This window comes from Streptomyces sp. NPDC006235 (assembly GCF_040613735.1).
Classification (GTDB): Bacteria; Actinomycetota; Actinomycetes; order Streptomycetales; family Streptomycetaceae; genus Streptomyces.
This window is the reverse complement of record NZ_JBEXSR010000008.1, coordinates 55,919-111,240: the sequence shown is the minus strand read 5'-3', so window position 1 is coordinate 111,240 and position 55,322 is coordinate 55,919. Positions and strand designations below refer to the sequence as shown.

59 protein-coding genes, 5 tRNA genes and 2 pseudogenes (1 of these 66 cut by a window edge) are annotated in these 55,322 nt (G+C 65.1%); 56 read left to right on the top strand and 10 right to left on the bottom strand.

The window, feature by feature from the left end; genetic code table 11:
- The 5 genes and pseudogenes from ABZ192_RS12875 to mce form a co-directional block, all read right to left on the bottom strand.
- On the bottom strand, positions 1 to 206 hold the beginning of the coding sequence (locus ABZ192_RS12875; RefSeq protein ID WP_356924536.1) for an ABC transporter permease. It extends 565 nt beyond the left edge of the window; 206 of the gene's 771 nt are visible here — the first part of the coding sequence; its start codon is at positions 204 to 206; the stop codon falls past the left edge of the window.
- Positions 207 to 208: 2 nt separating this feature from the next.
- Positions 209 to 1,169, bottom strand: a pseudogene (locus tag ABZ192_RS12870) (ABC transporter ATP-binding protein).
- Between the two features lie 86 nt (positions 1,170 to 1,255).
- Positions 1,256 to 2,191, bottom strand: a complete 936-nt coding sequence (locus ABZ192_RS12865; protein ID WP_059417189.1) for a cellulose-binding protein — start codon at positions 2,189 to 2,191, stop codon at positions 1,256 to 1,258.
- A gap of 182 nt (positions 2,192 to 2,373) precedes the next feature.
- Positions 2,374 to 6,321 carry a polarized growth protein Scy gene (gene scy / locus ABZ192_RS12860; protein ID WP_356924535.1) on the bottom strand — a complete coding sequence of 1,316 codons (3,948 nt, stop codon included), beginning with the start codon at positions 6,319 to 6,321 and terminating at the stop codon, positions 2,374 to 2,376.
- A 232-nt stretch (positions 6,322 to 6,553) separates the two neighbouring features.
- Positions 6,554 to 6,994: a methylmalonyl-CoA epimerase gene (gene mce / locus ABZ192_RS12855; RefSeq protein ID WP_059417187.1), complete on the bottom strand. Its 441-nt coding sequence runs from the start codon at positions 6,992 to 6,994 to the stop codon at positions 6,554 to 6,556.
- Between the two features lie 148 nt (positions 6,995 to 7,142).
- Here mce and ABZ192_RS12850 point away from each other — a divergent pair, with 148 nt between their 5' ends.
- Positions 7,143 to 8,342, top strand: a complete 1,200-nt coding sequence (locus tag ABZ192_RS12850; RefSeq protein ID WP_356924534.1) for an acetyl-CoA C-acetyltransferase — start codon at positions 7,143 to 7,145, stop codon at positions 8,340 to 8,342.
- Positions 8,343 to 8,376: 34 nt separating this feature from the next.
- The gene (meaB, locus tag ABZ192_RS12845; RefSeq protein ID WP_356924533.1) at positions 8,377 to 9,333 is read left to right on the top strand and encodes a methylmalonyl Co-A mutase-associated GTPase MeaB; all 957 of its coding nucleotides are present in this window, start codon (positions 8,377 to 8,379) and stop codon (positions 9,331 to 9,333) included.
- Positions 9,334 to 9,752: 419 nt separating this feature from the next.
- Here meaB and ABZ192_RS12840 read toward each other — a convergent pair whose 3' ends face one another.
- A complete protein-coding gene (locus tag ABZ192_RS12840) occupies positions 9,753 to 10,400 on the bottom strand; it encodes a PepSY domain-containing protein (RefSeq protein ID WP_356924532.1) in 648 nt (215 codons plus the stop codon).
- Between the two features lie 116 nt (positions 10,401 to 10,516).
- Here ABZ192_RS12840 and ABZ192_RS12835 point away from each other — a divergent pair, with 116 nt between their 5' ends.
- Positions 10,517 to 11,185 carry a response regulator transcription factor gene (locus tag ABZ192_RS12835; protein WP_356924531.1) on the top strand — a complete coding sequence of 223 codons (669 nt, stop codon included), beginning with the start codon at positions 10,517 to 10,519 and terminating at the stop codon, positions 11,183 to 11,185.
- Positions 11,182 to 12,591 (top strand): ATP-binding protein, encoded by a 1,410-nt coding sequence (locus ABZ192_RS12830; RefSeq protein ID WP_356924530.1) that lies wholly within the window; start codon positions 11,182 to 11,184, stop codon positions 12,589 to 12,591. Before ABZ192_RS12835 ends, ABZ192_RS12830 begins: the two co-directional genes overlap by 4 nt.
- A gap of 22 nt (positions 12,592 to 12,613) precedes the next feature.
- Here ABZ192_RS12830 and ABZ192_RS12825 read toward each other — a convergent pair whose 3' ends face one another.
- The 4 genes from ABZ192_RS12825 to ABZ192_RS12810 form a co-directional block, all read right to left on the bottom strand.
- The gene (locus ABZ192_RS12825) at positions 12,614 to 13,090 is read right to left on the bottom strand and encodes a MarR family transcriptional regulator (RefSeq protein WP_086564495.1); all 477 of its coding nucleotides are present in this window, start codon (positions 13,088 to 13,090) and stop codon (positions 12,614 to 12,616) included.
- Between the two features lie 116 nt (positions 13,091 to 13,206).
- Positions 13,207 to 14,007: an AIM24 family protein gene (locus ABZ192_RS12820; protein ID WP_356924529.1), complete on the bottom strand. Its 801-nt coding sequence runs from the start codon at positions 14,005 to 14,007 to the stop codon at positions 13,207 to 13,209.
- A complete protein-coding gene (locus ABZ192_RS12815) occupies positions 14,004 to 14,654 on the bottom strand; it encodes an AIM24 family protein (protein WP_356924528.1) in 651 nt (216 codons plus the stop codon). Before ABZ192_RS12815 ends, ABZ192_RS12820 begins: the two co-directional genes overlap by 4 nt.
- Position 14,655: 1 nt before the next feature.
- Entirely contained in the window at positions 14,656 to 15,288 is a 633-nt protein-coding gene (locus ABZ192_RS12810; RefSeq protein WP_010048561.1) for an AIM24 family protein, read from the bottom strand.
- Positions 15,289 to 15,463: 175 nt separating this feature from the next.
- Here ABZ192_RS12810 and ABZ192_RS12805 point away from each other — a divergent pair, with 175 nt between their 5' ends.
- From ABZ192_RS12805 to ABZ192_RS12550, 52 genes and pseudogenes are all read left to right on the top strand, one after another.
- Entirely contained in the window at positions 15,464 to 15,808 is a 345-nt protein-coding gene (locus ABZ192_RS12805) for a DUF3817 domain-containing protein (protein WP_020276103.1), read from the top strand.
- Positions 15,805 to 15,942, top strand: a pseudogene (locus ABZ192_RS12800) (thiamine-binding protein); the annotation flags it as partial. The gene ABZ192_RS12805 and the pseudogene ABZ192_RS12800, both read left to right, overlap by 4 nt.
- Positions 15,943 to 15,961: 19 nt before the next feature.
- Positions 15,962 to 17,443, top strand: coding sequence for a recombinase family protein (locus ABZ192_RS12795; RefSeq protein WP_356924527.1), 1,482 nt, complete (start codon positions 15,962 to 15,964; stop codon positions 17,441 to 17,443).
- A gap of 158 nt (positions 17,444 to 17,601) precedes the next feature.
- Positions 17,602 to 17,769, top strand: a complete 168-nt coding sequence (locus ABZ192_RS12790) for a hypothetical protein (RefSeq protein ID WP_356924526.1) — start codon at positions 17,602 to 17,604, stop codon at positions 17,767 to 17,769.
- Between the two features lie 722 nt (positions 17,770 to 18,491).
- Positions 18,492 to 18,567 (top strand) — tRNA-Asp (locus ABZ192_RS12785).
- A 187-nt stretch (positions 18,568 to 18,754) separates the two neighbouring features.
- A tRNA-Asn gene (locus ABZ192_RS12780) sits at positions 18,755 to 18,827 on the top strand.
- Positions 18,828 to 18,894: 67 nt separating this feature from the next.
- Positions 18,895 to 18,976: transfer RNA gene (locus ABZ192_RS12775), tRNA-Leu, on the top strand.
- A 119-nt stretch (positions 18,977 to 19,095) separates the two neighbouring features.
- Positions 19,096 to 19,169, top strand: a tRNA-Pro gene (locus tag ABZ192_RS12770).
- A gap of 92 nt (positions 19,170 to 19,261) precedes the next feature.
- Entirely contained in the window at positions 19,262 to 19,432 is a 171-nt protein-coding gene (locus ABZ192_RS12765) for a hypothetical protein (RefSeq protein ID WP_356924525.1), read from the top strand.
- Between the two features lie 57 nt (positions 19,433 to 19,489).
- Positions 19,490 to 19,562 (top strand) — tRNA-Ala (locus tag ABZ192_RS12760).
- Positions 19,563 to 20,427: 865 nt separating this feature from the next.
- Positions 20,428 to 20,748 carry a hypothetical protein gene (locus tag ABZ192_RS12755; protein ID WP_356924524.1) on the top strand — a complete coding sequence of 107 codons (321 nt, stop codon included), beginning with the start codon at positions 20,428 to 20,430 and terminating at the stop codon, positions 20,746 to 20,748.
- Between the two features lie 10 nt (positions 20,749 to 20,758).
- A complete protein-coding gene (locus ABZ192_RS12750) occupies positions 20,759 to 22,354 on the top strand; it encodes a hypothetical protein (protein WP_356924523.1) in 1,596 nt (531 codons plus the stop codon).
- Positions 22,355 to 22,365: 11 nt separating this feature from the next.
- A complete protein-coding gene (locus tag ABZ192_RS12745) occupies positions 22,366 to 23,859 on the top strand; it encodes a phage portal protein (protein ID WP_356924522.1) in 1,494 nt (497 codons plus the stop codon).
- 142 nt (positions 23,860 to 24,001) lie between these two features.
- Positions 24,002 to 24,709: a hypothetical protein gene (locus ABZ192_RS12740; protein WP_356924521.1), complete on the top strand. Its 708-nt coding sequence runs from the start codon at positions 24,002 to 24,004 to the stop codon at positions 24,707 to 24,709.
- 223 nt (positions 24,710 to 24,932) lie between these two features.
- Positions 24,933 to 25,385, top strand: coding sequence for a hypothetical protein (locus ABZ192_RS12735; protein WP_356924520.1), 453 nt, complete (start codon positions 24,933 to 24,935; stop codon positions 25,383 to 25,385).
- Between the two features lie 23 nt (positions 25,386 to 25,408).
- A complete protein-coding gene (locus tag ABZ192_RS12730; protein WP_356924519.1) occupies positions 25,409 to 26,287 on the top strand; it encodes a P22 phage major capsid protein family protein in 879 nt (292 codons plus the stop codon).
- An 86-nt stretch (positions 26,288 to 26,373) separates the two neighbouring features.
- On the top strand, positions 26,374 to 26,541 hold the full coding sequence (locus ABZ192_RS12725) for a hypothetical protein (protein WP_356924518.1): 168 nt from the start codon (positions 26,374 to 26,376) through the stop codon (positions 26,539 to 26,541).
- A gap of 13 nt (positions 26,542 to 26,554) precedes the next feature.
- Positions 26,555 to 27,133: a hypothetical protein gene (locus ABZ192_RS12720; protein ID WP_356924517.1), complete on the top strand. Its 579-nt coding sequence runs from the start codon at positions 26,555 to 26,557 to the stop codon at positions 27,131 to 27,133.
- Positions 27,130 to 27,462: a head-tail adaptor protein gene (locus ABZ192_RS12715; RefSeq protein WP_356924516.1), complete on the top strand. Its 333-nt coding sequence runs from the start codon at positions 27,130 to 27,132 to the stop codon at positions 27,460 to 27,462. The genes ABZ192_RS12720 and ABZ192_RS12715 overlap by 4 nt, the downstream gene beginning before the upstream one ends.
- 2 nt (positions 27,463 to 27,464) lie before the next feature.
- Positions 27,465 to 27,833 (top strand): HK97-gp10 family putative phage morphogenesis protein, encoded by a 369-nt coding sequence (locus tag ABZ192_RS12710; RefSeq protein ID WP_356924515.1) that lies wholly within the window; start codon positions 27,465 to 27,467, stop codon positions 27,831 to 27,833.
- Between the two features lie 3 nt (positions 27,834 to 27,836).
- A complete protein-coding gene (locus ABZ192_RS12705; RefSeq protein ID WP_356924514.1) occupies positions 27,837 to 28,232 on the top strand; it encodes a DUF3168 domain-containing protein in 396 nt (131 codons plus the stop codon).
- 2 nt (positions 28,233 to 28,234) lie between these two features.
- Positions 28,235 to 28,654 carry a phage tail tube protein gene (locus ABZ192_RS12700; protein ID WP_356924513.1) on the top strand — a complete coding sequence of 140 codons (420 nt, stop codon included), beginning with the start codon at positions 28,235 to 28,237 and terminating at the stop codon, positions 28,652 to 28,654.
- A gap of 3 nt (positions 28,655 to 28,657) precedes the next feature.
- Positions 28,658 to 29,026, top strand: a complete 369-nt coding sequence (locus tag ABZ192_RS12695; protein WP_356924512.1) for a hypothetical protein — start codon at positions 28,658 to 28,660, stop codon at positions 29,024 to 29,026.
- A 68-nt stretch (positions 29,027 to 29,094) separates the two neighbouring features.
- On the top strand, positions 29,095 to 29,370 hold the full coding sequence (locus tag ABZ192_RS12690; RefSeq protein WP_356924511.1) for a hypothetical protein: 276 nt from the start codon (positions 29,095 to 29,097) through the stop codon (positions 29,368 to 29,370).
- Positions 29,371 to 29,396: 26 nt separating this feature from the next.
- The gene (locus ABZ192_RS12685; protein ID WP_356924510.1) at positions 29,397 to 31,316 is read left to right on the top strand and encodes a hypothetical protein; all 1,920 of its coding nucleotides are present in this window, start codon (positions 29,397 to 29,399) and stop codon (positions 31,314 to 31,316) included.
- Positions 31,317 to 31,331: 15 nt separating this feature from the next.
- Positions 31,332 to 34,688 (top strand): hypothetical protein, encoded by a 3,357-nt coding sequence (locus ABZ192_RS12680; protein WP_356924509.1) that lies wholly within the window; start codon positions 31,332 to 31,334, stop codon positions 34,686 to 34,688.
- A 45-nt stretch (positions 34,689 to 34,733) separates the two neighbouring features.
- On the top strand, positions 34,734 to 36,305 hold the full coding sequence (locus tag ABZ192_RS12675; RefSeq protein WP_356924508.1) for a right-handed parallel beta-helix repeat-containing protein: 1,572 nt from the start codon (positions 34,734 to 34,736) through the stop codon (positions 36,303 to 36,305).
- A 91-nt stretch (positions 36,306 to 36,396) separates the two neighbouring features.
- Positions 36,397 to 37,257, top strand: coding sequence for a peptidoglycan-binding protein (locus tag ABZ192_RS12670; protein WP_356924507.1), 861 nt, complete (start codon positions 36,397 to 36,399; stop codon positions 37,255 to 37,257).
- 248 nt (positions 37,258 to 37,505) lie between these two features.
- Positions 37,506 to 37,682 (top strand): hypothetical protein, encoded by a 177-nt coding sequence (locus tag ABZ192_RS12665; RefSeq protein ID WP_356924506.1) that lies wholly within the window; start codon positions 37,506 to 37,508, stop codon positions 37,680 to 37,682.
- Between the two features lie 83 nt (positions 37,683 to 37,765).
- Positions 37,766 to 38,017, top strand: coding sequence for a hypothetical protein (locus tag ABZ192_RS12660; RefSeq protein WP_356924505.1), 252 nt, complete (start codon positions 37,766 to 37,768; stop codon positions 38,015 to 38,017).
- Positions 38,018 to 38,139: 122 nt separating this feature from the next.
- Positions 38,140 to 38,745, top strand: a complete 606-nt coding sequence (locus ABZ192_RS12655) for a hypothetical protein (RefSeq protein ID WP_356924504.1) — start codon at positions 38,140 to 38,142, stop codon at positions 38,743 to 38,745.
- 357 nt (positions 38,746 to 39,102) lie between these two features.
- Positions 39,103 to 40,113 carry a hypothetical protein gene (locus tag ABZ192_RS12650; RefSeq protein WP_356924503.1) on the top strand — a complete coding sequence of 337 codons (1,011 nt, stop codon included), beginning with the start codon at positions 39,103 to 39,105 and terminating at the stop codon, positions 40,111 to 40,113.
- 28 nt (positions 40,114 to 40,141) lie between these two features.
- Positions 40,142 to 40,579 carry a hypothetical protein gene (locus ABZ192_RS12645; RefSeq protein WP_356924502.1) on the top strand — a complete coding sequence of 146 codons (438 nt, stop codon included), beginning with the start codon at positions 40,142 to 40,144 and terminating at the stop codon, positions 40,577 to 40,579.
- Between the two features lie 390 nt (positions 40,580 to 40,969).
- Entirely contained in the window at positions 40,970 to 41,815 is an 846-nt protein-coding gene (locus ABZ192_RS12640; RefSeq protein WP_356924501.1) for a hypothetical protein, read from the top strand.
- A 191-nt stretch (positions 41,816 to 42,006) separates the two neighbouring features.
- Positions 42,007 to 42,261: a hypothetical protein gene (locus tag ABZ192_RS12635; RefSeq protein ID WP_356924500.1), complete on the top strand. Its 255-nt coding sequence runs from the start codon at positions 42,007 to 42,009 to the stop codon at positions 42,259 to 42,261.
- 3 nt (positions 42,262 to 42,264) lie between these two features.
- The gene (locus tag ABZ192_RS12630) at positions 42,265 to 42,459 is read left to right on the top strand and encodes a hypothetical protein (protein ID WP_356924499.1); all 195 of its coding nucleotides are present in this window, start codon (positions 42,265 to 42,267) and stop codon (positions 42,457 to 42,459) included.
- A gap of 223 nt (positions 42,460 to 42,682) precedes the next feature.
- Positions 42,683 to 43,411 carry a hypothetical protein gene (locus tag ABZ192_RS12625; protein ID WP_356924498.1) on the top strand — a complete coding sequence of 243 codons (729 nt, stop codon included), beginning with the start codon at positions 42,683 to 42,685 and terminating at the stop codon, positions 43,409 to 43,411.
- A 12-nt stretch (positions 43,412 to 43,423) separates the two neighbouring features.
- Positions 43,424 to 43,609 carry a hypothetical protein gene (locus tag ABZ192_RS12620; protein WP_356924497.1) on the top strand — a complete coding sequence of 62 codons (186 nt, stop codon included), beginning with the start codon at positions 43,424 to 43,426 and terminating at the stop codon, positions 43,607 to 43,609.
- An 18-nt stretch (positions 43,610 to 43,627) separates the two neighbouring features.
- Complete coding sequence (locus ABZ192_RS12615; protein ID WP_356924496.1) at positions 43,628 to 43,891, top strand: hypothetical protein; 264 nt, start codon at positions 43,628 to 43,630, stop codon at positions 43,889 to 43,891.
- Between the two features lie 92 nt (positions 43,892 to 43,983).
- Positions 43,984 to 44,481, top strand: coding sequence for a hypothetical protein (locus ABZ192_RS12610; RefSeq protein ID WP_356924495.1), 498 nt, complete (start codon positions 43,984 to 43,986; stop codon positions 44,479 to 44,481).
- A 3-nt stretch (positions 44,482 to 44,484) separates the two neighbouring features.
- Complete coding sequence (locus ABZ192_RS12605; protein ID WP_356924494.1) at positions 44,485 to 44,784, top strand: hypothetical protein; 300 nt, start codon at positions 44,485 to 44,487, stop codon at positions 44,782 to 44,784.
- A gap of 451 nt (positions 44,785 to 45,235) precedes the next feature.
- Positions 45,236 to 45,688 (top strand): HNH endonuclease, encoded by a 453-nt coding sequence (locus tag ABZ192_RS12600; RefSeq protein ID WP_356924493.1) that lies wholly within the window; start codon positions 45,236 to 45,238, stop codon positions 45,686 to 45,688.
- Between the two features lie 65 nt (positions 45,689 to 45,753).
- The gene (locus tag ABZ192_RS12595) at positions 45,754 to 48,198 is read left to right on the top strand and encodes a phage/plasmid primase, P4 family (protein WP_356924492.1); all 2,445 of its coding nucleotides are present in this window, start codon (positions 45,754 to 45,756) and stop codon (positions 48,196 to 48,198) included.
- Positions 48,199 to 48,479: 281 nt separating this feature from the next.
- A complete protein-coding gene (locus ABZ192_RS12590; RefSeq protein ID WP_356924491.1) occupies positions 48,480 to 49,151 on the top strand; it encodes an SAM-dependent methyltransferase in 672 nt (223 codons plus the stop codon).
- Positions 49,148 to 51,043: a DNA polymerase gene (locus tag ABZ192_RS12585; protein WP_356924490.1), complete on the top strand. Its 1,896-nt coding sequence runs from the start codon at positions 49,148 to 49,150 to the stop codon at positions 51,041 to 51,043. Before ABZ192_RS12590 ends, ABZ192_RS12585 begins: the two co-directional genes overlap by 4 nt.
- Before the next feature lie 451 nt (positions 51,044 to 51,494).
- Entirely contained in the window at positions 51,495 to 52,613 is a 1,119-nt protein-coding gene (locus ABZ192_RS12580) for a hypothetical protein (protein ID WP_356924489.1), read from the top strand.
- Between the two features lie 283 nt (positions 52,614 to 52,896).
- Positions 52,897 to 53,406 carry an HNH endonuclease gene (locus ABZ192_RS12575; protein ID WP_356924488.1) on the top strand — a complete coding sequence of 170 codons (510 nt, stop codon included), beginning with the start codon at positions 52,897 to 52,899 and terminating at the stop codon, positions 53,404 to 53,406.
- A 59-nt stretch (positions 53,407 to 53,465) separates the two neighbouring features.
- Positions 53,466 to 53,645 (top strand): hypothetical protein, encoded by a 180-nt coding sequence (locus ABZ192_RS12570; RefSeq protein ID WP_356924487.1) that lies wholly within the window; start codon positions 53,466 to 53,468, stop codon positions 53,643 to 53,645.
- 2 nt (positions 53,646 to 53,647) lie between these two features.
- On the top strand, positions 53,648 to 53,815 hold the full coding sequence (locus ABZ192_RS12565; RefSeq protein WP_356924486.1) for a hypothetical protein: 168 nt from the start codon (positions 53,648 to 53,650) through the stop codon (positions 53,813 to 53,815).
- 44 nt (positions 53,816 to 53,859) lie between these two features.
- On the top strand, positions 53,860 to 54,552 hold the full coding sequence (thyX, locus tag ABZ192_RS12560) for an FAD-dependent thymidylate synthase (protein ID WP_356924485.1): 693 nt from the start codon (positions 53,860 to 53,862) through the stop codon (positions 54,550 to 54,552).
- A 4-nt stretch (positions 54,553 to 54,556) separates the two neighbouring features.
- The gene (locus ABZ192_RS12555; RefSeq protein ID WP_356924484.1) at positions 54,557 to 54,706 is read left to right on the top strand and encodes a hypothetical protein; all 150 of its coding nucleotides are present in this window, start codon (positions 54,557 to 54,559) and stop codon (positions 54,704 to 54,706) included.
- 153 nt (positions 54,707 to 54,859) lie between these two features.
- Positions 54,860 to 54,994, top strand: a complete 135-nt coding sequence (locus ABZ192_RS12550; protein WP_356924483.1) for a hypothetical protein — start codon at positions 54,860 to 54,862, stop codon at positions 54,992 to 54,994.
- The last annotated feature ends 328 nt before the right edge of the window (positions 54,995 to 55,322 follow it).

The following is a 55,322-nucleotide window of genomic DNA, read 5'->3' as shown; positions in this document are numbered from 1 at the left end:
AGGCTCATCCCCGCGAAACTGATGAACGTCGGATCGAACTCCGCCCGCTCCTGCGCGCCCATGGAGTCGAACTCGTTCTTGGACAGGGCCGCGATCAGCATGCCGAGGGCGACCGTCACGACCACCACCAGCGACAGGGTCCACACCGTGGACGCCACCGACCGGATCTTCGTCCACTCCGACCGTACGACCTGAGTCGTCGCCATGCTCAGCCCCTCTTCCAGCCGTCGCCCCACTGCTGCCCCGGTGGCTCGGGACTCGCCCCGCTGTGTGCGTGATACTCCACCGACTCCGCGGTCAGCTGCATGAAAGCCTCCTCCAGCGACGCCTGTTGCGGGCTCAGCTCGTGCAGCGTGATCCCGTGCTGCGCCGCCAGCTCGCCGACGTGCTCGGCCTTGCCGCCGTCCACCTCCAGCACCCCTTCACCGCTCTCGACGGCCACGATCCCGGCCTGGTGCAGCACGTCGAGCAGCCGCTCCCGCTGCGGGCTGCGGACCCGGACGTACGAGCGAGAGTTGCGCGCGATGAAGTCGGCCATGGAGGTGTCCGCGAGCAGCCGCCCCTGCCCGATGACGACGAGGTGGTCGGCGGTCAGCGCCATCTCGCCCATCAGATGGGAGGAGACGAACACGGTCCGGCCCTGCGCCGCCAGGGACTTCATCAGGGTGCGGATCCAGTGGATGCCCTCGGGGTCGAGGCCGTTGACCGGTTCGTCGAACATCAGGATCCGCGGATCGCCGAGCAGCGCGGCCGCGATGCCGAGCCGCTGCCCCATGCCCATCGAGAAGCCCTTGGTCTTCTTCTTCGCGACCGCCGTCAGCCCGACCGTCTCCAGGACCTCATGGACCCGGCCGCTCGGAATGCCGTTGCTCTGCGCGAGGCACAGCAGGTGGTTGTAGGCGCTGCGCCCGCCGTGCCAGGCCTTGGCCTCCAGCAGGGCGCCGATGTACGTCAGCGGATCCTTCAGCTGCTGGTAGTGCTTGCCGTCGATCCGGACGTCGCCGACGGTCGGGTGGTCGAGCCCCAGGATCATCCGCATGGTCGTGGACTTGCCCGCGCCGTTGGGTCCGAGGAAGCCGGTGACGATGCCTGGTCTGACGGTGAAGGAACAGGTTGTTGACCGCCACCTTCTCGCCGTACCGCTTGGTCAGCCCCTCGAGCTCAATCATGCCCGCCACGCTAGAACGGGACAAAGCCCTCTGCCACCCGAGCGGCAGAGGGCTTTGCGGAGATTCAGACTCCGTATCCCGGGTCGTTACCGGGACTGCTGGGCCGGAACCCCGCGGGAGATCGGCTCGTCCTCGGCCGGGGTACCGGCGGCGGCCACCGCGGCGCCCGTGAGCGTGGCGAGCATCTCGCGGACGTTCGTCAGCTGGGCGTTGATGCTGTCGCGGCGGTTGGTGAGGGCCGCGAGCTCGCGCTCGGATTCCGAACGGATGCGGTCGGCCTTGGCGTTGGCGTCGGCCACGATGTCCTCGGCCTGGCGCTGGGCCGTCTCCACCGTCTGGCGGGCGCGGCGCTCGGCGTCCGTGCGCAGCTTCTCCGCCTCCAGGCGGAGCTGCTCGGCGCGGTGCTCGATCTCGGCGAGGCGCTTCTCGGCCTTGGCCTGACGGGACGCCAGGTCGCGCTCGGACTGCTCCCGGCGCTTGGCGAGATTCGTCTCGAAATCGGCGGCGGCCTGAGCGGCCTTGGCGCGGGTCTCCTCGAAGAGGGCGTCCGCCTCCTCGCGCTTGGACTGCGCGTCCTTCTGCGCCTCGGAACGCAGCTGGGCGGCGTCGCTCTTGGCCTTCTCGACGATCCGCAGGCCCTCGTCCTCGGCCTTGGCCTTGCGCTCCGCCGAGTACGACTCGGCGTCGTTGCGCACCTGCTGGGCCGCCGACTCGGCGAGCTCGCGGTGCTGCTCGGCAGCGCGCCGGGCCTCCTCGCGCAGGTCCTTCGCCTCTTCCTCGGCGAGGCGGAGGATCTTCTCCACGCGCGCGCCGAGACCCGCGTACGACGGCTCCGCGTCGCTGATCTGGGCCTGGGCGTTCTGCGTCTCGAGGTGGAGCTCTTCGATGCGCTTTTCCAGAGCGGTGATGCGGGCGAGAGCGCTGTCACGGTCGGAGACGAGCTTGGAGATACGTTCGTCCACCTGAGCGCGGTCGTATCCACGCCGCACAAGCTCGAAGCCGTAGGGGGAAGTGTCGCTCATGGGGTTCCTGTCGAATGAGACCGGTGAGGTGATAGGTGGAATCCTAGGGGCCGAAACGGTGTGTCATCGAGCGGATGCGCGTTTGGTCTGCAAAATGAGACCCCTTTTGGGTGGCTGACCCCAGGACCGCTTGCCAAAGCTTGGCCAAAGACCCCAGCACACACCCGTTTGGCCCCGGTTCGCTAGCTATCCGAGGACTTGCCACCCGAACGGGGTGCGCCGACTGTTGCGCCTGCCTTGACTCCGTTGTCCTTGGCCGGGGACGGGGCCTCGAAGGATTCCAACGCCTCCAGGACGTCCTGGACACGGGAGATCTCGGCGTTGATGTCCTCGCGGCGGCGGACCAGGACCTCCAGCTCGCGCTTGCCCTCCTCGACCGTGCGCTTGGCCTCGCGGATCGCCTCGGCCTTGAGCTCCTCGGCCTCCCGGACCAGCGTGGACTTCTTCTGCTCGGCCTCCTTGAGCAGCCCCTCCGCCTTCTTCACCGCGGCGATACGGACCTTGCCCGCCTCGGAGTTGGCCTCCGACACGATCTCCTTGGCCTTCGCCTGCGCCTTTGCGAGCTGCTCCTCCGCGGCCTTGACGAGCGCGTCGCAGCGGTCGCCCGCCGACTTCATCGCCTCCGCCGACTCCCGGCGGGCCCGCTCGTGCAGCTCCTCGATCTCCGCCGTGATGCGGTCGCGCAGCTCCTCGGCACGCTCCCGGATCTGCGTGGCGTCCCGGCGTGCGCCGACCAGCAGCTCGTCGGCGTCCGTACGGGCCTTCTCCACCAGCGAGTTGCCCTCGACCGTCGCCTCGGACATGAGCCGGTCGGCCTCCTTGCGGGCCGCGCCCACCATCGTGTCGGCCTGCGACTCGGCCTCCGCGGTGGTCTTGTGCGCCTGCTGCTGCGCCTCGGTGAGCAGCTTGTCGGCCTCCGCCGTGGTCTCCGAGATGAGCTTGTCGACCTGCTCGGCCGCCTCGGAACGCCGCTTGTTGGCGTCCTTGCGGGCCTCGTCCAGCGTCCGGTCGGCCTCCTCGCGCGCGGAGTTGACGAGCCGCTCCGCCTCCGCCTCGGCGTCCGCCTTGACGCGCTCGGCCTCGCTGCGGACCCGCTCGGCGTGCTGTTGCGCCGAGCCGACGGTCTCCGCGGCCTCGGCGCGCAGCCGCTCCGCCTCGTCCGTGGCCTCCCCGACCAGCTGGTCGGCCTTGGCGACCGACTCGGCCCGCACCCGCTCGGCCTCCGCGGCCGCCTCGGCACGCAGGCGCTCCGCCTCGGAGACGGCCTCCGTACGGACCCGCTCGGCCTCCGCGACCGTCTCCATCCGCAGCCGGTCGGTCTCCTGGACCGTCTCGGTCGTGAGCCGCTCCGCCTCGCCCCGCGCCTCGGTGATGAGGGTGTCCGCCTGCGTCGCCGCGTCCGAACGGATGCGGTTGGCGTCCTCGCGGGCGTCCGCCCGGGTGCGCGAGGCGCTCTGCTCGGCCTCCGCGATGGCGTCCGACGCCTCCGTGCGCACCCGCTGGGCGTGCTCGGCGACGTCCGCGCGGATCCGCTCCGCCTCCGCGATCGCCTCGGACATCGTCCGCTCGGCGAGCGCCTTGGCGGCCTCGGACTCCTCGTGCGCCTCGCGCCGCAGCCGGCCGGCGTCCTCGCTCGCGCGCTCCCGCTCGGCGTAGGCGTCGGAGCGGACCCGGTCCGCCTCCTCCTGCGCCTCCCGCCGCGTACGGTCCGCCGCGTGCTCGGCGGCGCTGCGCAGCCCGGCGATCTCCTCCTGCGCCTGCTCGTGCAGTCCCACGACGGAGTCCCGGACCTGCTGCGCGTGCTGCTCGGCCGCCGACACCATCTCCGTGGCACGCCGGTCGGCCTCCTCGACCAGCCGGACGGCCTCGGTCTGGGCCTCCTCCACGCGCCTGCGCGCGGAAGCCAGCAGCTCCTCGCTCTGCTCGCGGGCCCGCTCGCGCTCCTGGTCGGCCTCCTGCCGGGCACTGCCGAGGAGCTCCTCGGCCTCCCGGCGCCGCCGGTTGGCCTCGTCCTGGGCGGCGGCCAGCGTCTCGGACGCCTCCGTGGCCAGCCGCTCGGCGGCGGCCTGCGCCTCCGCGCGGACCCGGTCGGCGCTCTCCTGCGCCTCCGACTTCAGCCGCTCGGCCTCGCTCGCGGCCTCCGACCGCAGACGGACGGCGACGGCCTCGCCCTCGGCGCGCGCGGCCGACGCGTCGGACGCGGCCTCGTCGCGCAGCCGCTCGGCCTCCGCCTCGGCCTGCTGCTGGAGCGTACGGATCCGCTCGGCGGCCTCGGCACGCAGCCGCTCGTTCTCCTCGGCGGCCTCGCGGCGGATCCGCGCGGCCTCCTCACGGGCGTCGGACAGCGCCTGCTCGGCCGCCGCCAGCCGCTCCTCGGCCTCCGTCTGGAGCCGCGTCAGCTCCTGGGCGGCCTCCGCGCGACGGGCTTCTATGGCCCGCTCGGTCTCCTCGTGCAGCTCCCGCGCCGCACGCTCGGCTTCCGCCTTGAGGGCCTCGGCCTGCTCGACGACCTCCTCGCGGTGCCGCTCGGCCTCCTGCCGGGTGCGCTGAAGGGTCTCCTCGGCCTGCCGGCGCAGGGTCGTCGCCCGCTCGATGGCCTCGGTGCGGACCTTCTCGCTGTCCGTCTGGGCCGTCGTCCGCAGCTCGTCCGCGTCCGCCTTCGCCTTGGCGAGCAGCTCCTCGGCGGACCGCGCCGCCTCCTCGATCTGCGCCACGGCCTCCTTGCGGGCCTCGGCGCGGATCTTCTCGCCCTCGTCGACCGCGTCGGCCCTCAGCTGCTCGGCCTCACCGCGCAGCCGACGGGCCTCCTCCTGGAGTTCGACCGTCTTGGCGCGGTACTCCTTGGTGTCGTCCTTCGCCGCGCCCTTGAGCTGCTCGGCGATGTCATGCGCCTCGGCGCGCAGCCGGTCCGCCTCCGCCTCGGCCTCCCGGCGGATCCGCTCGGCCTCCTCGGCCGCGGCCTTGGTGGTCTTCTTGGCGTCCTCCGACGCCTTGGTGAGGACCTCCTCGGCGGTCTTGGCCGCCTTGGACAGCTGGGTCGCCGTCTCCTCGGCCGTGAGCGTGCGGGCCTTCTCGGAGGCCTCCGCGACGATCTTCTCCGCCTCGGCGCGGGCGTCCGCGACGATCTGCTCGGCCTCGGTCTTGGTGTTCTCGGCCTCCTTCGTGGCCTCCTCGACCAGCCGGGCGACCTGCTCCTTGGCGGTGCGCGTACGCGTCTCGTTCGCGGACTCCGCGCTCGCCAGGGCCTTGGCGGCGGCCTCCTTGGCCTCCGCGACCAGCTTCTCCGACTCGGCCTGCGCCTTGCGCAGCGCCTCCTCGGCCTCCGCCATCCGCTGCTCGGCGGCCTTGCTCAGCTCCTGCGCCTGGCGGCGCGCGGACTCCGACTCCGAGGCCGTGGACGTCCGCAGCTGCTCGGCGTGATCGGTGGCCTCCTGGGCCTGGGTGGAGGCGGCGTTGAGCAGCCGCTCGGCGTCCGTGCGGGCACGCCGCAGGATCTGCTCGGCCTCCGCGCGGGCCTCCTCGGCCGCGCCCGTCAGCCGCTGCCGGGCCTCGGTCGTCAGCCGCTCGGCCTCCGCGCGGGCGGTCGCCAGGGCCTGCTCGGCCTCGGCGCGGGACTCCTCCAGCAGCCGGCGGGCCTGCTGCTCGGTGCGGGCCCGCAACTGCTCGGCCCACGCCACGTTCTCGTTGACGTGCGACTCGACCGTCTGGCGGCGCTCGGCCAGCTCCTGGTCCAGCTGCTGGCGCCGGGTCACGGCCTCCTGGTGCAGCTCCGCCTGGAGCCGGGCCGCCTGCTCGGCGTGCTCCTGGAGGATCCGCTGGGTCTGGGCCCGGGCCTCACTCAGCTCGCGGTCGGCGTCCGCCCGGATCTGGTCGGCCTGCATCTGCGCGTTGCGCAGCAACTGCTCGGCCTGCCAGCCGATGTCGCCGCCGTCGAAGGAGGGCCGGGACATGATGGTGCGCCGCGCCTCGTGCAGCTTGGCGCGCAGCACCTCGACCTGGTAGCCGAGGTCCTCGGCGTGCTGGATCGCCTTTTCCCGCTCGGTCTTCAGCCGCTTCATCTCGGCTTCGAACCGAGAGAGGTGGTCGACGTCAGCCGCCGGCTCTCGCTCCTGGCTCTCGTAGCCCCGCACTGCGCGGTCCCATCCGTCCCCTGGTCGCAACTCTCTCCAAACGAGCTCCGTCCATCCGCCGAACGGGGCCCCCGGGGAATGGTGTCAGATCATCGGCGGAGCAGAGGCTGCTGCCCCGACGCTCGTCCCCCGAAACCCGGACCCCGGTGGTCCTGCCGTCGCACGGCGGGACCGCGGTCACCCTGGCTGAGCGGCGACCGCCCCCAACCCTACCGGCCCCTATGTACGAGGGTCAGTGCTCAGGTGACTCAACGGCCGCCGAAGTGACCAGTTCTGTCAGTACGCCATGACAGTCCTTCGGGTGCAGGAAGGTGATCCGTGACCCCATGGAACCGCGTCGCGGCTCTTCGTACAGCACGCGTACGCCCTTGTCCTTGATGTCCGCGGCCTCGGCGTCCACGTCCGCCGTACCGAAAGCGATGTGGTGGACGCCCTCCCCGTTCTTCGCCAGCCACTTCGCGACGGTGGAGTCCTCGCGGGTCGGCTCCAGGAGCTGCAGGTACGAGGCGCCGCCGTCGGACGTATCGTTGATCTTGAGCATGGCCTCGCGCACGCCCTGCTCCTCGTTGACCTCGGAGTGGAACACCTCGAAGCCGTAGGTGGCACGGTAGAACTCGACGGTCTTGTCGAGGTCGAAACAGGCGATCCCGATGTGGTCGATTCGCGTCAGCATGGATTCAGTGCAGCGCTCCGGAGGTGGTTACGCAACGTGCGCGCGATCACACCGACAGCCCGATGACGCGGTGGAGTACTGGTCAGTACATTCGAAGTAAACCCTCGTTCACTCCTCGGCTGTGCAGCCGGTAAGGGGATCGCAGCTCATGTCTTCTGCTACGACCAGCTCGGTGATCGTCTCGGGGGCGCGTACGCCCATGGGGCGGTTGCTCGGTTCGCTGAAGTCCTTCTCCGGAGCCGACCTCGGCGGCTTCGCGATCAAGGCCGCCCTCGACCGTGCGGGGATCGGTGGCGACCAGGTGCAGTACGTGATCATGGGTCAGGTGCTCCAGGCCGGGGCGGGGCAGATCCCGGCGCGCCAGGCCGCGGTCAAGGCCGGCATCCCGATGAACGTGCCGGCGCTGACCATCAACAAGGTGTGTCTGTCGGGCCTCGACGCCATCGCTCTCGCCGACCAGCTGATCCGTGCGGGTGAGTTCGACGTGATCGTCGCGGGCGGCCAGGAGTCCATGACCAACGCGCCGCACCTGCTGCCGAAGTCCCGTGAGGGCTTCAAGTACGGCGCGATCGAGATGCTCGACGCCATGGCGTACGACGGTCTGACCGACGCCTTCGAGAACATCGCCATGGGCGAGTCGACGGAGAAGCACAACACGCGCCTCGGCATCGCGCGACCCGAGCAGGACGAGTTCGCGGCGCTGAGCCATCAGCGTGCCGCCGCCGCGCAGAAGAACGGCATCTTCGAGGCCGAGATCACGCCCGTCGAGATCCCGCAGCGCAAGGGCGACCCGGTGCTGTTCAGCAAGGACGAGGGGATCCGGGGCGACACCACCGCGGAGTCCCTCGGGAAGCTGCGTCCCGCCTTCGCCAAGGACGGCACGATCACGGCCGGCTCCGCCTCGCAGATCTCCGACGGTGCCGCCGCCGTCGTGGTGATGAGCAAGGCCAAGGCGCAGGAGCTCGGCCTGGAGTGGATCGCCGAGATCGGGGCGCACGGGAACGTGGCCGGGCCGGACAACTCGCTGCAGTCCCAGCCGTCCAACGCGATCCAGCACGCGCTGAAGAAGGAGGGACTGGGCGTCGAGGACCTCGACCTCATCGAGATCAACGAGGCGTTCGCGGCGGTGGCCGTGCAGTCGATGAAGGACCTCGGGGTGTCCACCGAAAAGGTGAATGTCAACGGTGGTGCCATTGCCCTGGGTCACCCGATCGGGATGTCCGGTGCGAGGCTCGTGCTGCACCTCGCGCTGGAGCTGAAGCGGCGTGGTGGCGGTGTGGGCGCGGCCGCGCTGTGCGGTGGCGGTGGTCAGGGTGACGCGCTGATCGTGCGCGTGCCCAAGGCCTGAGTACGGGTACGCCCCCTAGCTGAACGGAGCTGTGATGCAGGACGTCTCCACCCTGGTCGCCCAGGCGAGGGAGGGCCGGCCGCGGGCCGTGGCCCGGCTGATCTCGCTGGTGGAGGGGGCGTCCCCGCAGCTGCGGGAGGTCATGGCGGCGCTGGCGCCGTTGGCCGGCAAGGCGTACGTGGTCGGGCTGACCGGGTCGCCGGGGGTCGGCAAGTCCACGTCGACCTCGGCGCTGGTGACCGCGTACCGCAAGCAGGGCAGGCGGGTCGGCGTGCTCGCGGTCGACCCGTCGTCCCCGTTCTCCGGGGGTGCGCTGCTCGGGGACCGGGTGCGGATGTCGGAGCACGCGTCGGACCCGGGCGTGTACATCCGCTCGATGGCCACGCGCGGGCATCTGGGCGGGCTCGCGTGGGCCGCGCCCCAGGCGATCCGGGTGCTGGACGCGGCGGGGTGCGACGTGATCCTCGTCGAGACGGTGGGGGTCGGGCAGTCGGAGGTGGAGATCGCCTCGCAGGCGGACACGTCCGTGGTGCTGCTGGCCCCGGGGATGGGGGACGGCATCCAGGCGGCCAAGGCCGGGATCCTGGAGATCGGTGACGTGTACGTCGTGAACAAGGCCGACCGGGACGGGGCGGACGCGACGGCTCGCGAGCTGAACCACATGCTGGGGCTGGGGGAGGCCCGGGCGCCCGGGGACTGGCGTCCGCCGATCGTGAAGACGGTCGCCGCGCGGGGAGAGGGCATGGACGAGGTCGTCGAGGCCCTGGAGAAACATCGCGCTTGGATGGAGGAGCGGGGGGTGCTCGCGGAGCGGCGCATGGCCCGGGCGGCGCGCGAGGTCGAGACGATCGCGGTGACGGCGCTGCGGGAGCGGATCGGGGACCTGCACGGGGACCGGCGGCTGGGTGCGCTCGCGGAGCGGATCGTGGCGGGTGAGCTGGATCCGTACCGTGCGGCTGACGAGCTCGTCGTGGGGTTGACGGAGGGCTGAGCGTGCGCGTGCCTGCGGCGGCCTGTGGCTGCTTCGGTGGGGGTGCGCGTAGCGCCTACCCGGGTGCGGTGGGTCGGGCACGTGCCGGGGGGTGTCCGTCCTCGGAACGGCGCGATGGGGTCGGATACCGACTGACTGTCCGTTGACGCGCCAACCGCTGCGGGCGGACACCCCCCGACACGTCCCCTTCCGTGCGTACGCGGGTGCGGGTGCGTCGTGGCTTGGCTGCCGCAGGCCGCCGCGCTGCGGGCCGCCGGTCCCGCCTAGCTGCGGGCAGTCGTGCCTCCCCCAGTGCCTTAAGGGCCTGGGAGGTGCTCCCAGGCGGCACGGGTGGGCGCAGCGGCACCTCGTCGCGCCGAGCTGCGCAACGCCCCGGCGTCAGCAGCGACGCCGGGGCGGTGGGAAGGGGCAGTACCGGGTCAGTCCTGGTCGTCGTCCTGGTCCTGGTCCTGGTCCGCCGTGATCTTGCCCGTGGTGAGGTCGATCCTCCAGTCCTGCTCGGCGCCGCCGGACTTGTGCGTCTCGGCCTCCCAGGACTTGTTCTTGCCGTCCTCGTCCAGGTCCACGGACGTCACCGTGCCCTTGCCGCCGGCGGCCTTCGAGGCCTCCTCGGCCGTCACGGACGCACCCTTCAGCGCCGCCCGCACCTGCGCCGTGTCGTCCTCGTCGTCGGTGTGCGAGCCGAGCACCTTGCCGTTCGACGGGTCGACGCTCACGCTGTGCCAGCCGTTGTCGCCGGACAGGACGTCGACCTTCCAGATCACCTTGCCGCTGTCGTCCTCGTCGTCCAGCTCGGCGGACACGGCCGTGCCGGACGTGTGCTTCAGCGCCGACGCGATCGCCTCGGGCGCCGACACGTCGGCGGAAGCAGCACGCGCGTCGTCGTCGCGGTCGTCCTGCGCGTCCGCGCCGTCCTGGTCGTCGCGGCCGTCGTCGTCCGACAGCCGGATGTTCGCCGCCTGCCGCGCCGAGCCCTGGTCGTCTCCCGTGGTCGCGAGGGCCGTGGCCGTACCGCCTCCGATCAGAGCGGCAGCGGTCACAGCGGCGATCACGATGTTGCGCTTCATGCGGATTCCTCCCGAGTCGTTTCGTTTTCGACGTGTTCCAATCTGGCTGATCGAGGCTGAGAGGAACCTGAAGGCCCCTGAAGGGATCTTCAGCTTGGCTTTGCCACTCTTTACCCATGCGCCTGTTGATCGTGGAGGACGAGAAGCGGCTGGCCCTGTCGCTCGCCAGGGGCCTGACGGCCGAGGGTTACGCCGTGGACGTCGTCCACGACGGACGGGAGGGGCTGCACCAGGCCTCGGAGGGCACGTACGACCTGGTGATCCTCGACATCATGCTGCCCGGCCTCAACGGCTACCGGGTCTGCGCCGCCCTGCGCGCCGCCGGGCACGAGGTGCCGATCCTGATGCTCACCGCCAAGGACGGCGAGTACGACGAGGCGGAGGGGCTCGACACCGGTGCGGACGACTATCTGACCAAGCCCTTCTCGTACGTCGTGCTCGTCGCCCGGATCAAGGCGCTGCTGCGGCGGCGCGGGGTGGGTGCCGGGGCCTCGCCCGTGCATGTGCACGGGGACCTGAAGGTGGACACCGCGGCCCGGCGGGTGTTCCTGGGGGAGGACGAGGTCGCCCTGACCGCCAAGGAGTTCTCCGTGCTGGAGCACCTCGTGCTGCGGGCCGGGGAGGTCGTGTCCAAGTCCGACATCCTCGAACACGTGTGGGACTTCGCGTACGACGGGGATCCCAACATCGTCGAGGTGTACGTCAGCACCCTGCGGCGGAAGCTGCGGGCGGGGCTGATCCGGACCGTGCGCGGTGCCGGGTACCGGCTGGAGACGTCGCCATGAGGCGGCTGTTCGGGTCCGTCCGGGCGCGGGCCACGCTGGGAGCCACGCTCGTGGTCGCGGTGGCGCTCGTCGCGGCCGGGGCGGCCGTTCTGCTGTCCCTGAAGTCCAACCTGATGGGCGAGGCCGGCACCCGGGCGGAGCGCTCCGCCCGGGCCGTCGCCGCCGAGCTCGCCGCCGGGACGCCGTACGACAAGCTGTCCGGGCTGGACGGCGACGACGGGCCGGTCCAGGTGCTCGCCGAGAAGAAGCGGGTGGTCGCGGTCAGCGAGGATCTGCAGAAGATCAGCGGCACCGAGTCCGACCGGGTGAAGCCGCTGCCGCCGGCGGCGGCCAAGGGGGACGATGACGACGACTCCGACGATCACGAGGAGTCCCTCGAACCGGGGGAGATCGCCGGGGAGAGCACCTTCCGGAACGGGTCCGCGACGATCGACGGTGAGACGGAGGACTACCGGTTCGCCGCCGTCGAGGTCGAGACGCAGGACCGGGGGCGGCTGAAGGTCTACGCCGGTGCCCCGCTGGCCGCCGAGCACGGGGCCGTGCAGAGCGCGACGACGGTGATGCTGATCGGGTTCCCGCTGCTGCTCGGCGTCGTCGCGGGGGTCACCTGGCTGGTCACCCGGCGGGCGCTGCGGCCGGTGGAGGGCATCCGGAGTGAAATGGCCGCGATCACCGCCTCCCAGGACCTCGCGCGGCGTGTCCCGGAGCCGCAGACGCACGACGAGGTCGCCCGGCTCGCCCGGACGACGAACGAGACCCTCGCGGCCCTGGAGACCTCCGTGGAGCGGCAGCGGCGCTTCGTCGCCGACGCCTCCCACGAGCTGCGCAGCCCGATCGCCTCGCTGCGCACGCAGCTGGAGGTGGCCGCCGCGCATCCCGAACTGCTGGACCTGGACGGGGCCGTGGAGGACACCGTGCGGCTCCAGCGGCTCGCCGCCGACCTGCTGCTGCTCGCCCGGCTGGACGCGGGGGAGCGGCCCAACGATGCGAAGGTCGACCTCGCCGGGCTGGCCCGGGAGGAGGCCGAGGGGCGGACGGGCGTGACGGTGGACGCGGAGCCGGTGAACGTGGCCGGATCGCGCGGGCAGTTGGGGCGGGTGCTCGCCAATCTGCTCGACAACGCCCAGCGGCATGCCCGGTCGGCCGTCACCGTGACGGTGCGGCGGGAGGGTGACCTGGCCGTGGTCGGGGTGACGGACGACGGGGACGGTGTGCCCGAGGCCGACCGGGAGCGGATCTTCGAGCGGTTCGTCCGGCTGGACGCCGCCCGCAGCCGCGACGACGGCGGTGCCGGGCTGGGGCTCGCCATCGCCCGGGACGTCGCCGTCCGGCACGGCGGCACGCTCACGGCCGGCCGGGGGCCCGACGGCGGAGCCCTGTTCGAACTCCGCCTGCCGCTCGCCTAGCCGGGGATGTGCCGTCCCACGGTCACGGGCGTCCGCGCTGGGTGCGCAGGTGCTCCGCGATGGGCTTGAGGGCCTTGTCGAGTTCCGTCAGGGCCTCGGGGGACAGCAGATCGATGAAGTGCCTCCGCACGGACGCCACATGGTGGGGCGCGACCTTCTGCATCGTCGCCATGCCGTGGTCGGTGAGGACCGCGTAGAGCCCCCGGCGGTCGGACTCGCAGTTCTCCCGCCGGACCAGGTTCGCGTTCTCCATGCGCGTGATCTGGTGGGAGAGGCGGCTCTTGGACTGGAGGGTGGCGGAGGCGAGGTCGCTCATCCGCATCCGCTGGTCCTCCGACTCGGAGAGATTCACCAGGATCTCGTAGTCGTTCATTGTCAGGCCGAACGGCTGCAGGTCCTTTTCGAGCTGGTACGTCAACAGCCTGTTGACCTCCAGGTGGGTGCGCCAGGCGCACTGCTCCGCATCGGTCAGCCAGCGGGTGGCCGTCTCGGTCTCCATGAATGAAGTCTACCTAAAAGGTTGAAAGGCGAACTAGTGAGGGTTTTCGTGTGACGGAGCGCACCCGCCGAACATCGGTGCGCAGACGTTCGATGTCACACTCCGCAGACTACCGCTCACAGCCCGAAGCGACGCTGGAGGTCCCCCAGCTGTCCGGGAAGACGCGGTACTCCGGGCTGGCCTGCCTGGGGACTGTGCGCCCCGCCACCGGGCACTCCGGCCTGGTGCGGAACGGCCCCCGTGGCCTGCTCCACCATGAGGGTCTCGGACGACTGGAGCAGGACCGTGCCGGCGCCGACGAACTCGAACTGGTGCTCCTCGCCGGAGGCTCCGCCGAGGCCCGTCAGTGCACGTAGACCGCCCATTACACCGGTCATGTACCCATGGTCGTAGTGATGGCAGGGGGAGGGGCAGTCGGCCCATCCGACCAGGGCCTGCGGGTCGACCCGGATCGGGGGTTCCATGAACACCACGGGGCCGTTCGACGCGGCCACGAACTTTCCGGTTCCGATGAGGGTCAGGAAACCCGGCACGATTGACTGCTTCAGCGACAGAGTTGGCTGAAAAGCGAGGAGATTGCCCGAGCGAATGGTCAGATTGCCGTCCTCGAGGTCGTACGAGTTCACGTCGAAGGCCCGGTCGGCGAGGAGCATCTTGCCCGAGCCCTCCGCCACGACCCAGTCGCTCGCGTGCAGTGGCGAATGGAAGGACGTACGGACGAGACGGTCCAGCCGACCGTGTCCGACGCCGTTGAAGTCGATCGAGCCGTAGTAGGCGATCATCTTCCCCTTCTGGAGGAACCACTGGCTCCCCTTGAGCTCCACGCAGAAGGTGTAGGCGTTGACGTTGTCGTCCGGCGGCAGTGTCGCCGGGTCGAAGACCACGGGGCCGGCGCCCGGGGTTCCGTACGTGCTCACAGCTTCTCCTCCGACGCCTGGACGTACACCGCACCGCTGCCGCTGAGCTCCAGCTGGAACGCCTCGCCCGAGCCGCGGCCCACCATGTCCCGCCAGCCCAGGGCCGTGGACAGCTTGTTGCGGACGTCGCCGTGGTGGGCGACGTAGGCCTGGGGGTCCACGTGCACCGGCCGCTGGGGTGTGACCGGGATCTCGATCACCCCGCCGTGGGCCATGACCGCGACGGCTCCGTGCCCCTTGAGCGTGGTGGTGAACAGCCCCTGTCCGCTGACCTGCCCGCGCACCATGCCCATGACGCCGCCCTGCGAGCCCAGGAACATCGTGCCCTGCTGGAGCGTGCCCTCGAAGGCCAGGAGGCGGTCCGCCTCGACGTACAGCGTGTCGCCGGTGAGCTGGATCACCTGGACGTGATGCCCGCCGTGTCCGAAGAGGACGGTGCCACTGCCCTCGACCGTCATCAGGGGCGTGTCCTCGTCGGCGACCCGGCGGCCGATCATCGACATGATCCCGCCCTGGCCGCCGGCCGTGTTGGGCGTGAAGGACACCTCGCCCTTGTAGGCGAGCATCGCGCCGCGCTGGCTGAACAGCCGCTGGCCCGGCGTGATCGTCGCCTCGACCATCTTCGCGTTGATCTCCCGGAAGGCCATCTCACACGTCTCCCGCGATCGTGTTCCGCTCGCTCGGCTGCACGTACACCAGCCCGTCCCCCTCGAACCGCATCTGGAAGGCCTCGCCGCCGCCCTCCCCGAGCAGCGTGCGGAACGTCACACCCGACTGGAAGGACTGCCGCAGATTCCCCTGGTGTGCCACGTATGCCCCCGGGTCGACGGTCAGCGGATACTGCGGACTCACCCGCAGTACCACCGCCGGGCCGTCCGACATGATCGCCGCCTGGCCGTGGCCCTCGACGGTCGTCGTGAACAGCCCGTTGCCCTGCGAGGCGCCGCGCAGGCCGGTGAACTCCGTCCCCGTGCGCAGCCCGCCGTCGGTCGCGAGCAGGTTGCTGGACTCCACGTAGAGCTTGTCGCCCTGGAGACCCACCAGGTTGATCTCGGAGGCGCGGTCGGCGAACCAGCAGGTTCCCCGCCCCTTCACCTCCATCAAGGTCATCTGCTCGCCGGTCAGCCGCCGGGTCACCATGCCCCGTATGCCCTCGCCGCCGCCGCTGAGCTTCTTGAAGGCCATCTCGCCGTCGTACGCGACCATCGAGCCGTTCTTCGCCTTCACGGCGTCTCCGGTCATGTCGACGGCGAGCACCTTGCTGCTCTGAAGTCGGAACATCGCCACGTACGTGAAGGTAGCCGCAGGTCGGGCGCCACGGACAGGGCCTGTGGGTGGAGAACCACCCTGAGCACACCCCTAGGGGTCGGGGCCCGCGGCGGTTTGCCACAATGGGCCGGACGCTTGTGCGTGCGTTCACAAACCGTCAGACCGTCTCTCCCACCGAAGGTGACCCGTGGACCTCAAGACCGCCACCGCCATCCGCCGCCTCCGCCTGGTCTCGGCCCCCGAGGCGATCTCCTTCCTCCTCCTGTTGGTCTGCTCGGTGTTGAAGCGGACCACGGACTTCAATGCCGTGCCGGTGATGGGCATGGTGCACGGTGTCCTGTTCATCCTGTACGTGATCTTCTGGGCCGACGCGTGGAACCGGACGAAGTGGTCGGTGAAGACCGCCGCGCTGTACTTCGTCCTCTCGGTGCTGCCGACCGGTGGGTTCTTCGCGGAGCGCAAGCTGCGGCGTGAGGCCGAGGACGCGGTCATCGCGTCCCGGGCGCGTCAGGAAGGGGCCGTGAAGGCATGATCGTCGCCTTTTCCGTGACGCCGCTGGGGGTCGGGGAGGACGTGGGGGAGTACGTCGCCGACGCGGTGCGGGTGGTGCGGGAGTCCGGGCTGCCGAACCGTACGGACGCGATGTTCACGTCCGTCGAGGGGAAACGTGGGTACCCTTGAGTACATGACCCAGTCAACAGCCCTTGCGGTGCTGTACGCGTACCTGCGGCTCAGCCGAGAGAACGAAGGTAGCGCCAGTATCGAAACCCAGCGCAGTGCGTACCTCGCCTGGATGGACGGCGCAGAGTTCAAACGATGGCTTGCTGAGCACGGCCTGACGCGCGATCAGGTTGAGGTCGTCGAGTACATAGATTCAGGTGTGTCCGGCGCCAAGCCGCTGGAAGAGCGCAAGGACATGCGCAGGCTGATGCGAGACCTTGAACGGTCCAGGCGCACGGACCGGCCCACACAGCCGATCAGGCGCATGCTCGTTGCCTGGAAGCTGGACCGGTACGCACGAAGCGTCAGCGAGTTCCTGCGGCTGATCGCCTGGGCCGAGGGACACGGCGCACGGCTGGCCACGACAGACAACACGATCAACACGGCCACACCGACCGGCCGCATGGTCGCTGTCGTCCTCGCTGCGCTGGCCCAGTGGGAACGCGACATGATCGCCAGCCGCATCAAAGAGGGACACGCCACAAGGCGATCACAGGGCCGCTGGACCAGTGGACGCGCGCCGTTCCCGTACAGGATCTACAGGCGCGACGGCGCTGCCTACCTCGAACCTGACCCGGACAAGTCGGCCCGCGCGTACGCCGGAGTCCTCGCGCTGATCACAGGCGGCACGGTGGCCGGCACAGCACCGCTGGTTGGTCTCAGCGAACCTCAGTGGCGGCGCCTGCTGAAATCTCCCACGCTACGTGGCCAGCGCGCGCATAAGGGCAAGTTGGTGCTGTCAGAAGACGGAATCACGCCTGTGCAGTTCGCCGAACCCATTATCAGCGCCGCAGAGGCCAAAGCCATTGTGCAGCGATTGAATGCCCTGGCGACTGGCGAGGATCGTGCACCGAGGGGCGAAACTCCGCAATGCGCCGGAATGGCCTGGTGCTACAAATGCGCGGGAAAGCTGAACGGCGGCACCAGCGACCAGGGCAACAAGCTGTATCGCTGCAAGGCAGGCCATGTGACCATCTACGCCGAGACGCTAGATAATGCTGTTGAGGCTGACTTCCTGAAGCGCTGGGGTGGAATGGCCGAGTACGTTGTCCGGCTGGAAGGCGGCAACGACCTCAGTAACGAAATGGAAGAGGCCAAGGAACAAGCCCAGCGCATCGCCACGCAAATGGCTGAGGCCGGCCCGCTGATGCTCGGCATGCTGAACGAAAAGGCTGCTGAGCTGGAAGCCACGTACGCCGCTCTAAGGGCCGCGCATGACCCGGACGTACGGGAAGTGCTTGAGCCCACCGGCAGGACGCTGAGGGAGGCATGGGAGGCCGATGAAGCGGCACGTGCCGGGTTGCTGGCGGACCTGGGCTTGCACGTTGTCCTGTGGCCACACAAGGGGGAGCACGCGCGCGAGGAACGGCTAGAGATCACGTGGGTTGTGGGTGGCGATGACCAAGACTTGATTGAGCAACTGAGCGAAGCTGAGGCAGCGAAATGATCGCAAAGCGCACGTGCACCGGCTGTGGCGAGCTGAAAGATGCATCCGAGTTCAGCAAGAGGTCCGACGGACAACCACGATCGGAGTGCAAGGTATGCCGGGCGGCGAAGCAGCGACAGAGACACGCAGAGCAGTCGCCGGAGGAGAAAGCCAGGAAGATGGCTGCCTATCGCGCCGGCATCCGCAAGGACAGGTGCGCAGTGTGCAGCTCAGCGATCGAGGGTGAGGGGCTGTGTTCGCGCTGTCGCGCCGCTGTGGTGGTGCTGGGCGACCTTGAGGGGCTGAAGCAGGCTGTGCGCGCGCTCAAGTACCTGGAAGGCGCATGAGCGACGAGCGCGAGTGCCCACGCTGCGGAGCCAGCAAGCCGGCCAGCGAGTTCACCCATGGGCGCTGGGACATCTGCCGCGACTGCAAAGCCAGCGCACAGCGCAGACACAATGCGGGTCTACGGCTGAACACATGCCCGACGTGTGGCAGCACTGTTGAGGGGTACGACGTCTGCTCACGCTGTCGGGCAGCCATCAGGCAGCTTGGTGGGACAGTTGACGGCCTGAAGCGGGCTGTTCGCGCCTGGCGCTGGCTTCAGGAGTAGTGATCTGCGTCACACTCTTAGGTAACGGGTCGGACTCGGAAGGGTCACGGCCCGTTACTTTTGCCCGTACAGCGCAAGGGCCGGTGACGAACAAAAACCCAGCGCACAAGATCAACAACCTTCTGACCTGCTCTTAGTGATGAAGTGACGAAATGACACACATCCCAGAAATACATAGGGATCTCTTAGGGAAAACCAGAGTGCCCTTCACATCGTCACTTCGTCACCCGGCGCCTGGTAACCGACTCGCTATCTATATGGTATAGGGCGGAGATGTTCCCGCGCACACAGGTACTACCGCAACGGCGGGCTGTGGCCTCTGACCCTTTGCTCAGCCGACTCCCCTGCCCTCTCTCCCAGGGTTGAGTCCCTGAGTAGGCGCTGCGCGTGCTAGGCACGGACCAGGGTCGATCTGATCGAGGGTCGCTGGTCACGAGACGCGTACGCAGCGCCCTTGCCCTCTTGGCTCAGTCTGGCCTAGAGCGCTGCCTTGTCATGGCAGAGGACACCGGTTCGAATCCGGTAGGGGGCGCGCAGGCGGTTCACCACTGGCCCTGACCGGCCGGCCGATGCTCCGCCCTGGGTGAAACCGGCCCCAACTCTCTGGCTAGTCACCAGTTGAGCGGGCGGCGAGTAGCCCTAAAACTTCCCGCTGGTGCAATGGGCAGCACACACCCCGCCAGGGTGAGACGTCGGTTCGAATCCGGCGCGGGTCGCCATGACTAGTAGCTCAGTTGGCAGAGCAGCGGATTGTTACTCCGCGTGTCGCTGGTTCGATCCCAGCCTAGTCAGCGGCGCCGACGTGTCCCGCACTGATTGCCCTCGCAGGCTCAGTGATCTGCCGCGCTGGCGCACACCACCGCTGATGGTGGAACGGAATACACGGCAGGCTTAGACCCTGCTGCCCGATGGGCTTGGGGGTTCGAATCCCTCTCAGCGGACTGCGCTGACGCGCGATTGCTGCTCGTCCTCCTCCGGGACTGGCGAGCCTTTGAACGGTCCGGCACGCGGACAGCCGTAAGGGCAAGCGTTGGCGCAGCAAGCGTCACGTAGCGTGCGCGTGGGTATGGCGCAGTTGGTCAGCGCGCTGGTTTTGGGAACCAGAGGTCGCAGGTTCGAGCCCTGCTACCCGCACTTCTGTCACAGAATGCCAACAGCGTTCACGCGGCGTTCACATCTGGCGTAGGCTTGCCCCGCTGTATTCACTCAGGGGAGGGCGAAGCCTTATGCCGAAGATCAAGACGCGTCGCAAAATGGGCTGGGTGGCCATTGGTTTCCACTGGACAATGATGCTGTTCACACTTGGCCTGTGGACGCCGGTTTTCCTCGCTGCAAGGCGCAGACGACTCACCGTGACGCACGTCCCTGAGGGCGTCAGCCTGCCGCAGCAGTACTAAGACAGCGCAAGCGCCGGGGTCGGTCGTTCGGCCGGTTCTGTACGCGCTTGCGCCCCTTCCTCGCTGGTGCAATTGGCCTAGCACACTCGGTTCGCGACTGAGGATCCTGGTTCGAATCCAGGGCGAGGAGCACATACGACTTTCGTGGGAGGCGACGCAGCGTGGTCGCCCGTAGCGTCTGTTCGACCCCTGGTTGTCCCGAGCTGGTCTACCCGGCCGGCCGATGCGCTGACTGCAAGGCAAAAGCCCAGGTCAGACGACCCTCTGCGGCTCGCAAGGGCTATGACGCAGCGTGGCGACGGACGCGAGCAGCCTACCTGCGGGCCAATCCGCTGTGTGAGTGCGCTGACTGTGAGGCCATAGCAGCCCCTCTGAGGCCCGTTGCGGCAGAGGTTGACCACATAGACGGCCTGGGTCCATTGGGGCCGCGAGGGCACGACTGGACCAACCTCAGAGCCATGACCAAGGCGTGTCACTCACGCGCTACTGCACATGCCCAGCCTGGTGGATGGAACGATCGCGCGTGATCGTTGATGACGATGGCACGAGCTACTGCGTGTGCACCATGAGTGATCACTGTGGATGCGGCCGGCCATGCGACGACGATCCGCCGGCTGACCTCACGATGTGTGATCACGATGCGTGAACGTCCCTGATGTCCGATTCGGGTGGTAGGGGTGGGGGTATACCCCTTGCCCCCTAGGGGACGTTGAACGCGGGGGAGGGCGCTGTCAGGTGCGCCCGGTTCAGAACACTGATTGTGACCGTCGTCACGCCGAGCAACCTCACATACCGTAACGCCCCTGGCCGGCTAGCCAGGGGCGCACTGCCATGTCCGGACCAGGGGGTGACCAAGCATGCCTAAGGGCGGAGCACGAGTACGCAGCGGGCCGGCACCGACCAGCACTGAGCGCAGCCACAAGGCGCAGGCAGACGGCTGGGTCACCCTACCCGCTGAGGGCCGTGACGGGCCAGAGCCGGCCTTCCCTCTTGACATGACCAGCCAGCGCGAACTTGACCTATGGGCGAGGCTCTGGGAGACGCCACAGGCGGTCATGTGGGAGCAACTGCACCAGGAATTTGAGGTCGCCAGCTACGTTCGGCTGCTGGTTCGGGCTGAAAAGCCGAGTTCCAGCGCGATCATCTGGGGCCAGGTCAAGCAGTTCGCCGAGTCTCTCGGACTGAGCGTGAGCGGCATGCAGCGCAATCGCTGGACAATCGCGGCCGTTGACTCTGAGGACGACGCGCCTAGCGCTGGCCCATCTGCGCAGGTCACAAGTCTTGCGGAGCGCCTACGGGCGGTGAGTGGTGACTAACGGCAAGGTCATGCTGGTCACGCTGGCCTGGGTCGAGTCACACGCAGTCATCCCTGATGGCTTCCGGCAGGGCGAACCGTTCGAGCTGTTGCCCTGGCAGCTACGGGTTGCCGCTGACTTCTACACGGTGCGTAACGATGCCGAGCTAGGTCAGAAGTCGACGGCGTTTGTCTACCGACGCGCCCAGGTCATCATGCCCCAGAAGAGCGGCAAGGGCCCGTTTGCGGCTGCCGTGGTGCTCGCTGAGGCTGCTGGCCCGACTGTGTTCGCTGGCTTCGCTGAGGGCGGCGAGAGGTACCGCTGTGTCGACTGGGGATGCCCCTGCGGCTGGTCTTACACGTACGCGGCCGGCGAACCCATGGGGATGCCGCAGCCCACACCGCTTATCCAGTTGCTTGCGACGTCCGAGGACCAGGTAGCGAACGTCTACCGGCCCCTCAAGGCCATGATCAAGCACGGCCCCTGTTCCGCTGTGATGAACGTGCGTGAGGGATTCGTCAAGGTCGGCGACGAGGGCCGAATTGACGTCGTGACGTCCTCCGCGCAATCGCGCCTGGGCAACCCGATCACGTTCGCCATTCAGGACGAGACAGGCACGTACAACGCGACCAACAAGATGATCAAGGTCGCTGAGACGATGCGCCGTGGTCTAGCTGGTATGTCCGGCCGCTCAATGGAGACTACGAACGCGTACGATCCCAGCGAGTACAGCACTGCCCAGCGCACGGCGGAAGGATCCGCTGAGGACGTCCTGCGCTTCTTCCCGCAGGCTCCGGCGACGCTGAGCTACCGCAACAAGGTTGAGCGCCGGAAAATCCATAAGGCCGTTTACGCTGGCTGCCCGCATATCGACCTAGACGCCATTGAGGCTGAGGTCGCTGAGCTACTCGAAACCGACCCCGGCCAGGCGGAACGCTTCTTTGGTAACCGAGTCGTCGCCGGTCACGGTGCCTGGATTGAGCACTCTGCATGGGTGTCGCGCGCTGATGCCAGCCGTGAGAAGCCGGCGCCCTCGCAGTACAAGCTGATGAAGGTACCGATCGTCCTGGGCTTCGATGGCTCCGACAGCGACGACTGGACTGGCATTCGCGCTGAGACGATGGATGGCTTCCAGTTCACCCCCACTTACGGCCCTTCAGACCTCCCAACAGTCTGGGATCCGGCTGAGTGGGGCGGACAGGTTCCGCGCCTAGAAGTTGACGCTGCGATGGACCAGCTATTCCGCACCTATGACGTCAAGCTGATGTATTGCGACCCGCCGTACTGGGAAACAGAGGTTGACCAGTGGGCAGAGCGCTACGGAGATCGGCGCGTCATTCGCTGGCACACTCGCCGACCAGTCCAGATGCATGCCGCTGCTGAGCGGTTGAAGACAGACATCATCAAGCGCGATAGCGGGTTCATCCATGACGGATGTCCGATCACTGAGCGCCACATTTTCAACGCACGAATGGCTGCGCGCCCCTCTGACCGGTATGTCCTGGCTAAGCCGGAACAGCGCCGGAAGATCGACATGGCCGTAGTCAGCGTGCTCACCCATGAGGCAGCCTGCGACGCAATCGCCGCTGGTTTGCTACGCAAAAAGCCGCTGTATATGTCCGCCTAGGAAGGGGCCTAATGGCTACACAGGCAGAGGCCCTAACCCTGGTTGGGCTGCTAGAAAACGAGCTGATGAATCGCCGGCCTGGCATTCAGCGGCACTCGGACTACTACAGGGGTAAGCAGGCACTAGCTTTCGCATCCGACCAGTTCCGCAAGTTCCACGGCGATCGCTACCGTGACTTCGCTGACAATTGGGTTCAGGTCGTCAGCGATTCGCCGGTTGAGCGCCTCACCGTGAACGGCATCCTTCCGGCCGGCGAGACGTCGGCTGATAAGGAATCCTGGCGCGTCTGGCAAATGAACGCCCTTGACGCTGACTCGCAACTCGGATTCCTGGGCGCAGTCAACAGTGCACGCAGTTTCGTACTGGTCTGGGGCAACCCGGATGACCCGGAAACCCCTGAGGTCACTTTCGAAGATGCGTCACAGTGCATCGTCGCGTACTGGCCTGGTTCACGGCGCCGGCGTCGCGCTGCACTCAAGCGCTGGGACGATGGCCAGAGCAGCTTCGCCACGCTGTATCTCGCTGACGAAGTCTGGAAGTTCCAGCGCCCCCTACTGGGCGTCAGTACCAAGAGTCCGCAGATGCAGTCTGTTGACGAGGAGCTGAACAAGTGGGATCTGCGCGAGACAGGCGCTGAGCCGAACCCTCAGCCGAATCCCATGGGCGTTGTCCCTATGGTGGAGTTGCCCAACCGCCCGACGCTGGATGGGGATCCGATCAGCGATATCAGCGGTGTGGTGGCGATGCAGGATGCGGTGAACCTGCTCTGGGCGCAACTTTTCACTGCCGCTGACTACGCATCGTTCCCTCAGCGGATCGTCCTGGGCGCCGAGGTGCCTGAGATTCCGATCCTGGACGAGAACGGCAAGATCGTCGGTTCGCGGCCGGTTGACATGGAGCGATTCGCGGTCGACCGGGTCATGTTCTTCACTGGTGACGATGTCAAGGTCACTGAGTGGACGGCTGCAAACCTTGAGGCGTATAGCAACATCATCGAGGTTGCGGTAGGCCACATCGCCGCCCAGACGCGCACCCCGCAGCATTACCTGATCGGAAAAATGGCCAACCTCAGCGGTGATGCGCTGCTCGCTGCTGAAACCGGGCTGGTCAAGAGGGTGGAAGAGAAGCAGATCTGGTTTGGCCAGGCGCTTCGCGAGATGTTCCGCCTGATTGCGCTGGCACAGGGTGACGAGGACAAGTCCAAGGCGATTGCCGGGGGGCGAGTTCTCTGGGCCGATGCCGAGTCACGAAGCCAGGCGCAACTAACTGACTCGCTGCTGAAGCTGAAGCAGATTGGGTTCCCGTTTGAGTTCCTGGCGCTGCGCTACGGGCTTACGCCGACTGAGGTCGTTGACCTGCTGGCCATGCGCGACAAGGAACTACAGGCCGATCCCATGGGCGCGTTCACAGCGCTTATGGCGCGGGATCCGGAGCAAGGGGGCGTCACCGATGGCAACCAGCCTACTGGCGCGCCGGCATCAGAGATCAAGGGAAGCGCTGGCTGACGCTACAGCACGCGCGGTCCTGAGTGAGTGGGCCAAGGTTCGCCCTGAGCATGTGGCCCGAGACTGGGCGCGTCTACTGCCTGCTGTGACCGCAATGGTTCAGCGAGGACAGTTGCACGCAGCTCGATCTACCCACACGTTCATGCGCGAACTACTGGGGCCGGAAGCTGTGCAAGGTGGGCAGATCGTCCCTGAGCAGTTTGCAGCTCAGACGCCGGATGGCAGGGACGCGCTGAAACTACTTGCGCAGGCCGGCCCCAGATCAATCAGCGCACAACGACGAGGATTCAGCGCACGCGCCGCAATGGCCCGTGGTGCTGCGTTCCTGGACATGGTTGTGCGCACTGTCGTCGCTGACACTGGGCGACAGGCAGACCAGGCGGCGATGGTCGCGAATCGGAAAGTCCTCGCGTATGTGCGTGTGGTCGAACTTCCGGCATGCTCACGCTGCATCATCCTCGCTGGCCGTGAATACAGCGTTTCGAGTGGCTTTCTTCGCCACCCGCGCTGTGACTGCACGATGGAACCAGTGACGAAGCGCAATCGACCCACTCCGGCCGATGCGCAGGACATCTTCGAGAACATGACCCCGGAGCAAAGGCGCAAGGTCTTTGGCGACGCCGGGGCAAAGGCTATCGACGATGGTGCCAACATCTACAGCGTAGTCAATGCGCGCAAGGCCATGGCTCAGGTTGAGATGTTCGGCGAGACAGTTCAGGTCACGTACGCCGGAACGGGTTCGAGGAAGCGTAAACGCCCTCCCCGTTTGATGCCTGAAGAGATCTACCGGCAAGCGGAGTCACGAGAGCAGGCTATCCGGCTGCTCTACAAGAACGGCTACCTCCGCTAGGGCACTCTGCCCGATTCACCTCCCACTTTCGTACCTGCGCGCAATGCGCTGCCACGACAACCCGCAACGGAGTTGACGCATGCCCGAAAACCCTACGCCGAACGAGCCTGCCAACGGCCCTGAGGCTACGCCGGCCACGCCACCCGCTGTAACTCCGCCTGCGGAGCCTGATCCCGCTGGCGCTGAGGCCCTGGGCGATCCGGGTAAGAGGGCACTTGACTCCATGAAGGCCAACTGGCACACGGAGCGGGATAAGCGCAAGGAACTTGAGGCACGTCTAGCGGCCCTTGAGTCCAGCGCTACGAAGACTTCCGACGCTGACCGCAAGCTGAACGCTCGCATTGTCCGCGCGGAGATCAAGGCGGCTGCCGCTGGCAAGCTGGCCGACCCTACCGACGCGCTTGCGCTGCTGGATCTCTCTGCGTTTGAGGTCAGCGACGACGGCGACGTAGACGCACAGAAGGTCTCTGCTGCGATCGAAGACCTACTGACCCGCAAGCCGCATCTTGCCGCAACGGCCAAGCCGCGCTTCCAGGGTTCTGGCGATGGTGGCGCAGCGCGCAAGACGTCTGGCCCTGACCAGCTCACACGCGCTGACCTCAAGGGCAAGTCGCCCGAGTTCATCGCCAAGGCCAAGGCCGACGGACGTCTGAATGACCTCCTCGGCATCAAGTAACCACACTAGGAGTGTAGAAACGCATGGCCGTTGACACGTTTATCCCTGAGGTCTGGTCAGCAGATCTCTTCGTCGCGCTGCGGAAGGCTCAGATCTTCGGCCAGGCCGGCGTCATCAACCGTGACTATGAGGGCGAGATTTCCTCGTTCGGTGACACGGTCCACATCGGTTCGCTGTCTGCGCCGACCATCAGCACCTACACGAAGAACAGCACTGCGATCGACCCGCAGACGCTCACCACGACCGATCAGACGCTGGTCATTGACCAGTCGAAGTACTTCGCGTTCGAGGTTGATGACGTCGACATGCGCCAGACTCGCGCGGGCGGTCAGCTCCTCACCAAGGCTGCGAGTGACGCCGCGTACGGACTCAGCGACACGGCTGATGTCTTCCTGGCCGGCCTGATGACCGCGAACGCTGGCAACGTGATCGCTGCGGGTGACGCTGCGACCGCTGACGCTGCGTACAAGATCGTCCTTGCGCTGAAGGTCAAGCTTGACAAGGCCAAGATCCCGACCGGTAACCGGTTCCTGATCGTCTCGCCTGAGTTCTACGCGCTGCTGCTTCAGGACTCGCGGTTCATCGACGCGTCCAAGTACGGCGATGGTGGCGCCACGATCAAGAACGGTGAGGTCGGCCGGATCCTTGGCTTCAACGTCATGACCTCGCTCAACAGCCCGACCGGTACCGCTGGCACGTCTCCTGAGGTGTCGAACTTCGTCATCGCCGGCCACGCCATGGCTACCACGTTCGCTGAGCAGATCAACAAGGTTGAGGCGTACCGGCCTCAGTCCAGCTTCAGCGACGCGATCAAGGGGCTGCACCTGTACGGCGCCAAGGTCGTTCGCCCTGAGGCTCTCGCGGTGATGGACGTCGATGTCACGACCGGCCTGCCTGCCTGAGGCTAGTCGCTGAGTAGGGAAGCACTTACCACTTTCGTAGGTGCTTCCCTGCTGTCCCGCTGATCACGAATTCAAGGAGACACCCCGTGGCCGTTGTGCCCGTCGAGATCGTCAACAACTCCGGTCAGACAGTCCGCATGTCGCTGGGCGAGGACTCTGACCTACTCGCGCACCTCCGTAAGCAGGTTCGCACTGAAGAGCTGGTGTCCGTCAAGGTACTCACTCCAGCCCGCAAGACTTCCGCCACCAAGTGAAGGCCGGTGACCCATGCCGCTTGACCCGCTGGCGACTATCGCCGATCTGACAGCGCGTGGTGTCACCGTTGAGCCGGCCGAGACAACCGCAGTCAACACCTACCTGAGCGTCGCCTCAGCGCATGTGCGGGCTGCGGCACGGTCGCCGATCAGTCAGACCACTGGCACCGTTGAACTTGAGGGCAGAGGTGGGCGCCTGCTGCTGCCAGGACAGCCCGTGACGGCCGTGTCAGCGGTTGCGGTAGACGGGGTGGCAGTCTCGGACTACAAGCTACGCAGCGGCGCTCTGACGCGCCCCTGTGGCTTCCCCGTGGGCTCCGAGGTTGACGTCACATACACGCATGGGCTGCCTGAGGTTCCAGCGGACATCGTCGATCTCGTCTGCCGCATGGCCGGCCAAGCGCTGGTCAAGTTCCGCGAGTCCCCTGAAACGGCCCTGGCCGATAAGCCCAAGATTCAGGAGCGCATCGGCGACTACTCCGTGACGTACGGCTACAGCGTGACGTACTCGGATATGGAACTGCCGAGGTATCTGCGTGATTCGCTCGCTGCTCGATTCGGTGGTGGCGCTGCCCTGGTGGTGAGCAGATGAGCCGTGTAGGACACCTACTGAACAGCTCTGCTGAGGTCTGGCGTCAGCTTCGCAGTGATGACGGCATGGGCGGTTGGAACCTCGATTGGGCGTCTGTCGGCGTAGCCCGTGCCCGCTTCAGCCAGCCATCCGCCGCAGAGCGTGTGATCGCAGCGCAGAATGGCGCGGACTTGTCCCATGTGGTCCACCTCGCTGATACCGCTGACGTACGGCGGGGCGATGAGCTGCGGCGCGGAACGAAGATCTTCGAAGTGATCGCTGTCTACGAACCGAGCATGCCAGGCACCTACCTGCGCGCTGACTGCAAGTTCCGACAGGCGGAGGTGTAGTTATGGCTGGCAGTGTGCGCGGACTGCGTACAGCAATCGCCCGGCTCCTCCAGCTCCCTCGCCGGGCTAACGAAGCCAGAACGGAAGCGCTGCGCGAGTGGGCTGCGGAACTGGAAAAGACAGCCAAGGAACTGGCGCCTAAGCGCTCTGGTGATCTTCAGCGCAGCATTGAGGCCAAGGTCAACAGCGGTTCGGGCAAGGCCTGGGTCCAGATCGCCCCTGGTAAGACGCGCGAGTACGCGTACTACGTGGAAAAGGGCACGTCCAAAATGCAGGATCAGCCGTTCATGGGCCCAGCGGCGCAGATCCACAGGCGATCCGGCGAGCGTGCTATGAGGCGTGCGGCGCCGCGACACTTCGGCAGGTGGTGAGCGATGGCTACTGGGCTACGCCCTCTTCAGACCGCACTGTTCGCCAAGCTGAATGCCGTTCCTGCTCTCGCTGGCCGGGTGTATGCCGTCCGGCCCCCTGAATCAGTTCCGCTGCCGTACGTGACTCTCGGTTCAATCTTCGAATTGCCGGATGACACGCACGATGCGCAGGGTCTTAACAGCATGGTCACGCTGCACATCTGGTCCAAGTCGACCAGTAACGGCGAGGTCTATGACCTATTCGCTGCGGTGGACGCTGCCCTAGACCGAGTTGCGCTCACGGTGACCGGCTTCAGTGAGGTGCAGATCAAGCACTCACAGCACCAGATGATCGAAGATCCGGATCCCAGCATCCGGCACATAAACGCGCAGTACCGAATTCACATGACCAAGGAGTAATCGTGAGCGGAGTTGACGCATTCGGCATTGCGCTGAAGCGAGGCGACGGGGCCCCAACTGAGGCGTTCGTCACTATCGGCAAGGTGACCGGAGTGAACGGCCCGGAGATTGAGCGCGAGACGTACGACGTCACTGCGCATGACTCTGTGGACGGCTGGCGCGAGTTCATCGGTGGCCTGAAGGACGCCGGCGAGGTGAGCATCAACCTGAACTATGACCCGCGCGTGCACGATGATCTGGTCGCTGATTTCGAGGACACCAAGCCACGCAACTACCGGATGGTTTTCCCGAACGGCATCGGTCAGTGGGACCTCAAGCTGATTCTGAGTGGGTTCAGCCAGGAAGCGCCGGTAGACGACAAGCTGTCTGCTGAACTCAAGTTCAAGGTGTCCGGGAAGCCTGTCATCGTGGAAGGGGTCTGACGCATGTCGTATCTATCCGCTGACGAGATCCTGAACGCCGATGACCTGCTTCGTGAGCCGGTAGACGTCCCTGAGTGGGGCGGCACCGTGCTGGTCCAGGGTATGAGCGGCACTGAGCGCGACAAGTTCGAGGCTGCGATGCTCAACAAGCAGATGAACGGCGTCGACAAGGATAAGGCCATGGACATGTACCGGGCGCGCCTTGCTGCTGCGTGCATCGTCGACGAGTCCGGCAAGCGCCTCTTCCAGGGTGACGCTGTTGTGAAGCGGCTTGGCCAGAAGTCTGCCCAGGCGCTCACCCGTGTGGTCGAGGTCGCCTCTCGCCTGTCTGGCCTCAGCGATGCCGATGTTGAGGAACTGACGGGAAACTGACTGACCGCCCGGAGCGACAGTTCTATTTCCGCCTTGCCGCGTTCCTGAAAGCGCCCTCAGTGGCAGCGATGCTGGCCAACATTTCTTCTCGTGAGCTGTCCGAATGGATGGCCTACGAGAAGATCACCGGCCCCCTCGACGAACGCCTACGCGGCGACATTTCAGCGGGGATCATCGCTGCCACTGTGTCTAACTCCGCTGGCGGTAAGCGCAAGGCGAAAGTTTCAGACTTCCTGCCCACATGGTTCCGGCGCCGTAAGACGGCTGAGGAGATCTGGCAGGACGTCATCAAGGCCAATACAGCTCTGGGCGGACACTACCGACGCACATACGAAAGTTCGTAGGTGCTTCCCGACAGAAGGGGGTGCGCGTGGCCACGCTGGCATCACTCACGGTACAGCTTGGCATCGACACCGACCGCATAGCCGCAGGGGCCAGGCGTGCCGCAGCGTCGCTCACCTCGATCGGCCGTACCGCTGACAGCGTGATCACGGACACCAATGGGCGTCTGCGTGATGCCCAGGGTCGGTTTGTCAGCATGGGTAACAGCGCTAGGCAGGCCGGCGACAACGCTGCATCTGGCTGGCGTCGCGCCCTTGGGGTGATCGGCAGGATAGGCAGCGAGGTAGGGACGCGCGTCTCTGGCGCCTTCCGTACGGCTGGTCAAGTCGGCGGTACTGCGCTGGGCGGGCTGACGACAGCCTTCAAGGTCATGAGCATTGGCGCTGTCGGTGCCGCTGGCGTGATGGCTGCCGTGCCCCTTGCTATCGCGGGTTTGGGTGTCATGGCTGCGGCACAGAGTGAGCAGGTAAAGACTGCTTTCTCTGGACTGAAGGATCACGTCACCAAGCAGATGCAGACCCTAGCTCAGCCACTGGTTAAGCCACTGGCCGACGCTGCCAAGCAAATGCAGGGTGTGTTCGACGATATCGCGCCGCAGCTTGGTCAGATGTTTGAAGCTGCTGCCCCGATGATCAAGCCGCTGGTAGCGGGAGTCGGCGACCTAGTCAAGGGGCTCGTTTCTGGCCTGGTCCCGATCATGGAAAAGGCACAGCCCCTAGTTGAGTCCCTGGGTGGCCTATTCGGCACACTGGGGGAAGCCCTAGGCGGATTCCTCTCGGGCCTTTCCAGCGGGATAGGTGCAGCGGCCGGTATATTCGACGGATTTGGTGCCGTACTTGGTGCTCTGCTGCCAACGCTGGGCCAGCTCATGGGGCAAATGCTGCAAGTGGCCGGTCCGATTCTCGGCAGACTGCTTTCCGCGCTGGGTCCGATCATTGAGCAGCTCGGTATTGCGCTGATGCCGATCATTACGGCCCTCGGCCCTGTGCTAAATGCGCTGGTTGATGCCTTTTTGGCGCTAGTGACTGCCGTTATGCCGCTGCTTCCGCCGATTAGTCAACTAGTCGTTGCACTACTGCCAGCGTTTATGCCGATTCTGACTGCGCTGGTGCCCCTGTTTGGTGCACTCGGTCAGGTCGTCCAGGCTCTCGTGCCGATTCTGACGCCGATCATCACGCTTGTGGCGCAGCTAGCCACGATCCTGTCCAACTATCTGGCTGAATTCATCACGACTGTGGTCATGCCGGCCATTCAGGCGGTTGCTGCACTGCTGCGGGGTGACTTTTCCGGGGCGCTGGAGCTAGCTAAGACAGCGTTGAAGAACGCTGCGGAGTTCCTCAAGCGCATCTTTACCGAGTTGCCAGGCAAGCTATGGGCTGCGATCAAGCCGCTGGCCGCGAAGCTAGGTGCCGTTGCGCTGGAAGCAGGCGTAAAGCTGGTCACGGCCCTCAAGAACAAGGGTGACGAGGCTGTCAAGTGGGTCAAGTCCCTACCCGGCAAGGCAAAGTCTGCGCTGGGCGACCTGGGCGGGATCCTACTCAGCGCTGGAAAGTCACTGATCCAGGGTCTCATCAATGGAATCGTCAGCAAGATCGGTGCTGTCAAGTCCACCCTGGGCGACCTTACCGGCAAGCTGACTAGCTGGAAGGGGCCGGCGCCGCTAGACCGCAAGATTCTGACGCCCAACGGCCGAATGGTCATCGGCGGATTCTTGCGAGGCATCGAGGACCAAATCCCGCAGGTTCGCAAGAGGCTGCAAGGCCTGACCGGTGACCTACCCGGAATGGCCATGGACGTCAGCCCAAAGGGCGTAGTCAACGCAGCGATGCGCAATTCGCAGACTGTCACGTTCGACGTTACCGGCGCTGACGAGGACATGAAGCGGCTCATCCGGCGAATCGTCAAGAACGATGGCCGGGGCGATGTACAGACGGCATTCGGCCGATAAGAGAAAGGGTCAGCCGTGAGTTTTCCGCTGGATATCCGTACTGAACTGAACCTAGGCGGCACCTGGACGGATGTAAGTCCGGACGTGTATGTGCGCGACCTCAAGCAGATCAGCCGGGGCCTGCGGGATATGGGCACTACGGCTGACCCTTCCTCGCTGTCACTGACCCTGAACAACAAGGGTGGCAAGTACTCGCGGCGCAATGCCATGAGTCCGCTGTACGGGAAGCTGAAGCAGAACACACAGCTTCGGCTTTCCATTCCGGGCACGGGTGACAGCTACCTCCAGCTCGACGGCTCACCGGACGGCTATGCGTACACCGCTGATAAGGCGGCGCTGGACACGACTGGTGACATCGACGTCCGAATAGAGCTGGAAGGCAATTGGTACGGCCCCGAAAACCAACTGCTCATTGGCAAGTGGGACAACGCGAACAGTCAGCAGTCGTGGGCGTTCCAGATGGCCCCCGAGAACGGCGTACCGATCCTGTACTTCCGGTACTCGCAGGATGGCCAGACTGCCAGTTCGTATTACTTCGCGTGGCCAACGCCGGAACTGCCTGCCCGCGCGGCCCTGCGTGCAACCCTTGATATTGACAATGGCAAGGGCGGCGCCACGGTCACGTACTACTGGGCTAGCTCGCTGGCCGGCCCCTGGAACCTGATCGGCCGGCCGCTGGAAGTAGCCGGCGCCCCAAGCACGATGTTTGCCAGCAACGCGCCGCTGCAAATTGGCCTCACTGACCGGCGAGTAGAGTTCCCTGGCGCCCGGCAGCGCTTCCCCCTGATCGGCCGCGTGTATCGCGCTGAGGTCCGCAACGGGATCGGCGGCGCTGTCGTAGCCTCGCCAGACTTCCGTGCGCTGGCTGACAAGTCGACCGGCGTAACCGACGCGCAGGGCAACGTTTGGCTGCTGTCCGGCAACGCTGAGATTCGTGACCGCGAGGACCGGTTTGTCGGCGAAGTGTCTACGTGGCCCCTCAAGTGGTCGACTGATGACAGCGACGTATGGACTCCCATTCAGGTCAACGGCCCGATGCGGCGCCTGGGTCAGGGTGCCAAGGCACTTGACTCTTCCCTTCGTCGGCGAATCCCTTCCGGTAATCCGGTCGCGTATTGGCCGTTGGAAGAATCCCAGGATGCGACTCGGGCCTATTCGCCGATCTCCGGCGTATTCCCAGCGAGCATGACCGGCGTCGAATGGGCTGCGATTGACACCCTGCCATCGAGTGCACCTCTGCCGAAGCTAGAAGCGTCCGCCGCGTTTGTCGGTCCGGTGCCTGCGGCGCGTCCAGGCGCATGGCAAGTCGAGTTCGTCTACAACGCGGACAACATCGCACCCGCTGAGCTGTCGAACGTCATCAGCTTTACCTCAGCGGATGGCTACATTCGGCGCTGGGATATCACGGCCCGATCCGGCCTGGTCGCGATCGCCGGCTATGACGCTGGCAACGTGCGCCAGATCTTCAAGGGTATGATCGCTGGCGCTGACATCTTCGCCAGCAAGTGGACCCGACTGCGCTTCTGGGCCCAGGACGATGCAGACGGTAGCGGCTTCACCTACCGCATCAACTTCCAGGACGTAGGCGGCGATGCTGGCGGGCTAACGGGCACCTGGGCTACCGGCTCCTGCGGAAGCATCAGCAGCGTGATCGGCGACTGGGGGCCGGCTACCGCTGGTTGGGGCGTCGGGCACATCTTCGTACTCGACACGGCCAACACGGGTCTGATCGATGGTTCCGACGATGCGTACCTGGGGGAGACAACCCTTCAGCGCATGCTTCGCCTGGCCACCGAAGAGGGGTTGCCCTTCAGCCGCACGCCAGGCCCGTTGACCCCTGAGGCTGTGGGGTATCAGCGGCCGGACACCCTGCTGAACCTCTTCGAGGCTGCTGCGGCGGCTGACGGGGGGCTACTCAGCGAGGACATGCGGCGCGTGGCCCTGCATTACCGGGATCGCTCCAGTATGTACACGCAGGAACCGCGACTCACGCTGTCGTACACAGCGCCAGGGCTCGGCCCAGATCTAGAACCAGTCGACGACGACACAGACGTAACCAACGACGTCACTGTGACGCGTGATGGTGGCAGCTCTGGTCGTGCGGTCCTGACATCCGGCCCGCTGAGTGTTCAGGCGCCACCTGCTGGCATCGGCAAGTATGACGCAGCATTCACGCTGAGCCTTGGCGATGATGATCAGGCATCACCGATTGCCTACTGGAAGCTGTTCCATGGCACTTGGGACGCCGCTCGATTCCCCACGGTCACGCTGATACTGCACAAGCCTGGCGCTGAGTCGCTGATTCCTGGCGTCCTGGCGCTGCGTGAGGGCGACTTGATCCGGTTGACCAACCTGCCCGAATGGCTTTCGCATGAGGACGTCGACCTGATCGTAGTGGGCTGGTCGGAATCGCTCGACCTCTACCGCTGGGAGCTGACGCTCAACTGCGTACCTGCCGGTCCCTGGAATACAGCGGTAACGGACCATGCCACCTACGGCAAGGCCGACACTGACGGATCCGTTCTTGAGCAGAGCGTTACCACCTCGGCAACCGCGCTGATGGTCCGTACGCTGGCCGGCCCTCAGTGGACCGACGAAGCTCAAGATCTGCCGTTCTCCATCCGCGTATCGGGCGAGACAATGCAGGTTACGGCAGTAGGTCCGACTGGGGTGGACGCATTCCAGCGCACCGTGTCTAACGGGTGGGGGACTGCCGATTCAGGCCAAGTGTGGAAGAACACAGGCGGCGCCGCCTCAGATCGGTCCGTCAGCACAGGCGCGGGAATCATCACTATTCCCTCTAGCATCAGCTCAGTTCGCGCGCAGACGCTACCGCTGGTGCTCGGCGATGCAGAGGTTCGGTTCCGCATCAGCGCGAATCAGGTTTCAACTGGCGCGTCTATGGTGCCTGGCGCGGTATTCCGCTGGGCGAGCACTACTGACTGCTACCGGGCACGGGTCCACTTCGGCACGGGCGGGTCAATGTTCGTCTCGATCACGCGCGGATCCACCACGCTGGGAAGTCAGCCAGCGCTGCCGTTCAGCTATACGGCCGGAGCTGTGTTCGAGGTGCGCGCCCAGGCGATCGGCCACACAGTCCGAATCAAGGTGTGGCAGGTCGGCCAGAGTGAGCCTGAGGCGTGGAACCACACGGCCACGGTGACCAGCTCTCCGATTGCGACCGGCGAAGTTGGCCTATCTGCAAGCGGCTTCACAGGCAATACGAACACCGCTCCCGCATTCCGTTTCGACGATTTCCTGATCACTGACACGCAGCTATTCACGGTCACCCGATCGCTGAACGGTGTCGTCAAGTCGCATTCCGCTGGCGAGGCGGTGAACATCGCCAACCCTGCATTCACTTCGCTCTAAGGAGATACCGCCTTGTCTACTCCCGTTCAGATGTGGCGCCCAGGAATGGACATCACAGGCGGCCGGCTCCAGTACATGCTAGAGCGCCTCAACACGTCGTCCACTGTGAACGTTGAGACTTTCGGTGCAGTGGGCGACGGCACTACCGATGACACGGTGGCCATTCAGGCGGCGCTTGACTACGCGCAGGAATCCGGGGGCGGACTCGTCCAGTTCACCCCTGGAAAGACCTACGCGGTAAGCACCTTCCTGGTCGTCTACGACTACACCACGATCTATGCCTACGGCGCCACGATCAAGGCGATAGGTAACAGCGGGCTACTCCGCAATTTCCGATCTGACGAGACGTTCAACGCGTACGACGGACACGGAAACATCACCGTTCTAGGCGGCTACTGGGACGGCAACGCGTTCAACGGCACCACTGGCAGCGTTACCGCTGAGACTGACGTCATGAATTTCGTTCACGGCCATGACATCACGATTCGCGACGCCACGATCCTGAATACGTCGACTGCTCACGCGCTGGAATTCAACTCGTCGGAGAACTGCCAGGCGCTCAACTGTGCGTTCCTCGGATTCGCCGATAACTCTGGGGACAACTCGCGCCAATTCAGCGAGGCCATCCAGATTGACATCTCTGCCAGCGGCAGCAGCAGCATCGGCGCGTTCGACAGTACCCCCAGCAAGAACATCCTGGTGGATGGCTGCTATTTCGGCCCGTCGAAGCGCTGTGGAAAGTTCGGGCGGGCTGTCGGATCTCACACCTTGGCGTCTGGCAAGTACTACTACGGAATCCAGATCGTCAACAACCGGATCGAAGGCACGCTACAGCAGGGCATCTACGGCTACGGCTGGCGGCGCGTGACCATCGCGAACAACGTCATCAACAGCACTGGGTACAGCGGAATTCATCTCGCCGTGCCGAACCCTTCCAGCGCTGGCTACTCGGCCACGGGCCGGAACATATCCATCACTGGCAACACGATTGAGCGGCCGGCCACTGACTCAGGCATTCGCGTGCTGGGCTACAGCGGTGCGACAGCCGATCAAGTGGTGATCTCGGGTAACTCGATCCTGGGTAACGCGTCCGACACTGCGAACGGGATCCATGTCGAGTACTGCTCTCGCCCAGTGGTTACCGCGAACACGGTCAGCTCCATGGGATCCACGGGCATCTACAACCTGAATTCCGACGGCGGCACGATCACCGGTAACGCAGTTCGCAGCAGCGCCAGTAACGGGATCAACATCACCAACTCGACCGGCACGACCATCAGCGGCAACAACGTCGATGGGACCACAACGAACCACTGCATTTTCGTCGGCACGTCGAATGACTTCCTTGTCACCGGCAACCGAACAAATAACGCTGCGGCTGTCGGCATTCGACTTGGGGCCGGCGCCACCGACGGAATGGTGACGAATAACCGCATCGTCAAGGGCACGTCCACGAACGGCATTACTGGCGACTCGTCAGCGACGGGTGGCACGGTGGCGAACAACGACCTCACCGGTAATGGCTGGTCTGCATCCACGGCACTCGCTGTCAGCGGCAGTACGTCCTACAGCTTCAGCGGCGGCACGACCTCGCCGGGCGACAACCTGATCAGCTAGCACCTACGACTTTCGTACGTGATCCGGGTAACCAACTCGCTATCTAACGGGTGTGGTCTACCCGGATCACGTCCCCATTTGAGAGGACCCTATGGGCACCATCTGGATTCCTGGCGCTGAGCGTCTCGGTGATGGCAGTATCGGCGGCGCCATGGACAGCCCGAGCAAGCCTGGTCGTGCGACGTGGCATTCCACTGAGTCCGGCGCTGGCAACGCTTCGTTCAACGCTGTCGCTGCCTACCTGATCAGGATCGGCGCTGAACCGCACGTCCTGTACGACCCGACCACTGATCGCCTGGGCCAGTTCGGACCGCTGAACCAGAGCGCGCGAGCCCTGCGTAACGATGGGGCGACCCGGACCAACCGCACCGGCAAGGTCAACATTCAGATTGAGGTGTTGGCCCGCGCTGCGACGCCGTTCACTGCCTACTGGAAGCCTGGCAAGAACTTCCGCGCGCTGATGGCTGCTATCCGATCCTGGGGCGTGCCTGACAGGTTCCCCATGGGTGCTCTGGCTGGCCGGTACGCGGATCCCGCTGCAAAGCGCACGCGAAGTGTCTGGCTTGACCAGGGTGGCCACTATGGGCACTGCAACGTTCCCGGCAATGACCACTGGGACCCCGGCAAGATCAGCGTGAGCGCCCTCTTTGCTGCTGCGCCTGTCGGTGCTCCGAAGCCTGCGCCGGCGAAGCCTCAGCCTGTGGCGCTGGCCCCGTTCCCCGGCACTGCCTGGTTCAAGTACGAGCCGCGCAGCCCGCTGATCACGGCCATGGGACGCCGGCTGGTCGCCGAGGGTTACCGGGGTTACAAGCAGGGTCCCGGCCCGAAGTGGACTGAGGCTGACCGCGCAGCGTACGCCTGGTGGCAGCGCAAGCTTGGCTACAGCGGATCCGACGCTGACGGCTGGCCCGGTGCCTCGTCCTGGGCGAAGCTGCGAGTGCCGAAGAGCTAATGCCACCGGAAGAGTCGGGCGCATGGATCCCGGCATCAGAGTTGTTCGCTGAGCTACGGCGCTTGTCCGAGGTGACTACTCGTCTGGATGAGCGCCTGGCCAACGACAAGACACATGAGGAAGTGACGGAGCTAGACCAGCGAGTAACAGCCCTGGAACAGCGTGTATGGCGCGCATCTGGGGTCGCTGCGGTGCTGGGCGGCCTCGTCACTCTGGCCGTTCCGATTCTGACGAAGTGAGGTTTCTGTATGGGTGAGCACTCTGCACCTGAGAACAAGTGGGCTGCGGCCCTTGGCTGGGCGCTTCGTAACCGGCGCAAGATTGCTGCGGCGCTGGTCGTGGCGCTTCCGCTACTGGCGCGTCTGGTTCCAGGCTTCCCTGATGACGTCCTGCTCGATGCGCTGAAGGCCTACCTGGGCGCCTGAGCAAGTACGAACTTTCGTAGGTGGCTTGCGCGCTGAGGTGCAGTCGTGCTTAACTGAGGACACGACAGCGAGAGGGGCGGAAAATGAGCAGCAAGCTTCACCACAGCGCCGGCCACAAGAACTTTCAGATTGCCATCGGCGACACTGTCCACAAGGTGACCATCCGCCGACTGCCCCTCCGCCCGATGGACAACGACAGCCGCTACCGTGTTCGCCTGACCACGGCCACTCTGGACGGCCGGATCATCACCGATTCCCACCGGGACATGGACATCAGCAAGGCTTACCGCGTGTTCGAGCAGAACAAGGCCCGACTTGCTGACATGGTCGCCTGACTCGCCCCGCGAACGCCCCTGGTTGTTGCGCTGAACGCGTAGCGGCCGGGGGCTTTTTGCTGTGCGCAGCGCGCTGGTAACCGACTCGCTAACACCCTGGCAACCAACAGGGAGGCGACGCCGTGTACAACATTGGTCTGATTGGCAAGGCACGCAGCGGCAAGGACAGTGCTGCCGCACATCTGGTTCGCAAGTTCGCCTATACGCGGCTGGCATTCGCTGATCCGCTGAAGGAATACGCGCTGAACGTCAACCCGTGGATCAAGTATGACTGCCCAGGGTTCTTCTACGGCGAGACCATCCGACTCGCTGACCTGATCGAACATGTCGGCTGGGAGCGCGCCAAGGATGAGTACCCCGAGGTGCGCCGGCTGTTGCAGTCCATCGGGCAAGCCCAGCGCGAGGCGGATGCCGACTACTGGGTCAACGTCATGCGGCGCAGCCTGAACAGCGCTGAGCGCTGGAACATGCCGGTGGTCGTCAGCGACGTGCGGTACCTGAATGAAGCCGAAATGCTCCGCGCGCGAGGCTTCCGGCTGGTCCGGATTTCACGTCCGTCCATGGTCATTCCGCTGACTGGCACTGGGAAGATCTCCGCGCGGTACCTGACTGAGCCGGCTGCGAAGCATGACAGCGAAACCGAGCTGGATGACTTCGCCGCCGATCTTGACATCATCAACGGTGGCAGTCTTGAGGCGCTGTACGCGCTGATTGAGGCCGCTGTGTAACACCTGAACCCCTGGCGCTTCGGCGCTGGGGGTTTTCTGCGTTTTCGGCCAGCGAGGTACGAAAGTCGTAGGTGAGTCGGCTGGACATGCGCTGTCGCGCGCTGTAGGTTACTGCCAACGACAGCGACAAGGGGCGGGGACATGGGGAACGTAGTCAGCATCCTGGGCGGCAAGGTTCACCTGGGCGACAGCGACAGCCCCCGCCCGTTCCCGCTGTGCAACTCTGGCAGCCGCAACACTGCCACCAGGTACCGAAACACAGACGCTGAGGTCGACTGCAAGGAGTGCAGCGGGGTACTGAAGCGTCGAAATGAGCGGATTGCCCGAGAGGCTGCCGCAGAGGGAGAGAGCGAAGCCATGGCGGACACCAAGACCGAGACGAACTACGCGGCGATCGCCGAGCAGATCGAGGCCAACATTGAGCGTGCCGCTTCGCTGATCGAGGCCGAGAACATCGACGGGCTGAAGGAGCTGGAGAAGGAGACTGAGGCGCTCATCAGTTCCATGCCTGCGCGCGGCCGGCTGGAGATCGAGGGACGCGGATCGGAAACGTTCACGCAGCTTAAGAAGAACTACCGGCAGATGTGGCGCGAGGCTGCCCAGGCCAAGCCCAAGCCCGAGACCAAGGCGGCACCTGCGCCCAAGGCTGAGGTCGCCACGCTGGACTACACGTCCGTCGCTGGCGTGGTTGAGCTGGTCGACATGGGCGCTGAGCGGATGGCTGAAGGCGTTCGCCTGCACCGTAAGACGTCTGAGGTGGCAAAGGAAATCGCCGCGATCGGACTGGACATCTGGCGCCGCATCCCGGACAAGGACGGCAATCCGGACATCAAGATGACCGCGCAGGCAAGCCGCGATGCCATGAGCAAGCTTTACAGCAAGGCCGGCGAAGGCTTCGAGCGCACCTACGAGAACGAAAAGGCGCTGACTGCGCTTCAGCGGTCGGTGCAGTACTACCGGACTGACATCCGGGCTAAGTACCTGCGGGACCTGGACAACGACACCCCTGAGGCCGAGGAAGAGCGGAAGCGCTTCGCCAAGCTGCTGGAGGGCAAGCCGAAGGACGTTCCAGTGTCCGAGTTCCTCGCCGCGCACTACAACACTTCGCTGAAGGGCAAGGCGGAGATTGAGGCGGAAAAGTGGCGTAAGCAGCGGGCCATTGAGTCGGGTGAGGCCAAGCCTGAGGATGAGCCGGCCGCCTCGCCGGATGAGAAGGTTGCCAGCGCTGTGCAGTCGTTCATGCGGGACGCGAAGCGGGTCATGCCGGAAGACTTCGCGAACGCCAGCGAGGAAGCGAAGGCCAAGGCGCGTGAGGAGTTGCTGAAGGTCGCCGACGCCGTTAAGGCTATGATCGCTGCCACGCTGTAACTGACGGAGCATCAGGGAGGGAGGGAACATGGATGAGACCCAGGCAGCGGAGTGGCTGAAGGTCTGGCGTCAGGCGCAGAAGCCCGGCACGGTGGTTGACTGGCTGTCGTGGCTTGCTGAGAACGGGTACCGAGTCACCCAGGGGCCAGCGAGTGAGCCTCTGCCCGCAGACACCGTGTGGGAACTGGCCAGCGAGCCCAGCCGCAATGATCTGGCCCGCACGTTCGGACTCGACCCGGATAGTCCGCTGCTGGCTCCGCAGGACGAGGGTATCGACCATGCCCACCTGGCGAAGATCATGCGGAACGCTGAGCGAAACCCTGAGGTGCGCAGGCTGCTGATGGAAGAGCCACCGCCCGAGACCTGCCATGTCTGCGGCGAGGAAAAGCCGCGCGGTGATCTGCGGGTCATCAACTATGACGCTGGGCAGTTCGAGTGCAAGAGCCACAACAACCGGAAGGACTGACATGGTCTGGTGGGCATGGCTCTGTACGGGCTTCACGCTGGGAGCCTGTTTCAGTTCGCTGACTTGGATCGCCGTTTCCCGCCGTAGGCGCCCCTGAGCGCCCCTCTGACAGACTCTGAGCCCCATCTGGTCCCCGTGGCCGGGTGGGGCTCTTTCATGCCCTCAGGCAGCCGTACAGGGCCTCGCCACCAGGCAGTGACGATCAGCGCAAGGGCCAAGCGCCAGCGCACTACCTCTGACCTGCTCTTAGTGATGAAGTGACGAAATGACACACATCTCAGAAATACATAGGGATCTCTTAGGGAAAACCGGAGCGCCCCTCACATCATCACTTCGTCACCGGTAACCGACTCGCTACCTCTCCAGCACACAAGCTGAGAGGGGCCCCGAGTGGCCATCATCAAATCTGAGACCAAGGGCGAGAACCGCCACTACTGGCGCGAGGATCAGCCGGACGTCCGCCACCCCAGCGTGACCAAGATCGTCGACATGCTGCCTAAGGCCTTCCTGCCTCGCTGGAACGCCAACATGGCTGCCGATCTTGCGCTGGACTCCATTGACTACCTACAGCGCATGGCAGATCGGGACAGGGCCGGCGCTAAGCGCTACATCGCAGGCGCAGCCAAGCGGTACACCAAGCAGCGGAGCGACATCGGCACTGCGGCGCACAAGCTGTTCGAGCGCATGGCGCGTGGACTGCCGGTCGGTCGGGTGCACCCTGACATGGTCCCGTACCAGCGCCACTTCGCCGAATTTCTGGACGTTGTCCAGCCCGAGCTTGTGCGCGCTGAAGATGTCGCATGGTCGGATTCGCTGCGATACGCCGGCTCTTTCGATGGCTGGCTGAAGCTGCGCGTGAGCGGGGCGGACGACAAGTGGGAGCTGGACTTCGAAGGTGGGCGAGGCGTTCACGTCATCGCTGACTGGAAGACCTCTAAGAGCGTCTGGCCCAGCGTGGCAATCCAGATGAGCGCCTACGCGAACGCCGATCTGATCATCGATGCTGAGGGTGTGGAATCACCCATGCCTGAGTTTGACGGCGCCGTGGTCCTGCACATCACGCCTGAGGGCTGGACTCTGTACCCCGTATACGCGGACGAACTGCGCGCTGCGTTCGAGGTGTTCAAGCACCTGCGGAACGTCTACGACTGGGAAACGGCCGGCGCTAAGCGCGCTCTGGGTAAGCCGCTGGCGCGCTCCGGCGAGTTCATCACTGGCACTGAGCGAAGGGGCTAGGGGCTATGCAGCGCGTCCGTGTGTACCTGAAGAGCGGGGCGACCTTCGACATTGAGGCGGACCGCATCGACGTCAAGCTGAACAGCGCAGGGGAACTGACGACTATTCACAGCACGAATCCCCGCACTGCCGCTGAGTGGATCCGTGGCGAGTCCATTGACGCCGTTGTACGCATTTCGGAGGTGTAGCCCATGGCGCGCAATCACGCTGAGGCCGACCGGTACTACCGCGCTGTGGTGACCCGGACGTTCGATCACGGCAAGGTCGTCCAGTACGTATACGGTCCGTACACCTCGCTGGCACCTGCCAAGGGGCGGATCACAGCGCACGAGAGCCTTGCCAAGCAGTCGCGAAGCCCGTACCGCAACCCTGAGCACGCCTTCAGCGCCGTAGGCCACATCGAGTCCGCTGAAGTCATCTGGATGCGCGAAAGCGCGGGGGAGTAGCTCATGCGCGCGTACTACAACGAGCGGAAGCACAGCCCGTATCACGTGCGCCTGGGCGCTGACGAAGTGGTCGACCTGATCAACGAGGCTGCCGACGCAGTTAACACCGCCTATTCGCTGGGTGTCGACCTGCCTGCGCTGGCCAAGCTGCACACCGCCCTGAATGCGGCCCTGAGCCGTTCGACGAGAGAGGCGTAGCCGTGACCGGACCCAACTGCCTGTGCAACCCCCAGCGAAGCGGCCTGTGTACGAGCTGCGGGGGCTGAGGTAACCGACTCGCTAGCCACAAGGCACAAGGAGGAGCGGGGCGGCCGGATTCACCAGCAGATGCGCACAGCGCACGTGGACATGGCGAAGCCCCTGCCCCGTTCCTCTGGCCACGATGACTCAGCGCGCTACAGCGCAGAATGGCGGATGCCTGATGGCTCTGAAGATCTTCGAGACCGACCCTGACGCTAAGCCGGCGCCCAAGGTCGACAAGCCGGAGTACGAGCGGGCTGCCTTCCAGTTCCGCACCGGCATGCAGATTCCGGACCCGAAGAACCCGAAGAAGATGAAGGGGACCAGCCTCCGCAAGTGGCGCGTGGTCGCTGACACCGAGGACATCGCCAAGGGCATAGCCGAGCTGTTCGGGGGTACGCCCGAGGAGTACGACCACACCAAGATGCAGCCCTGGCACGTCCTCACGGACACCAGCGCCATTGAGGTCGTGATCGACGGCTCCAGCGCCATTGAGGACAAGCTGGTGCAGTGGGGTGGCCCCGGTGGCCCCATCCACGAGTGCGACGGTATGTACTCGCTGCTGCCTGAGGACAAGGGTGAGCCGTGCGGCTGCCCTGAGACCATGCGAGAGCGCAAGGACCGTGCCGCCAAGGGGCGCGGACCGAAGCCTGCGATCAACGTTGATTTCACGCTGCCTGGCCTGGGCGAGGATCTGGGCAAGGGCAAGCTGATCGCCACTGCTTGGACGCTGGCCGGCGTCATCCACGAAGTCAAGGATGCGCTTGACGCTGTCGATGGTCCGGCGCTGTGCCGTCTGGAGATCGTTCACGTCGAGTACACCAGCGAGAAGCACGGCCTGGTCTCGTACGAGTACCCGGAGATCACGGTTCTGGGCTCGTACAGCGACGCGATCGCCGAAGAGCGCTAGGGGCGATTACACATGCCGCTGGACCCCACTCAGCGGGCTGTTGCGGCGAGGATCCTGGGGCGCGAGTCAGTGGAATTGCTGGCCCGCCCCCTGTGGGAATTCCACCCGTATCACCGGCCGCTGGTCCTGACCGCGCGCAAGCGCCGCAACATTCTTCAGCATGACCCGGAGCCGATCGGCGATCCGGAATACGCCTAGCGAAAGGGCAATGTGTTCATGGCCGTTTACGAGGTTTCCCGCACTGACTCTGCTGGCCCCGGCGAGTTCGTCTCTGCCACCGTGATCGCCAGCGGTACGGCGCAGGCCCGAGAGGCTGTCGCCCACATGACTGGAGTCGTCGCCAAGGGCGTGAAGCGCAACGTGAAGGCTGAGCGGGTCGAGACGACCGGTGTCAGTACGACTGTGCTCGCTGCTTACTTCGATGAGTCGCCGAAGCTGTTCGATGCGCTTGAGGCGCCTTTCCACGTCGACGGAGTCTGACAGCTTCACCTTGCCCCGAGTGGTGCCCCTGTGGCACTGCCCGGGGCTTGAGGCAGTAGGAAGTGCTGCGCACGTCGAGCAGAGGAGAGGGCATGAGCCACTACGCCGAGGGCGACAAGGTCAGCTACAAGGGAATGGAGATGCCGGCCACGGTCATCAGCGGGCCGTATCCGACGCATGGCGCTGCCCGCTGGCTGATCTGCAAGGCTGACAACACGGTGACGCTGGCACGGGAATCCGAGCTGGCGCCGATTCGTGATCAACGTGAGAGGGTCGCTGCGGCTGCGTACAGGGCGGCGACTGACCAGACCTGGCCTCCGGCGCTGTGGGGTACCCGGAGCAAGTACCTGCGCGTTGCTGACGCCGCGATCGCTGAGCTGGAGAAGCCTACAGCGAAGCGTCCACTGAGGGCAGGCGACCGAATCCGCATCCTGCGCGCTGGCCTGGAGTTCGCTGAGGTCAAGCACGGGGAGGTTCTGTCCGTCCTCGATGTGGTCGGCGACAGCCTCCACGCCAAGACGAACAAGCTGGAGCGCGGGTATTACATCTTCAGCCTCGCTGGTGAGGGTGCCGGTTGGGAGCGCGTGTAGCCCATGGGTAAGCGCGGAGTAGTCACAGACTACGCAGGGAACGAGCTGTACCCCGGCGACCTGATCGCCTATTCAGCGCGCAACGGCAACCGGGTGCGCATGGCTGACGCCGTGATCCTGCCGGACGGAGTATCTACGCGCCTGGTGTCCGTTCCGGATGTGGGCAAGGTTTTGGTGCCTGTGGTGCACGTCCAGCCGACCGGAGTTGAGTCGGGATTCGCCAAGCGTCGCACGGGGGCAAGCCAGTGGATCACCGCTGAGCATGTCCGCCTGGTCAAGGCTGGGTTCGTCGACAGCGAGTAGGGCCACATCGAGAGGGGTCAGTGAGTGCTACGGCGCCGCTGGCCCCTTTTGTGCGTTCGCACGCTGAGCACATACGACTTTCGTAGGAGGTGCCGCGCTGTGCGCGTGAGTCTGTACATCGGCCCTGATGCTGCGCCCTCACTGGGGGACGTCCGGCAGGCAGGGCCATGGCTAACCGTCTGGCTGAAGCCTGGCGCTACTGATCGGCGCGACTGGGGGCGGTACGCCGACGCAATCGCTGCGGCTGTTGCCCGTGGCGCTGATGTGAGGTGGATTCGCTGATGCGCTACGAGATTCGCATGCAAGAGCCCAGCGAAGTGGCTAAGTCATACGGACTGACTGACCCCCTGTTTGTGGTCTGGGATACCGAGCTGAACAAGCGGGTGGCGTTCGGCAACTACAGCGATAGAGGCAGGGCAGTCGCCCGAATCGAGAGGTTGGAAGCGAAGCAATGAGCGAAGCTCCCCAGCACAAGAACTGTCGACTATGCGGGCGGCGAAAGGCCGCGAGTGACTTTGTCACAAGCAAGGGGAAGGACTCCAGCGCATGTGCGACGTGTCGCCGGAAGAAAGCTGCCCAGCACGTCAAGAACTACTATCGCCGGCTGTCGCCTGACAAGCGCCATGAGCTGACCCACAAGCGTCGCGCTGAGTCCTACGGGGTAGCCCATGTGGCTTACAGCCGAACGGCGATTCTCGAACGCTGGCGCTATGCCTGCTGCTACTGCGGGGAGTACGCCACTCATCTGGACCACGTACAGCCGCTTTCCAAGGGTGGCGCTGATGTCGAGTCCAACATTGTCCCGGCCTGCCAGCACTGCAACCTGTCCAAGGGCGCCAAGACGCTGGCTGAGTGGGCTGAGACGTTCGGGCCGGCGAACCCCACGATCGGCTTTCCCTTCTAGCGCGCAGCGCAGGTAACCGACCCGCTAACACCTCTGCGAATCGACGGAAGGACGTGCTTCGCGCCATGCAGATTGACGAACTACTCGGCAGATTCGCAGAGGTGAGTGAGCAGCCGGACGGGGGATTCCTCGCTGTCTGCCCTGCCCACAACGACAGCCGGCCGAGCCTGCGAATCTGGGTCGGCGAGGATCGCAAGGTTCGACTCACCGACCGTGCTGGTTGCGATCCTGCGGACATCATCGAGGCCGCTGGGCTCACCTGGGGCGACCTGTTCGACGTGAAGGGCGATGTTCCGACCGTTCGCGCTGAGCGCCCCGAGATCGTCGGCCCGACGCACCTGCAAGCGCTGAATGGGTATGTCAGCGACACGCGCGAGCGCCTTACCAGCGGGCATGCCGACTGGGCTGGAGACGCCAGAGACTATCTCGCTGAGCGCTTCGGCATGGACGTCGATACGGCGTATGCCCTGGGTGTCGGTGTCGACGATGGCAGCGTAGCTCCGCGCTGGGCTTCGCTGAGTCCTGCCTTCAGGCGCTACGCCAGGCTTACGGTTCCGCTCATGGACTTCAGCGGCGTACCGCACGGCTTGCAGGGGCGCGATCTGACCGGCGACTGCCCCGGACGCTGGCTGTCCCTGACCAATCCGGAGGGATTCCGCTGGGGTCCGTACGGCGTATTCCGGGGCGAGGCTGGCTATGCCCCTTGGATCATCACGGAGGGACCAGGAGATGGACTCACTGCAACCGCTCTCGGCTATGACTCGGTTGTTGTGCGCGGAGCCTCACTCGTCAACAACCCGGAACTCCTCAGCGAACTCGCGAACGGGCTCAAGGGCCGCATGGTCATCGTGGCTGGCGACAGCGATCGCGCAGGGCAGGAATTCAACCGACGAGTCACTGATGGACTCAGCGCCCACGGCATTGACGTACACGCGTTGGAGTTGCCGGAAGGCGCAGACGACCTCACAGCGTGGCGCGAGAGTGGCCCTGAAGGCTTCCCGCGCGCGTTCCATTCGGCAGTCAAAGGCGCTGGCGCGTTGTCCGCAGAGGATCATTTTGAGCGGCAGCGAGCCAGTGTTTCCGCCGAACTGGCAGAACGGACCGGTGCAGATTCTGTAAGCAGCGACCAGGGCATAGCAGCCGGCCGCATCCTCGCGCAGCTCATTGAACGCTACGGTGACAGCGATGCCATGAACGCTCATGCGCTGGTTGCGTGGACGGATGGCAGGATCAAGTTCGCGCCTGGTCTCGGCTTCTACGTCTGGAACGGCCGGGTGTGGGAGCGCAGCGAGGTCAAGGTACGCCAAGAGATCCACCGAATGGGCGCGGCGCTGGTCATGGCTGGCAAGCTGCCTGAGTCCAAGGGTTTCACGATGACCACGCGGATCGACGCGCTGATGACTGAGCTACGAAGCGTGCCCAGCGTGTACGTGGCGGCGCAGGATTTCGATGCGCGGCCTGATCTGCTGAGCTTCGCGAACGGCACGGTGGAACTGCGCACTAAGCGCCTGCGTCCGCACCGCAAGGAAGACATGCTCACGTATTCGCTGGCCGTCGAGTATGACGCATCGGCGAAGTGTCCGCGCTGGGAGCAATTCTTGCGCGAGATCATGCCTGGAATGCCTGACATGCCGGCGTATCTTCAGCGACTCACCGGCTACGGGATCACTGGCTACACCGATGAACAGGCCTTTGCGGTGCTCTGGGGCAAGGGCGCCAACGGGAAATCGGTGTTCACTGACACGCTGTCTGACATCTTCAGCGCGATCGCCAAGACAACTCCGTTCGCCACATTCGAGGAAAAGGCCAGCGGCGGGATCCCGAACGACATTGCGGCGCTGAGGGCTGCGCGTCTGGTGATGGCCAGCGAGGGCGAATCCGGCAAGCCGATGTCCGAAGCAGTTCTCAAGCGGGTCACCGGCAAGGACATGGTCAGTGCGCGCTTTTTGCGCCAGGAGTTCTTTGAGTTCAAGCCTACGTTCCTCCTGCTGCTAGCGACCAATCACAAGCCTAGGTTTCGTGGCCAGGACGAGGGACTCTGGCGGCGCGTCAAGATGGTTCCGTTCAAGCGATATTTCGCGCCCCATGAGCGGGATTACGAACTGGACGTCAAGCTTCGCGCGGAAGCGCAGGGAATCGCCGCGTGGGCAGTTCAGGGTGCAGCCGACTGGTTCGCCACGGGCCTGAACGATCCCGCTGAGGTCGTCAACGCCAGCGACGAATACCGGCGTACGTCCGATGCCCTCGCTGGGTTCTTCCCTGGCGTATTGGTCGAGGATCCCGCAGCAACCATGGTCGGTGGCGAAGCCTTCAACACCTATCTGGAGTGGTGCGAGGCGGAGAACCTGCCGCAGCGCGAGAGGTGGACTCGGCAGGCGTTCTATCGGGCGATGGAAGAGCGCAGCATCACGAGTAAGAAGACCAACAAGGGAATCGCGCTGGTTGGTATCCGGCCGGCTGAGCAGAGCAAGCCTGTGGGTCCGGGCATCTTCGGAAAGGACGATGACTGATGGACTGCGACGGCGCCGACTGTGATGGGTGTGCAGTGTGCGACACCTTGGTCATGAGCAGTAGCAACGACTGGAAGCCAACCTGGCTGCCGATCGGAACCATGGGCAGGTGCATCTTCTGTCAGCGCAATGGCCAGTTGGCCTATTACGGGCGACTTGGCCACTCCATAGGGCTCTGCTGCGCTAGCAAGTAGCCGACACAACACGCAACGCAGAGGGACTCAGCTACGAAAGTCGTACCTGAGTCCCTTTCGCATGCCACAAAACGAGAGGGAGAACCCGTGCGCTTCAATGTGCTGGACGTGTACTGCTGCCAGGGTGCAGCCACCAAGGGCTACCAAGACGCTGGCGCGACTGGGACATTCGGCGTCGACATAGATGAGCAGTCGAGATACTTCGAAGTCAGCGACGCATTCCAGCGCATGGATGCGATTGCGTTTCTGCGTGAGTTCGCTGAGTGGATCCGTGAGCACTTCGATTTCGTGCACGCTTCGCCGCCCTGTCAGTTCTACAGCGCGACGTCCGTGCTCAACGGCAATCAGCACCCTGACCTGATCGGGCCGACCAGGGAAGCACTCCAGCGCATCGGACTGCCGTACGTCATGGAAAACGTCGTAGGCGCTGCCGCTGAGATGACAGAGGACTCCATAACGCTCTGCGGGGCCATGTTCGGGCTGCACACCTACCGGCATCGGCTGTTCGAGCCTGGCGGCTGGACGCTGAAGGCTCCTGAGCATCCCGAACACGAGCAGCGCACGGTCAAGATGGGCCGACCGCTGAAAGAGGGCGACTTCTACCACGCGGTAGGCAACTTCACTGGCGTTGACTACGTGCGACGTGACATGGGCGTCCACTGGATGAACCGAGATGGCATCCGCGAGTGCATTCCGCCGGCGTACACGGAGTACATCGGGCAGCAGTTCCTTGCCCAGCGAGAGGGGTTCAGCGCGTGAAGGTCTACGACTACCGCATTGCTGGCGACCCTGTTCAGGTGCGCGTCGCTGAAACGAGCGCCGACCTGCAAGAGTTCTGGGGGTGGTTTCTTGCTGCCGTTAGGCGCGGACATGTTTCGCTGGACACGGAAACGACCGGACTCGACATCTACTCGCCCGGGTACCGTCTGCGCACCGTTCAGTTCGGCGACCGGCGTACTGCCTGGGTCATCCTGTACGAGCTTGGCGGCGAGCATGCTGCAATGGCGCGCCGTGCGCTGAAGTTCCGGGATGCGCGCTTCTGTGACTCGAAATTCCAGATTCACAACGCCCCGTTCGACTGGGCTGTCCTGGATCGTCATGCGGGCGTCAGCATCGAGGATCTCGCTCCGCGCACCATTGACACTCGCCTGAAGGCCGGCCTGGTCGATCCGCGACAGCCGCAGGAAGGTGGACGGGGCACGGCCCTGAAGCCTCTCAGCGCGTGGTATCTGGACCCGAATGCGCCGGACACGCAGGGCGACCTCACGGCGGTATTCCGCTCGCTGAAGCTGACGAAGTCAACCGGCTGGGCTGGCATTCCGCTGGACCACCCGACCTATCTCCTGTACGCCGGCCTGGACGTGATCCTGACTGCGCGCCTGGACGATGCACTGGACGCTGAGCTGGACATGCTTGGCGTTCGGCCCCGACTCATCGCCTATGAGCACGAGATAGCCCGTATCTGCGCGATCATGCAGCGCACCGGCCTGGTCCTCGACGCCGACTACACGCGAGAGCTGGACACGCGGCTTGGCGACCAAGCGCTGATGTATGAGGCGACTGCCCTGCGCTATGGGGTCAGCAACGTAAACGCTGCGGCACAACTGCGCGAAGCGTTCTGGGAAATGGGGGAGCGCTGGGGCGACGTCACTGCCAGCGGACTGCGGCGGGTGGACAAGTCCGTTCTGCATCGCTTCGCTGATCTCGACCAGAACAGCGGCAAGCCTCTCGGCACGCGCAAGCCCAATCCGCTGGCTGAGGCCATCATTCGCAGCAAGCGCGCGGGCAAGTGGCGCAGTGCGTACACGAGTACGTTCCTGGAAACCGCCGACAGTGCTGGGCGCATTCACCCGTTCATCAACAGCATGCAGGCACGCACAGGGCGTATGTCCATCACGCGGCCGGCCCTGCAAACTCTGCCATCCGGCGATGCCATGATCCGGCGCTGTCTGCTGGCCGACGAGGGACACGTCATGGTGTCGACTGACTTCGCTGCGGTCGAACTGCGTGTGCTCGCGGCGCTGGCGGACGTGAAGCGGATGAAGGCAGCGATCAGCAAGGGCGAGGATCTGCACTCGTTCACTGCACGCCTGGTATTCGGCGAGGGGTTTACCCCCAAGCACCGCAAGATCTCTAAGGGCATCGCGTTCGGCAAGGTATACGGCGGAGGTGCATCCAGCATCGCCAGGCAGACGGGTGCGCCAGAAGAGGACGTCGTTCGCGCGCTGAAGGCCTACGACCGTGCCTACCCGGAGATTGCCCGCTACAGCCGCGCACTCCAGCGAGAGGCCTATCAGCACGGCATGGTGGGGATCAGTGTGACCGGTCGCCGGCTACCCGTGGACAAGCAGCGCGTGTACGCCGTGACGAACTACGCCGTACAGAGCGCCGCGCGTGACGTCCTGGGTCAGTCGCTGATCAACCTTGAAGAGGCCGGCCTGTTGCCGTACATGCGCCTGCCGATCCATGACGAAGTCCTCGCGAGCGTGCCGCAGGCCGAAGCCCAGGACATGGCGAAGGCCATTGAGCGCTGTATGACGTTCGATCTGTTCGGTGTCCCGATCGAGGCTGAGGCGGAGATCGGCAAGCGCTCGTGGGGCAGCCTGTACTACTCGGCAGACGATAAGGCCAACGAGTCACTTACGGTCTAGCGTAGGTGACCGATAGCCCAGCGTGAGAAACGGCCATGTTCTGATGACAGAGCGTGGCCGTTTCTCATTTGTTACCTAACAGGCCCGTACAGGCGTTCCCCCTTCGAACCCTAGGTAACGGCCTTCACATCGCACACACAATCTGTGGTTCCTAAGGACGAAGTGTGGTTACACCTTCGAATTTGCTGCAACTCCTGCGCTGACCTCGGGGTCTACTGGATGTGGTCACCTACGAAAGTCATTGACCACCTACGAAAGTTCCCGTCTACTTCCCATCAGCGACACCAAGACATCCGGCCGGAGTCTTGGCAACGCAGACACCCCCTGATGCGGGGGCCAGTCTGTTGATCTGTGCCGCGCCAACGCGCTGACCTGCACACTTCCGGCCGGACTCCGCTCAGGTAACCGACTCGCTAACACCCCAGCGAACCCACCTGATCGGAGTCAATCCATGTCGCTCACCCTTGCCCAGATTCAGGCTGCGCAGGCCAACGACCTGGCCGGTATAGCCGCCGTCCTCGACACGATGGAAACCCGCATAGCCGGCCTGGCTGCTCAGGCAGCGCGCCGACTCCCTGAGGGAAGCAACCACCGTGAAGATCTCGCCCAGGACGCTCGTGAAGCGCTCTTCAGGGCCCTGCCCCGCATCGATGAGGGAATCAGCGTGGACCGGGCGATTGCGTTCCTCTACAAGTCCATGGGCGACGCGCTGACGGACAAGGTCCGGGCCACCCGGTACCTGGGCGCTGACAAGGATGCGGTGAAGGTGTTCATGAGCGTGCTCGGCGGCGAGGCTGAGGGCGACCCGCACCGCGCTGAGAAGCTTGCGCAGACGGTTCCGCCCAAGGGACTCCGCCTGAGCGCCGACAGGGCCTACGCAGCGCGCCTTGCCTGGCAGGGGACTACGTCGGTCGACCGCCCCACTGGAAGTGACGACAGCGGCACCCTGGCTGACACGCTGCCTGGGATTGTTGATCAGCCGCGCGAAGTACGTCCCAAGGTCGGTCACGGTGCTGCGCTTGAGGCCCTGAGCGTGCTGGAGCGCTACGCAGGGGTCACGGTTCAGCGCACGACCCCGGGCATGTTCGCTGCCAACCTCCCCGCGCTGGTTGAGGCTCTGGAAGACAGCGTGACCGTTCCGCGTGAGGCGTTTGCCCGGAGGGCCGTCCTGGACGCCATGGCCATTCTGCGGAGCGCTGTCAGCACGGCCGAAGAGGGTGACCTGATCGAAGAGCTGCGCGACGTCGCCGACGAGCGCCAGGATGAGCGCGCTGCCAAGGTGGGCATGGTGCGTGCGGCGCTGAGTCAGATGGGCAAGCAGCAGGGCCTTGTTCTGGCGCACAGCTTCGGCATCAATGGGGCCGAGGAGTTCGGCTGGGGCGATGGCTGCGACGTCGATGGCCTGGCAGCGAAGCTGAACACCACGCCTGGCACGGTAAAGAAGCAGCGTTCAGCGGGCAAGCTGGCGTTCGCCAAGTACTTCATCGCCCTGCGCTGCACCACTGAGGCTGAGGCGCTCGCATGGGCTGAGGCGGCATCCGCCAACCGTAAGCAGGCTGGCCGTAAGTGAAGGCTACGCCGAAGATCTGCAAGGGGTGCGGGGTCGGCAAGCCTCGCACCTCCTTTGCCAGCGAACCGCGCACCAAAGATGGCCTGCGTTCGCGCTGCAACGACTGCCGTAACGCCCAGCGCAATGCCTGGCGCGCAGCCAACCCAGAGCGTGGACGCGCGGAAGCACAGCGCCGGAAGGCATATCAGCGTGAGTGGCGCCGGAACAATCCTGAGCGCATTCGTTCCTACCGGCGCCCCGCGCAGCCCCATGACTTTCTGACTCAGTGGCGAAAGGCCCAGCGATGAAGACGTGCACAAAATGCAGCGAGGCCAAGCCACTGGACGCTTTCAGTAAAGGTCAGGCAAGGTGCAAGCCATGCCGGGCCGCAGCGCTCAGGGACCGGTACGCGGCGAACACTGGCGGCGCGCGTGACTATCACCAGCGCTATAGGGCTGACAACAAGGAACAACGCCAGACGTACGCGGCAGACTATTACAAGGCAAACTCTGGGCGCCTGCGAGCGAAGCAGCGTGATTACTACGCAGTTAACGCCGACGAATGGCGTAAGTACGGGTCCCGTAGACGTGCGCTAGCCAGGGGTGGGCAGCATGAGCCGTACAGTCGCGCTGAGATATTCGCCGCCTACGGCGGAACTTGCGCCTACTGCGACGCCCCCGCTGAACACCTTGACCACGTCGTAGCGCTGTCTCGTGGCGGAGCAGACGCAGCGCACAACCTTCTACCGGCCTGCGCCCCCTGCAACCTCAGCAAGGGTGCCAAGAGCCTCGCCGAATGGGCCGCGACGTTCTGAGCGCCGCAGGCAGGTAACCGACTCGCTAACAACCCTGCATAACGACGAAAGGTAACGGCATGGAATACAAGCTGCGCAACGGGCACACGGTCATCACCCGCAAGGCGGAGGGCGGGTCCACTGAGTTCGAGACGATCGACCCGGCCGGCGACACCATCAGCACCGTGACGCTGGGGCGCGAGAAGTCGCGCGAGCTGTTCATCGGCCTGCGCGTGGCTACCGCCCTGCCGAGGATCTGAGCATGGCTGAGATTGATCCGACGATCGCCTATCCGACCGTTTCCGGCGCGATTGCCGACCGGCGCGACTGCTACAAGGTGGCAGCCAAGCTGATCACTGAGACCGGTCTAGATGCGGAACCCAGCGACATACTCGATCTGGCGCACTTCCTGGCGGCCGGCCCGCTGTAGCACCTACGACTTTCGTACCTGAGGAGAGAGAGGGGCTAGCGCCCATGCAGATTGATATTCTGGCGTCGACGTCGGTTGGTGACCTGGCGATGTGGCAGGCGTACGGCTACGACATGTTGCCCGCTGGCCAGAACACCACTGAAGCCGATGCGCTGGCTGAGGCTGCGGGCCGTATCTGCTACAAGAGCTTTGAGCGCAAGCGCGCAGCGACAGCGTCCAACGCGGGCTACCTGGCCAACATCCTGGACCACGGTCATTTCAGCGTGCTGGAGCACAGCAGTGTGACGTTTCTGGTGCGCGACGTGAGCCGAGCGTTGCTCGCCGAACTGACCAGACACCGACACTTGTCGTTCAGCGTGGTGTCACAGCGGTATGTGGACTACGCCACGACTGAGCCTGTGATTCCTCCTGCGCTGGTCGGCACCGACAATGAGAAGCGCGTCCAGTTGGCCTATCAGAAAGCCCTAGGCGCCTACGATCGCATCACTGATGAACTGATGTGTAGCGGCTTGAGTCGCAAGCAGGCACGTGAAGCTGCGCGAAGCGTCCTGCCTAATGCGGCGCCCGTGGACATGGTCGTGACCGGCAACCTGCGCGCCTGGCGAGACGTCCTCGGGAAGCGGCACAGCAAGCACGCTGACGCCGAAATCCAGGGCTTCGCCGCTGAGGTACTCAGGTTGCTCCGCGAGGTTGCGCCGAACAGCTTCCAGGACATCAGCGATGAGCCGGGGGAGTGAGCACATGTACGTGCTGACTGACGGTTGGTACAGCGATATGGACATCAAGGGTGTCGTGCACACCGAAGAGGAAGCGCGCGCCTGGGGTGACAGCGGACGTGAGCGCGACTACTACGGGCCGTTCGAGCCGGGGCAGGTGCCGGATGCCGATTGATCCCGCATGCAGCGCTGACTACCTGCGCAAGCGGTTTGATGAAGCTGTCTGGGAAAGCGGGTTCGCTGGAGTGCTGACGCAGCTCCCTGAAGCTGTCGCCGATCAGATGGTGCGCAACTTGGTAGACCGATTGATCATTGAATGTGGGGCGGAATGACTGAGGAAGAGGCGCGCATTCGCGCTGAAGAGATCGTCAGCAAGCTTGAGGCGGAGGGCACTGAGTTCCCGGACCGCGAGGCAGCGATCGCCCGCTACATGCGATTCCTGATGGACGAGGGGGCCAACTGATGCGCGAGGCGCTGTTGATCGCCGTGTTCGTCTACTGGGTGGCGCTTGTCTGGGCGCTGAGCGAAGGGAAGACCAAGTGAGTGCAGCGAAGCGCGCGGCCGTTGCCCTGGCGAGTGTGGCGCTGGGCGTGGGCGGGCTGACTGCCTGCGACACCGGCCCTGAGTGCGTCGACAGCCACGTAGTGACCAACGTCGTCCCTGTCTACAACGCAGCGACCAAGAGCACTACCTTGCAGACGGTTACGACTGTGGTGTGCGACCGATACGCGGAGGAGTCGCCGAAGTGAATCAGCCGTTCGCCGGCACGCTGGCGCTGCTGGTCGTCCTGG

Coding starts and splice junctions, on each gene's coding strand:
- ABZ192_RS12625 (WP_356924498.1), top strand. CDS start 42,683: ATGGCTCTGAAGATCTTCGAGACCGACCCTGACGCTAAGCCGGCGCCC.
- ABZ192_RS12610 (WP_356924495.1), top strand. CDS start 43,984: ATGAGCCACTACGCCGAGGGCGACAAGGTCAGCTACAAGGGAATGGAG.
- ABZ192_RS12705 (WP_356924514.1), top strand. CDS start 27,837: ATGGCTACTGGGCTACGCCCTCTTCAGACCGCACTGTTCGCCAAGCTG.
- ABZ192_RS12580 (WP_356924489.1), top strand. CDS start 51,495: ATGTCGCTCACCCTTGCCCAGATTCAGGCTGCGCAGGCCAACGACCTG.
- ABZ192_RS12565 (WP_356924486.1), top strand. CDS start 53,648: ATGGCTGAGATTGATCCGACGATCGCCTATCCGACCGTTTCCGGCGCG.
- ABZ192_RS12600 (WP_356924493.1), top strand. CDS start 45,236: ATGAGCGAAGCTCCCCAGCACAAGAACTGTCGACTATGCGGGCGGCGA.
- ABZ192_RS12815 (WP_356924528.1), bottom strand. CDS start 14,654: ATGGCCTTCCGGGAGATCAACGCGAAGATGGTCGAGGCGACGATCACG.
- ABZ192_RS12650 (WP_356924503.1), top strand. CDS start 39,103: ATGGCGGACACCAAGACCGAGACGAACTACGCGGCGATCGCCGAGCAG.
- ABZ192_RS12840 (WP_356924532.1), bottom strand. CDS start 10,400: ATGAAGCGCAACATCGTGATCGCCGCTGTGACCGCTGCCGCTCTGATC.
- ABZ192_RS12595 (WP_356924492.1), top strand. CDS start 45,754: ATGCAGATTGACGAACTACTCGGCAGATTCGCAGAGGTGAGTGAGCAG.
- ABZ192_RS12865 (WP_059417189.1), bottom strand. CDS start 2,191: ATGAGCGACACTTCCCCCTACGGCTTCGAGCTTGTGCGGCGTGGATAC.
- ABZ192_RS12755 (WP_356924524.1), top strand. CDS start 20,428: ATGACCAGCCAGCGCGAACTTGACCTATGGGCGAGGCTCTGGGAGACG.
- ABZ192_RS12710 (WP_356924515.1), top strand. CDS start 27,465: ATGGCTGGCAGTGTGCGCGGACTGCGTACAGCAATCGCCCGGCTCCTC.
- ABZ192_RS12695 (WP_356924512.1), top strand. CDS start 28,658: ATGTCGTATCTATCCGCTGACGAGATCCTGAACGCCGATGACCTGCTT.
- ABZ192_RS12740 (WP_356924521.1), top strand. CDS start 24,002: ATGCGCGAACTACTGGGGCCGGAAGCTGTGCAAGGTGGGCAGATCGTC.
- ABZ192_RS12620 (WP_356924497.1), top strand. CDS start 43,424: ATGCCGCTGGACCCCACTCAGCGGGCTGTTGCGGCGAGGATCCTGGGG.
- ABZ192_RS12735 (WP_356924520.1), top strand. CDS start 24,933: ATGAAGGCCAACTGGCACACGGAGCGGGATAAGCGCAAGGAACTTGAG.
- ABZ192_RS12555 (WP_356924484.1), top strand. CDS start 54,557: ATGTACGTGCTGACTGACGGTTGGTACAGCGATATGGACATCAAGGGT.
- ABZ192_RS12715 (WP_356924516.1), top strand. CDS start 27,130: ATGAGCCGTGTAGGACACCTACTGAACAGCTCTGCTGAGGTCTGGCGT.
- ABZ192_RS12675 (WP_356924508.1), top strand. CDS start 34,734: ATGGACATCACAGGCGGCCGGCTCCAGTACATGCTAGAGCGCCTCAAC.
- ABZ192_RS12745 (WP_356924522.1), top strand. CDS start 22,366: ATGGCTACACAGGCAGAGGCCCTAACCCTGGTTGGGCTGCTAGAAAAC.
- ABZ192_RS12765 (WP_356924525.1), top strand. CDS start 19,262: ATGCCGAAGATCAAGACGCGTCGCAAAATGGGCTGGGTGGCCATTGGT.
- ABZ192_RS12665 (WP_356924506.1), top strand. CDS start 37,506: ATGGGTGAGCACTCTGCACCTGAGAACAAGTGGGCTGCGGCCCTTGGC.
- ABZ192_RS12790 (WP_356924526.1), top strand. CDS start 17,602: ATGGCTGCCTATCGCGCCGGCATCCGCAAGGACAGGTGCGCAGTGTGC.
- ABZ192_RS12630 (WP_356924499.1), top strand. CDS start 42,265: ATGCGCGCGTACTACAACGAGCGGAAGCACAGCCCGTATCACGTGCGC.
- ABZ192_RS12850 (WP_356924534.1), top strand. CDS start 7,143: ATGTCTTCTGCTACGACCAGCTCGGTGATCGTCTCGGGGGCGCGTACG.
- ABZ192_RS12730 (WP_356924519.1), top strand. CDS start 25,409: ATGGCCGTTGACACGTTTATCCCTGAGGTCTGGTCAGCAGATCTCTTC.
- ABZ192_RS12670 (WP_356924507.1), top strand. CDS start 36,397: ATGGGCACCATCTGGATTCCTGGCGCTGAGCGTCTCGGTGATGGCAGT.
- thyX (WP_356924485.1), top strand. CDS start 53,860: ATGCAGATTGATATTCTGGCGTCGACGTCGGTTGGTGACCTGGCGATG.
- ABZ192_RS12660 (WP_356924505.1), top strand. CDS start 37,766: ATGAGCAGCAAGCTTCACCACAGCGCCGGCCACAAGAACTTTCAGATT.
- ABZ192_RS12570 (WP_356924487.1), top strand. CDS start 53,466: ATGGAATACAAGCTGCGCAACGGGCACACGGTCATCACCCGCAAGGCG.
- ABZ192_RS12635 (WP_356924500.1), top strand. CDS start 42,007: ATGGCGCGCAATCACGCTGAGGCCGACCGGTACTACCGCGCTGTGGTG.
- ABZ192_RS12810 (WP_010048561.1), bottom strand. CDS start 15,288: ATGTTCCGACTTCAGAGCAGCAAGGTGCTCGCCGTCGACATGACCGGA.
- ABZ192_RS12835 (WP_356924531.1), top strand. CDS start 10,517: ATGCGCCTGTTGATCGTGGAGGACGAGAAGCGGCTGGCCCTGTCGCTC.
- ABZ192_RS12615 (WP_356924496.1), top strand. CDS start 43,628: ATGGCCGTTTACGAGGTTTCCCGCACTGACTCTGCTGGCCCCGGCGAG.
- ABZ192_RS12825 (WP_086564495.1), bottom strand. CDS start 13,090: ATGGAGACCGAGACGGCCACCCGCTGGCTGACCGATGCGGAGCAGTGC.
- ABZ192_RS12690 (WP_356924511.1), top strand. CDS start 29,095: ATGCTGGCCAACATTTCTTCTCGTGAGCTGTCCGAATGGATGGCCTAC.
- ABZ192_RS12795 (WP_356924527.1), top strand. CDS start 15,962: ATGACCCAGTCAACAGCCCTTGCGGTGCTGTACGCGTACCTGCGGCTC.
- ABZ192_RS12720 (WP_356924517.1), top strand. CDS start 26,555: ATGCCGCTTGACCCGCTGGCGACTATCGCCGATCTGACAGCGCGTGGT.
- mce (WP_059417187.1), bottom strand. CDS start 6,994: ATGCTGACGCGAATCGACCACATCGGGATCGCCTGTTTCGACCTCGAC.
- meaB (WP_356924533.1), top strand. CDS start 8,377: ATGCAGGACGTCTCCACCCTGGTCGCCCAGGCGAGGGAGGGCCGGCCG.
- ABZ192_RS12645 (WP_356924502.1), top strand. CDS start 40,142: ATGGATGAGACCCAGGCAGCGGAGTGGCTGAAGGTCTGGCGTCAGGCG.
- ABZ192_RS12550 (WP_356924483.1), top strand. CDS start 54,860: ATGACTGAGGAAGAGGCGCGCATTCGCGCTGAAGAGATCGTCAGCAAG.
- ABZ192_RS12750 (WP_356924523.1), top strand. CDS start 20,759: ATGCTGGTCACGCTGGCCTGGGTCGAGTCACACGCAGTCATCCCTGAT.
- ABZ192_RS12830 (WP_356924530.1), top strand. CDS start 11,182: ATGAGGCGGCTGTTCGGGTCCGTCCGGGCGCGGGCCACGCTGGGAGCC.
- ABZ192_RS12605 (WP_356924494.1), top strand. CDS start 44,485: ATGGGTAAGCGCGGAGTAGTCACAGACTACGCAGGGAACGAGCTGTAC.
- ABZ192_RS12575 (WP_356924488.1), top strand. CDS start 52,897: ATGAAGACGTGCACAAAATGCAGCGAGGCCAAGCCACTGGACGCTTTC.